This is a genomic window from Bacillus sp. 2CMS4F (assembly GCF_023161785.1).
Classification (GTDB): domain Bacteria; phylum Bacillota; class Bacilli; order Bacillales; family Bacillaceae; genus Bacillus; species Bacillus halotolerans.
Genome location: NZ_JALNTO010000021.1, coordinates 1 through 55,260 on the forward strand (window position 1 = coordinate 1; position 55,260 = coordinate 55,260).

General features: G+C 42.7%; 59 protein-coding genes, 2 tRNA genes and 1 rRNA gene. 1 reads left to right on the forward strand and 61 read right to left on the reverse strand.

Annotation, left to right across the window (positions count from 1 at the left end):
* Positions 1-295 precede the first annotated feature (295 nt).
* From lysS to metG, 47 genes are all read right to left on the reverse strand, one after another.
* Positions 296-1,795: a lysine--tRNA ligase gene (gene lysS / locus MTN95_RS20235; RefSeq protein ID WP_024123647.1), complete on the reverse strand. Its 1,500-nt coding sequence runs from the start codon at positions 1,793-1,795 to the stop codon at positions 296-298.
* Between the two features lie 91 nt (positions 1,796-1,886).
* Positions 1,887-2,888, reverse strand: a complete 1,002-nt coding sequence (gene dusB, locus MTN95_RS20240; protein WP_024123646.1) for a tRNA dihydrouridine synthase DusB — start codon at positions 2,886-2,888, stop codon at positions 1,887-1,889.
* 13 nt (positions 2,889-2,901) lie between these two features.
* Positions 2,902-3,120, reverse strand: a complete 219-nt coding sequence (locus MTN95_RS20245) for a helix-turn-helix domain-containing protein (RefSeq protein ID WP_105992083.1) — start codon at positions 3,118-3,120, stop codon at positions 2,902-2,904.
* The gene (gene folK / locus MTN95_RS20250) at positions 3,072-3,575 is read right to left on the reverse strand and encodes a 2-amino-4-hydroxy-6-hydroxymethyldihydropteridine diphosphokinase (protein WP_024123644.1); all 504 of its coding nucleotides are present in this window, start codon (positions 3,573-3,575) and stop codon (positions 3,072-3,074) included. The genes MTN95_RS20245 and folK overlap by 49 nt, the downstream gene beginning before the upstream one ends.
* Positions 3,572-3,934 carry a dihydroneopterin aldolase gene (folB, locus tag MTN95_RS20255; protein WP_101865159.1) on the reverse strand — a complete coding sequence of 121 codons (363 nt, stop codon included), beginning with the start codon at positions 3,932-3,934 and terminating at the stop codon, positions 3,572-3,574. Before folB ends, folK begins: the two co-directional genes overlap by 4 nt.
* Complete coding sequence (gene folP / locus MTN95_RS20260) at positions 3,927-4,784, reverse strand: dihydropteroate synthase (protein ID WP_044153463.1); 858 nt, start codon at positions 4,782-4,784, stop codon at positions 3,927-3,929. The genes folB and folP overlap by 8 nt, the downstream gene beginning before the upstream one ends.
* 14 nt (positions 4,785-4,798) lie before the next feature.
* The gene (pabC, locus tag MTN95_RS20265; RefSeq protein ID WP_101865158.1) at positions 4,799-5,647 is read right to left on the reverse strand and encodes an aminodeoxychorismate lyase; all 849 of its coding nucleotides are present in this window, start codon (positions 5,645-5,647) and stop codon (positions 4,799-4,801) included.
* Positions 5,647-6,231: an aminodeoxychorismate/anthranilate synthase component II gene (gene pabA / locus MTN95_RS20270; protein WP_024123640.1), complete on the reverse strand. Its 585-nt coding sequence runs from the start codon at positions 6,229-6,231 to the stop codon at positions 5,647-5,649. The genes pabC and pabA overlap by 1 nt, the downstream gene beginning before the upstream one ends.
* Positions 6,232-6,244: 13 nt before the next feature.
* Positions 6,245-7,654 (reverse strand): anthranilate synthase component I family protein, encoded by a 1,410-nt coding sequence (locus tag MTN95_RS20275; RefSeq protein WP_248339807.1) that lies wholly within the window; start codon positions 7,652-7,654, stop codon positions 6,245-6,247.
* A 163-nt stretch (positions 7,655-7,817) separates the two neighbouring features.
* Positions 7,818-8,744, reverse strand: coding sequence for a cysteine synthase A (gene cysK / locus MTN95_RS20280; protein ID WP_248339809.1), 927 nt, complete (start codon positions 8,742-8,744; stop codon positions 7,818-7,820).
* Between the two features lie 75 nt (positions 8,745-8,819).
* Positions 8,820-9,713: a peptidyl-prolyl cis-trans isomerase gene (locus MTN95_RS20285; RefSeq protein ID WP_248339810.1), complete on the reverse strand. Its 894-nt coding sequence runs from the start codon at positions 9,711-9,713 to the stop codon at positions 8,820-8,822.
* A 48-nt stretch (positions 9,714-9,761) separates the two neighbouring features.
* Positions 9,762-10,637, reverse strand: a complete 876-nt coding sequence (hslO, locus tag MTN95_RS20290) for a redox-regulated molecular chaperone HslO (RefSeq protein ID WP_024123636.1) — start codon at positions 10,635-10,637, stop codon at positions 9,762-9,764.
* An 11-nt stretch (positions 10,638-10,648) separates the two neighbouring features.
* Positions 10,649-11,425, reverse strand: a complete 777-nt coding sequence (locus MTN95_RS20295) for a type III pantothenate kinase (RefSeq protein WP_044153475.1) — start codon at positions 11,423-11,425, stop codon at positions 10,649-10,651.
* A 190-nt stretch (positions 11,426-11,615) separates the two neighbouring features.
* Positions 11,616-13,532 carry an ATP-dependent zinc metalloprotease FtsH gene (ftsH, locus tag MTN95_RS20300; RefSeq protein ID WP_024123634.1) on the reverse strand — a complete coding sequence of 639 codons (1,917 nt, stop codon included), beginning with the start codon at positions 13,530-13,532 and terminating at the stop codon, positions 11,616-11,618.
* 97 nt (positions 13,533-13,629) lie between these two features.
* Positions 13,630-14,172 (reverse strand): hypoxanthine phosphoribosyltransferase, encoded by a 543-nt coding sequence (gene hpt, locus MTN95_RS20305; RefSeq protein WP_038954341.1) that lies wholly within the window; start codon positions 14,170-14,172, stop codon positions 13,630-13,632.
* Positions 14,173-14,174: 2 nt separating this feature from the next.
* A complete protein-coding gene (tilS, locus tag MTN95_RS20310) occupies positions 14,175-15,587 on the reverse strand; it encodes a tRNA lysidine(34) synthetase TilS (protein WP_227599487.1) in 1,413 nt (470 codons plus the stop codon).
* 103 nt (positions 15,588-15,690) lie between these two features.
* A complete protein-coding gene (locus tag MTN95_RS20315; RefSeq protein WP_202853361.1) occupies positions 15,691-16,713 on the reverse strand; it encodes a protein kinase domain-containing protein in 1,023 nt (340 codons plus the stop codon).
* Positions 16,679-17,416: a vWA domain-containing protein gene (locus tag MTN95_RS20320; RefSeq protein ID WP_024123631.1), complete on the reverse strand. Its 738-nt coding sequence runs from the start codon at positions 17,414-17,416 to the stop codon at positions 16,679-16,681. Before MTN95_RS20320 ends, MTN95_RS20315 begins: the two co-directional genes overlap by 35 nt.
* 84 nt (positions 17,417-17,500) lie before the next feature.
* Positions 17,501-19,984, reverse strand: a complete 2,484-nt coding sequence (gene spoIIE, locus MTN95_RS20325) for a stage II sporulation protein E (RefSeq protein WP_105992088.1) — start codon at positions 19,982-19,984, stop codon at positions 17,501-17,503.
* Between the two features lie 199 nt (positions 19,985-20,183).
* Positions 20,184-20,255, reverse strand: a tRNA-Glu gene (locus MTN95_RS20330).
* Positions 20,256-20,264: 9 nt separating this feature from the next.
* A tRNA-Met gene (locus MTN95_RS20335) sits at positions 20,265-20,341 on the reverse strand.
* Positions 20,342-20,508: 167 nt separating this feature from the next.
* A complete protein-coding gene (locus MTN95_RS20340; RefSeq protein ID WP_003218379.1) occupies positions 20,509-20,895 on the reverse strand; it encodes a S1 domain-containing RNA-binding protein in 387 nt (128 codons plus the stop codon).
* A gap of 80 nt (positions 20,896-20,975) precedes the next feature.
* The gene (gene divIC / locus MTN95_RS20345) at positions 20,976-21,353 is read right to left on the reverse strand and encodes a cell division protein DivIC (protein ID WP_010332711.1); all 378 of its coding nucleotides are present in this window, start codon (positions 21,351-21,353) and stop codon (positions 20,976-20,978) included.
* A 17-nt stretch (positions 21,354-21,370) separates the two neighbouring features.
* Positions 21,371-22,006: a spore cortex biosynthesis protein YabQ gene (gene yabQ, locus MTN95_RS20350; protein WP_202853362.1), complete on the reverse strand. Its 636-nt coding sequence runs from the start codon at positions 22,004-22,006 to the stop codon at positions 21,371-21,373.
* A complete protein-coding gene (gene yabP, locus MTN95_RS20355) occupies positions 22,003-22,305 on the reverse strand; it encodes a sporulation protein YabP (RefSeq protein ID WP_024123628.1) in 303 nt (100 codons plus the stop codon). The genes yabQ and yabP overlap by 4 nt, the downstream gene beginning before the upstream one ends.
* Before the next feature lie 78 nt (positions 22,306-22,383).
* Positions 22,384-22,644, reverse strand: coding sequence for an RNA-binding S4 domain-containing protein (locus MTN95_RS20360; protein ID WP_024123627.1), 261 nt, complete (start codon positions 22,642-22,644; stop codon positions 22,384-22,386).
* 1 nt (position 22,645) lies between these two features.
* Complete coding sequence (yabN, locus tag MTN95_RS20365) at positions 22,646-24,115, reverse strand: bifunctional methyltransferase/pyrophosphohydrolase YabN (RefSeq protein WP_202853363.1); 1,470 nt, start codon at positions 24,113-24,115, stop codon at positions 22,646-22,648.
* Complete coding sequence (locus MTN95_RS20370; RefSeq protein ID WP_248339812.1) at positions 24,105-25,703, reverse strand: putative polysaccharide biosynthesis protein; 1,599 nt, start codon at positions 25,701-25,703, stop codon at positions 24,105-24,107. Before MTN95_RS20370 ends, yabN begins: the two co-directional genes overlap by 11 nt.
* 180 nt (positions 25,704-25,883) lie before the next feature.
* On the reverse strand, positions 25,884-26,420 hold the full coding sequence (spoVT, locus tag MTN95_RS20375) for a stage V sporulation protein T (protein ID WP_105955699.1): 537 nt from the start codon (positions 26,418-26,420) through the stop codon (positions 25,884-25,886).
* Positions 26,421-26,555: 135 nt separating this feature from the next.
* Positions 26,556-30,089, reverse strand: coding sequence for a transcription-repair coupling factor (gene mfd, locus MTN95_RS20380; RefSeq protein WP_248339813.1), 3,534 nt, complete (start codon positions 30,087-30,089; stop codon positions 26,556-26,558).
* A 69-nt stretch (positions 30,090-30,158) separates the two neighbouring features.
* Positions 30,159-30,389, reverse strand: a complete 231-nt coding sequence (gene fin, locus MTN95_RS20385; protein WP_024123622.1) for an anti-sigma-F factor Fin — start codon at positions 30,387-30,389, stop codon at positions 30,159-30,161.
* Positions 30,390-30,449: 60 nt separating this feature from the next.
* Entirely contained in the window at positions 30,450-31,016 is a 567-nt protein-coding gene (gene pth / locus MTN95_RS20390; protein ID WP_044153493.1) for an aminoacyl-tRNA hydrolase, read from the reverse strand.
* 105 nt (positions 31,017-31,121) lie between these two features.
* Positions 31,122-31,739, reverse strand: coding sequence for a 50S ribosomal protein L25/general stress protein Ctc (locus MTN95_RS20395; protein ID WP_248339815.1), 618 nt, complete (start codon positions 31,737-31,739; stop codon positions 31,122-31,124).
* Between the two features lie 84 nt (positions 31,740-31,823).
* The gene (locus MTN95_RS20400) at positions 31,824-32,777 is read right to left on the reverse strand and encodes a ribose-phosphate diphosphokinase (RefSeq protein ID WP_003218353.1); all 954 of its coding nucleotides are present in this window, start codon (positions 32,775-32,777) and stop codon (positions 31,824-31,826) included.
* A 22-nt stretch (positions 32,778-32,799) separates the two neighbouring features.
* Complete coding sequence (gene glmU / locus MTN95_RS20405; RefSeq protein WP_248339818.1) at positions 32,800-34,170, reverse strand: bifunctional UDP-N-acetylglucosamine diphosphorylase/glucosamine-1-phosphate N-acetyltransferase GlmU; 1,371 nt, start codon at positions 34,168-34,170, stop codon at positions 32,800-32,802.
* Between the two features lie 191 nt (positions 34,171-34,361).
* Positions 34,362-34,655, reverse strand: coding sequence for a septation regulator SpoVG (spoVG, locus tag MTN95_RS20410; protein WP_003218346.1), 294 nt, complete (start codon positions 34,653-34,655; stop codon positions 34,362-34,364).
* A gap of 194 nt (positions 34,656-34,849) precedes the next feature.
* Positions 34,850-35,227, reverse strand: coding sequence for a 2-iminobutanoate/2-iminopropanoate deaminase (gene ridA, locus MTN95_RS20415; RefSeq protein WP_003226738.1), 378 nt, complete (start codon positions 35,225-35,227; stop codon positions 34,850-34,852).
* The gene (gene purR, locus MTN95_RS20420) at positions 35,224-36,081 is read right to left on the reverse strand and encodes a pur operon repressor (RefSeq protein ID WP_024123618.1); all 858 of its coding nucleotides are present in this window, start codon (positions 36,079-36,081) and stop codon (positions 35,224-35,226) included. The genes ridA and purR overlap by 4 nt, the downstream gene beginning before the upstream one ends.
* A gap of 55 nt (positions 36,082-36,136) precedes the next feature.
* Positions 36,137-37,006 carry a 4-(cytidine 5'-diphospho)-2-C-methyl-D-erythritol kinase gene (ispE, locus tag MTN95_RS20425; RefSeq protein WP_024123617.1) on the reverse strand — a complete coding sequence of 290 codons (870 nt, stop codon included), beginning with the start codon at positions 37,004-37,006 and terminating at the stop codon, positions 36,137-36,139.
* A 147-nt stretch (positions 37,007-37,153) separates the two neighbouring features.
* Positions 37,154-37,339 (reverse strand): small, acid-soluble spore protein, alpha/beta type, encoded by a 186-nt coding sequence (locus MTN95_RS20430; RefSeq protein ID WP_010332697.1) that lies wholly within the window; start codon positions 37,337-37,339, stop codon positions 37,154-37,156.
* Between the two features lie 162 nt (positions 37,340-37,501).
* Complete coding sequence (gene veg / locus MTN95_RS20435) at positions 37,502-37,762, reverse strand: biofilm formation stimulator Veg (protein WP_024123616.1); 261 nt, start codon at positions 37,760-37,762, stop codon at positions 37,502-37,504.
* A 201-nt stretch (positions 37,763-37,963) separates the two neighbouring features.
* Entirely contained in the window at positions 37,964-38,836 is an 873-nt protein-coding gene (gene prtG, locus MTN95_RS20440; RefSeq protein WP_105962171.1) for a sporulation-specific protease PrtG, read from the reverse strand.
* 161 nt (positions 38,837-38,997) lie between these two features.
* Complete coding sequence (rsmA, locus tag MTN95_RS20445; RefSeq protein WP_024123614.1) at positions 38,998-39,876, reverse strand: 16S rRNA (adenine(1518)-N(6)/adenine(1519)-N(6))-dimethyltransferase RsmA; 879 nt, start codon at positions 39,874-39,876, stop codon at positions 38,998-39,000.
* Positions 39,869-40,429 carry a ribonuclease M5 gene (gene rnmV, locus MTN95_RS20450; protein WP_044153503.1) on the reverse strand — a complete coding sequence of 187 codons (561 nt, stop codon included), beginning with the start codon at positions 40,427-40,429 and terminating at the stop codon, positions 39,869-39,871. Before rnmV ends, rsmA begins: the two co-directional genes overlap by 8 nt.
* A gap of 144 nt (positions 40,430-40,573) precedes the next feature.
* The gene (locus MTN95_RS20455) at positions 40,574-41,797 is read right to left on the reverse strand and encodes a G5 and 3D domain-containing protein (protein ID WP_207203592.1); all 1,224 of its coding nucleotides are present in this window, start codon (positions 41,795-41,797) and stop codon (positions 40,574-40,576) included.
* Positions 41,798-42,042: 245 nt separating this feature from the next.
* Positions 42,043-42,810 (reverse strand): TatD family hydrolase, encoded by a 768-nt coding sequence (locus tag MTN95_RS20460; RefSeq protein ID WP_069487699.1) that lies wholly within the window; start codon positions 42,808-42,810, stop codon positions 42,043-42,045.
* A gap of 78 nt (positions 42,811-42,888) precedes the next feature.
* On the reverse strand, positions 42,889-44,883 hold the full coding sequence (gene metG, locus MTN95_RS20465) for a methionine--tRNA ligase (RefSeq protein WP_105992097.1): 1,995 nt from the start codon (positions 44,881-44,883) through the stop codon (positions 42,889-42,891).
* Positions 44,884-45,379: 496 nt separating this feature from the next.
* Here metG and abrB point away from each other — a divergent pair, with 496 nt between their 5' ends.
* The gene (abrB, locus tag MTN95_RS20470; protein WP_003226760.1) at positions 45,380-45,670 is read left to right on the forward strand and encodes a transition state genes transcriptional regulator AbrB; all 291 of its coding nucleotides are present in this window, start codon (positions 45,380-45,382) and stop codon (positions 45,668-45,670) included.
* 48 nt (positions 45,671-45,718) lie between these two features.
* Here abrB and rsmI read toward each other — a convergent pair whose 3' ends face one another.
* The 14 genes from rsmI to rrf form a co-directional block, all read right to left on the reverse strand.
* Positions 45,719-46,597, reverse strand: coding sequence for a 16S rRNA (cytidine(1402)-2'-O)-methyltransferase (gene rsmI / locus MTN95_RS20475; protein ID WP_103672539.1), 879 nt, complete (start codon positions 46,595-46,597; stop codon positions 45,719-45,721).
* Complete coding sequence (locus MTN95_RS20480; protein ID WP_010332689.1) at positions 46,572-46,871, reverse strand: GIY-YIG nuclease family protein; 300 nt, start codon at positions 46,869-46,871, stop codon at positions 46,572-46,574. The genes rsmI and MTN95_RS20480 overlap by 26 nt, the downstream gene beginning before the upstream one ends.
* Complete coding sequence (locus MTN95_RS20485) at positions 46,858-47,601, reverse strand: tRNA1(Val) (adenine(37)-N6)-methyltransferase (RefSeq protein WP_248339820.1); 744 nt, start codon at positions 47,599-47,601, stop codon at positions 46,858-46,860. Before MTN95_RS20485 ends, MTN95_RS20480 begins: the two co-directional genes overlap by 14 nt.
* A 60-nt stretch (positions 47,602-47,661) precedes the next feature.
* Entirely contained in the window at positions 47,662-48,021 is a 360-nt protein-coding gene (gene yabA, locus MTN95_RS20490; protein ID WP_010332687.1) for a replication initiation-control protein YabA, read from the reverse strand.
* Positions 48,022-48,035: 14 nt separating this feature from the next.
* Positions 48,036-48,863, reverse strand: coding sequence for a competence/sporulation regulator complex protein RicT (gene ricT / locus MTN95_RS20495; RefSeq protein ID WP_010332686.1), 828 nt, complete (start codon positions 48,861-48,863; stop codon positions 48,036-48,038).
* Between the two features lie 2 nt (positions 48,864-48,865).
* Complete coding sequence (gene holB / locus MTN95_RS20500) at positions 48,866-49,855, reverse strand: DNA polymerase III subunit delta' (protein ID WP_044153513.1); 990 nt, start codon at positions 49,853-49,855, stop codon at positions 48,866-48,868.
* An 11-nt stretch (positions 49,856-49,866) separates the two neighbouring features.
* A complete protein-coding gene (locus tag MTN95_RS20505; protein WP_248339823.1) occupies positions 49,867-50,307 on the reverse strand; it encodes a YaaR family protein in 441 nt (146 codons plus the stop codon).
* Positions 50,308-50,319: 12 nt separating this feature from the next.
* Entirely contained in the window at positions 50,320-50,649 is a 330-nt protein-coding gene (gene darA, locus MTN95_RS20510; RefSeq protein WP_003218295.1) for a cyclic di-AMP receptor DarA, read from the reverse strand.
* 74 nt (positions 50,650-50,723) lie between these two features.
* On the reverse strand, positions 50,724-51,362 hold the full coding sequence (tmk, locus tag MTN95_RS20515; RefSeq protein ID WP_024123605.1) for a dTMP kinase: 639 nt from the start codon (positions 51,360-51,362) through the stop codon (positions 50,724-50,726).
* Positions 51,359-52,798, reverse strand: a complete 1,440-nt coding sequence (locus MTN95_RS20520) for an aminotransferase class I/II-fold pyridoxal phosphate-dependent enzyme (protein ID WP_202853864.1) — start codon at positions 52,796-52,798, stop codon at positions 51,359-51,361. Before MTN95_RS20520 ends, tmk begins: the two co-directional genes overlap by 4 nt.
* An 83-nt stretch (positions 52,799-52,881) precedes the next feature.
* Positions 52,882-54,039 carry a toxic anion resistance protein gene (locus tag MTN95_RS20525; protein WP_105955708.1) on the reverse strand — a complete coding sequence of 386 codons (1,158 nt, stop codon included), beginning with the start codon at positions 54,037-54,039 and terminating at the stop codon, positions 52,882-52,884.
* A 17-nt stretch (positions 54,040-54,056) separates the two neighbouring features.
* A complete protein-coding gene (locus MTN95_RS20530) occupies positions 54,057-54,671 on the reverse strand; it encodes a 5-bromo-4-chloroindolyl phosphate hydrolysis family protein (protein WP_202853866.1) in 615 nt (204 codons plus the stop codon).
* A 141-nt stretch (positions 54,672-54,812) separates the two neighbouring features.
* Entirely contained in the window at positions 54,813-55,007 is a 195-nt protein-coding gene (locus tag MTN95_RS20535) for a sigma factor G inhibitor Gin (RefSeq protein ID WP_024123601.1), read from the reverse strand.
* Positions 55,008-55,187: 180 nt separating this feature from the next.
* A 5S ribosomal RNA gene (gene rrf, locus MTN95_RS21735) occupies positions 55,188-55,260 on the reverse strand; the annotation flags it as partial.

Below are 55,260 nucleotides of genomic sequence, written 5' to 3' on the forward strand. Positions count from 1 at the left end.
ACGCACATCGCTGTGCGATTTATAATAAAACTTGAATTAACAGGTACGTTTTGTCTTGTTTAGTTTTCAAAGATCATTTTGTCTCTTCGTTTAAGCGACTTTATTATTATAACTCGTTGACTCATTGAAGTCAATAACTTTTTTTGAAGTTATTTTTTTGTCATCGCCTTGTTTAGCGGCAACGAATAATAATATACCACCTTGTAAATAATAGTGCAATAGTTTTTTGAAGAAAAACCTAAGGAATTATAAAAGAGCGTCATCCTTCTATTAGAAAGGTTGACGCTCTTTTAAATTAGCGCTGTCTCATTTGCGGGAATAACAGTACATCTCGGATCGAAGGAGCATTCGTAAGCAGCATGACCAGGCGATCGATCCCGATGCCTAAACCTCCTGTTGGCGGCATGCCATACTCCAGGGCTTCAACGAAGTCTTCATCCATTAAATGAGCTTCATCATTACCCTCTTCTCGTTCTTTTAATTGAGCTTCAAAGCGTTCTCTTTGATCAATAGGATCATTTAACTCTGTGAATGCATTTGCATGCTCACGGCCTACGATAAACAGTTCAAAACGGTCTGTGAAGCGCGGATCCTCTGGATTTTTCTTAGCAAGAGGAGAAATTTCTACTGGATGTCCATAAATAAACGTTGGCTGGATAAGCGTTTCCTCGATTTTTTGTTCGAAGAATTCGTTTATAATATGGCCCACTGTCATAGAGTCTTTAATCTCTACACCATGCTCTTTTGCATATTCACGGGCTTGCTCAACAGTTACATCTTCCCAGAAGTCAACGCCTGTCGCTTCTTTGACTGCGTCAACCATATGGATTCTTTTCCACTCAGGTTTCAGTTCGATTTGCTCTTCCCCGTATTGGATTGTCGTCGTGCCAAGCACCTCTTGTGCGATATGAGCGACAAGGTTTTCAGTTAAGCTCATGATATCTTTATAGTCAGCATACGCTTCATATAATTCAATCATTGTAAATTCAGGGTTATGGCGTGTAGAGACGCCTTCATTACGGAAAACACGGCCGATTTCATATACTTTTTCTAAACCGCCGACAATCAAGCGTTTCAGATGCAGTTCAATCGCAATACGCATGTAGAGCGGAATATCTAAAGCATTATGATGGGTAATGAACGGACGCGCGGAGGCTCCCCCTGGAATGCTGTGCATGGTTGGTGTTTCTACTTCTAAGTATCCATGATCATCAAGGTATCTTCTCATCGCTTGAATGATCTTGCTGCGTGTGATGAACGTATGTTTGCTGTCTGGATTTACGATAAGATCCAAGTAACGTTGACGGTAGCGCTGCTCAACGTCTTTTAAACCATGGTATTTATCCGGCAGCGGACGAAGCGCTTTTGTCAGCAAATCAAATGATGTTGCTTTTACTGACAGTTCGCCTACATTTGTTTTGAACACTTTTCCTGTTACGCCGATAAGGTCGCCAAGGTCGGAAGATTTGAAGATTTCATATTGGTCGTCACCGACACTGTCTTTTCTTACGTAGATTTGAATTTGACCTTCTAAATCCTGAAGGTGCGCGAAGCCGGCTTTTCCTTTGCCGCGTTTTGTCATCATACGGCCTGCGATTGTCACTTCAATCGCTTTTTCTTCTAACTCTTCTTTCGTTAGATTTTGATATGCCGCAATAATTTGCTCAGATTGATGAGTTCTTTCAAAACGTGCGCCGAATGGATCTATACCGTTTTCTCTCATCTGATTCATTTTGTCGCGTCTGACTTGCAGCTGGTCGTTCAATTCTTCATGATTATGCTCTTCTTGACTCATTGTTATCACTCCATTACAGATATTGTTTCATGAAAAAAGCAGAAAAACTGCCAGCGTAAAACTGGCAGTGAGCAGCAAATAGAGGTGAGTGTTATCCTACTTTTGCGTCTTGAAGCTCTTTTGCCTCAACTTCAACAGTAAATGCATCTAAAAGCTGCACAAGCTCTTCTCTCGTCTCGCAATGATTGATTCCATTACGAACCTCCGCATTGCCTCTTATGCCTTTCAGATACCATGCAGCGTGTTTTCTCATTTCTCTTACCGCTACATTTTCACCTTTTAAGTTAATCAGGCGGTCAAGATGCAGTTTGCATACCGCCATTTTTTCGCGTACTTGCGGCTCTTCTTTTAATTCACCTGTTTCAAGGTATTGAACCGTACGGTAAATCATCCACGGATTGCCTAATGCGGCACGGCCGATCATGACCCCGTCTACTCCTGTTTCATCAAGCATACGCTTAGCATCCTGCGGCGTCTTGACATCGCCGTTTCCGATAACCGGAATCGATACAGATTGTTTTACTTCTTTGATAATATCCCAGTTTGCAGTTCCTTCGTACATCTGCACTCTTGTACGGCCGTGAAGCGCAACTGCTTTTCCGCCCGCACGCTCGACAGCCTGTGCGTTTTTCACCGCGAAAATGTGGTCTTCATCCCAGCCCATTCTCATTTTCACTGTGACTGGTTTATCGACGGCATCCACTACTGCAGAAACCATTTCATAAATCTTATCAGGATCGAGAAGCCATTTTGCTCCCGCATCACATTTTGTAATCTTCGGTACTGGGCATCCCATGTTAATATCAATGATATCAGCAGTTGTGTTCTGGTCTACAAACTTCGCCGCTTCTACAAGGGTTTCCTTTTTTCCTCCGAAGATTTGAAGGCTGAGCGGTTTTTCACGTTCATCAATGTAAAGCATACCCATTGTTTTGGCATTGTTGTAAAGAATCGCTTTGTCACTGATCATTTCAGCGCAGACCAATCCGGCTCCGAATTCCTTTACAGTCAATCTGAATGCTGAGTTGCAGACACCGGCCATAGGGGCAAGCACAACCCGGTTTTTTAATTGAATATCACCGATTTTAAACATTTTCCCCCTCCTTTCATTTGTTATTATTTTCTGGCGGTGCTAATTCGTCCGCGCTTATATTTAAAACATCTGCTGCGTTTTGTATGATGGCAGCTGACGGCAATCGGTTTCCGCGTTCAATTTCGCCGAGAATAGAAACTGATATACCTAACGCTTTCGCAAATCCTTCTTGAGTATAACCTTTCAGCTTTCTGAATGCACGAATTCGTCTACCCCAGATTTCTGCTTCCATACTCTTACACCTTCTTGGTCGGTTTCGGCGCTTTTTGCCTCTTTTTCAACCCGCGTGCATATTTCCGCAAGCGGTGCAAGGACAAATAAACGCTCATACATTCTCGGATGCGGAACAATTAGTTGCTCTGTTTCAATATTTTCACGATTAAACAGTAAAATGTCAAGGTCTGCCGTCCGCGGACCCCATCTGACTTCTCTCGTCCTGCCCAATTCATTTTCTATATGCTGCGTGAGCTCAAGGAGCTGAAACGGATTCAGCGACGTCTCGATTTCAACTGCCATATTTAAAAATTCATCTTGAGCTTCGTATCCGACTGGGTCTGTTTCGTAAATAGAAGACACTTTTGTGACTGTCACTGCCTCATGTTGATGCAGCATCGCCACCGCTCGCCGTAAATACGTTTCTCTATCTCCAATATTAGATCCAAGGGCTATATAAGCTGTATTGTTCATGATTTTTTTCTCGTGATTTCTATTGCTACTGATTTATAGTGGCCGGGAATTGGCGGATCTGGCTTAATCACTTTTACAGTACATTGCTGCACCTGATGAAATTTCTTCAGGACAGTGTCCGCAATACGTTCTGCCAGTGTTTCCACTAGTTTCACAGGCTCACCTTCGACGATGTCTTTACATACGTGATAAAGCTCGGCATAGTTAATGGTTTGCTCAAGGTCGTCTGTTTGTCCCGCTTTGCTTAAGTCCAATTCTGCGGTTAAATCGACTTTAAAACGCTGTCCGAGCTTGTTCTCCTCTTTTAACACACCGTGATAGCCGTAAAACTCCATGCCTTCTACGTAGACTTTATCCATGATGCATCCCTCCCTTGTTCAGCATTGCATCCATCATTTTCGCCATTCTGGCTATTTGTTTTACATCATGGACTCTCACAATGTCACAGCCTTTTTGAATGCCTAGACACACGGTTGCGCCTGTGCCTTCAGCCCGCTCCTCAGGCGGAAGATCCAGGACACGGCCGATAAATCTTTTTCGGGAGGTTGCAAGAAGAACCGGATAGCCAAGTCCGCTGAAAACCTCGAGTTTGTTCATGACTGCCAGATTATCGTGATAGTCCTTCGCAAAACCAATACCGGGATCGAGGATAATGTTCTTTTCCTCTACACCTGCTTCAACAGCTATCTTTACACTTTCCATTAAGTCCGACAGCATATCCGGTATTAAGTCGTTGTAGTTTCTCTCTTTGCGGTTATGCATGAGAACGATCGGAACATTGTGTTCAGCTGCAACAGAAGCCATTTTCGGGTCGTACTTTGCTCCCCAAATATCATTGATGATTGAAGCGCCGGCTTTAACAGCTTCATCTGCGACAGAAGCCTTGTACGTATCTACAGAGATCGGCACTGCGAGCTCTTTTGTAATCCGCTCAATCACAGGAATCACTCTGGACATTTCTTCGTCCTCGGATACATATTCGGCGCCGGGTCTTGTCGACTCGCCTCCGATATCAATGATATGCGCACCGTCATCAATCATCTCTTTCGCATGCAACAGGGCATTGTCCAGGCTGTCATATTTTCCGCCATCCGAGAAAGAGTCAGGCGTTACGTTTAAAATACCCATCACCAGCGTCTTTTCTCGATATGATAATGCGCTGGGTTTGGTATGGATTACTTGTGTTTGGTCTATCGTTTGCTGCGCCATTCTCTTCCCCCCTGTCATGAATTCATGTTCTTTATTTCTTGGTGGTATAGCGTTTGTAAAGCGGAAGTTATTTCTCCGTTTCGGCCCGGATAGTTCACTTCTTCTATTTTAGAAAACGGAATGATCTCAAGAACCGAGTTGGTCATCCATGCTTCATCTGCCGTCAAAAGGGCTTCAAGCTGGTAGCGGCCTGTTTTGACATCCATCCCTATTTTCTTTGCGTTCTCCATGACAAAACGTCTCGTGACGCCGTCAAGAATTCCGGTATCAAGTGATGGTGTATAGATAGAGCTGCCTTTTCTCCAGAAAACATTCGAAATGATGCCCTCTGCTACAGCGCAATCCTCCGTTAAAAAGATCCCTTCAAACCGCGGATCATTTCCGATCTCCCGTTTCGCATACATATTATTTAAATAGTGATGTGATTTTAACCGGAACGGCCCCTCCGGTGTGTTTCTCCGTATCGATAAAACCTTTCCTTCCTTTTGCAAAGGAAGACTTTCTGGTTTTAGCTGGTTAACAAAACATAAGACAGTCGGGTTATCGTAAGTTTGAGCAGCGAAGCCTTTATCGCTGATGCCGGCTGATATGTTCAGCCTGACGCGGGCATTGCCGTCTTTGATATCATTCAGCCCGAGCAGCTTGTCCAGCATTTCAATCATCTCTTGTTTTGTCACAGTGTATTCGATTTGCAGATCCTTAAGTGCGCGTTCAAGCCGTTCTATATGCCAATCAAGCAGGAACGGCCGGCCTTCATAAAGCCTGAAGGTCTCAAACACACCGATCCCATATAAAAAACCATGGTCAAAAGGAGAAAGAACTGCATCTTTCTCCTCTATAAATCGGCCGTTTACATATATCATCACGCAATGACTTCCTTGCGGTACGTTTCAATAAAATTTCTGAGCATTTCTTTTCCAAAGGAAGTCATAATAGACTCTGGATGAAATTGAACGCCTTCTATCGGAAGGTCATTGTGCCGAATAGCCATGATTTCTCCTTCTTTCGTTTGTGCGGTTACTGTGAAACAGCTTGGCAGCGTCTCAGGTTTTACGATCAGTGAGTGGTATCGTGTCGCCACAAGCGGGTTTTGCAAACCTTTAAAGATCGTCTTGCCGTCATGCTCAATTTCTGAGGTTTTTCCGTGCATCAGCCGCTCTGCTCTGACCACGTCTCCGCCAAATACCTGTGCGATAGACTGATGTCCGAGACACACGCCAAAAACGGGAATTTTGCCTGCGAAGTACTTAATTGCTTCAAGGCTGATTCCAGCTTCATCAGGACTGCACGGTCCGGGTGAAATCATTAAGAAATCCGGTGACAGCTCTTCAATTTGCTCTATTGTGATATCGTCATTGCGTTTTACAATCAGCTCTTCTCCAAGCTCGCCCAAATACTGTACTAAGTTGTACGTGAAAGAATCATAGTTATCAATCATTAAAATCATTTCTCTGCTCACCTCATCTAATTTTTGTCTCTGCTTCGCTCAGCTCTAACGCCTTTTGCATCGCAAAAGCTTTTTTGATTGATTCTCTGTATTCATGCTTAGGAACAGAATCAATCACAACTCCTGCTCCGGATTGCATAAACGCCTGCCCTCCGGCTGCATAAATGGTTCGGATCACGATATTAAACTGAAGATCCTGATTATACCCAAACCACCCTATAGATCCAGTATAAAGCCCACGGCGTGTCGGCTCAAGTTCTTCTATAATTTCCATTGTCCTTACTTTAGGAGCACCTGTAATCGTTCCTCCAGGAAATACAGCATGAATAATATCTACAGCGTCGTATCCATCCTGCAGTTCACCTTGGACATTAGACACAATGTGCATGACGTGGGAGTATTTTTCAATTGCCATAAATTCATTAACCCGCACTGATCCGTAACGGGAAACTCTGCCCAGATCATTTCGTTCTAGATCAACCAGCATGACATGCTCAGCGCGTTCTTTCTCATTATGGATTAATTCGTTTGCGAGCGCTTCGTCTTCCTCATCCGTTTTCCCTCTGGAACGAGTGCCCGCGATCGGTCTTGTCTCTAACAGTTTGCCCTTTTTGCTGACAAGAAGTTCAGGAGATCCGCAAATAATTTGGAAATCTGGTGTTTCTAAATATGCCATATATGGAGAAGGATTCACTTCTCTCAGCTTTTTGTAGATATCATACGGGTGAGCAGACAGCGACTGCGACTGCCTGATCGATAGATTGACTTGAAAAACATCTCCGCTGGCAATGTATTGCTTGATTTTCTCTACAGCCTGAGAAAAGCCTTCTTCAGTAAAAGGCGCTGCAAAGGAACCGTCAGCTGTATATGTCATCTCTTGTAACGGCTCACCGGGAAGCTCAGACAGCCACATATGTTCGAGCTGGGACAACTTTTCGTCCGCTGATTCGTTCTCATCATTCACATGAGTGACCAGCCAAAGAGCCTGTTCTTCATGGTCATAGACGGCTATATCATCAAAGACAAGAAAATAGATATCAGGTGTCTCCAGGTCATCTAATGAGAGCATTTTAAAATTTTCAATGTAGCGTGCGTAATCATAGCTAAGAAAGCCGATTGCTCCCCCTTGAAAATCAGGCAGTTCTTCATCCGTTTCTGTTTCCAGCGTTTTAAACCAACTGTGGAAAGCGCGTAATGGGTCACCCTCTTTAAACAGTGTCTCATCCCCATGCTTAATGGTTGTAATTCCGTCTTTTCCCTTGACAGCCGCAATTGGATCAAGACCGGCTATACTGTATCTGCCGCCTCTTGCACTTTCAAGAAGCACGTGCTGTTTTCTGGATTGTGAAAGTTTCTCATATTGTTGCAAGAATGAATCTTTTTGAAAAGGTACTTTTCTGCCTGCCGGTCTGCGTTGTGCCATTTATATCATTCCTCTGTTTTCTTTTTCTGCTTTTTTTATTGTAAAGCAATATCATGAGTGAAAAAAGTGAATTTCGCTTCCAAGGATAAGATTCGTCGCGGACACGGCATATTTGATGCACAAATAAAAAAACTCCCGGGCACCGGGAGTTTTTTCGAGCTTTTTAATCAAATTGATACAGCGGCGTACTCAAATAACGTTCGCCGTTACTCGGAATGATAGCCAATACTTTTTTGCCCTTTCCTAGTTTTTTCGCTACTTCAATAGCAGCATAAATGGCCGCACCTGATGAGATGCCTCCGAGAATTCCTTCTTCACGTGCAGCTCTGCGTGCATAATCAAATGCTTCTTCATTCTTCACAGGAAAAATTTCATCGTATACTTCAGTGTTTAAGATGTCGGGCACAAAGCCAGCTCCGATTCCCTGAATTTTGTGAGGGCCTGGTTTTCCTCCTGAAAGCACTGGGGAATCTGACGGTTCAACAGCGTAGATTTTGACGGAGGGATATGCTTCCTTCAGGACTTCACCCGCTCCTGTAATCGTTCCGCCTGTTCCGATTCCGGCTACAAATGCATCAAGCCGGTCATCACCGAATTGCTCAACGATTTCTTTACCTGTTGTTTGGCGGTGGATTTCAGGGTTCGATGGGTTGTTAAACTGCTGCGGCACGAAGTATCCGTGTTTTTCAGCAAGCTCCTCCGCTTTCTTAATGGCGCCTTTCATGCCTTCCGCACCAGGAGTCAGCACAAGCTCAGCACCATACGCGCGAAGAAGGTTGCGGCGCTCCATGCTCATTGTGTCAGGCATAACCAAAATCGCTTTTAAACCTTTAGCCGCAGCAACCATTGCCAGCCCGATTCCTGTATTTCCGCTTGTCGGTTCAATGATTGTATCGCCAGCTTTTAATTTCCCTTCTTTTTCAGCGGCTTCAATCATCGCTAAACCGATACGGTCTTTTACACTGCTTCCAGGGTTCATGTATTCAAGCTTCAAATATACATCCGCACTGTTTTCATCAACAAGGCGATTTAATTTAACGATTGGCGTATTCCCAATTAATTCAGTAATGGAGTTTGCTACACGTACCATTCTCGACACCTCAATTTCCGACTATTTGTATTGGTATTATGTATATAATCTATCAATTTCAAAATTTTTTGTCAATCATTTAGTACTTTTTTCCCCATAGAACCAAGACACGTCAGCTTCTTTCCAAAGCGATTTTACAGTTGCTTTATCACCTAACTGATCCATTGCGATCTGGCGTTTAATCTGATTCTTCACTTCATCATATGAGAACGTTCTCGCATTTAACTTTTCTTTCAGTTGTATAATTGCATAACCGTTGTTTACCTTTATCGGTTCGTTTGACCATTCATCTTGTTTTAGTGTCTTTGCTTCTTCAATGTATGATGACGGAATGTTGTCTGATGCCTCGGTGACAAACCCTAAATCTCCCCCGTATGGTGATGTATACCTGTCTGTGGACCGTTCCGCCGCAACAGCTTCAAAGCTCGAGCCGCCTTCAAGCTCTTTTAAAACTTGTCTGGCTTCCTCTTCATCCTTTACAACAATATGCCGAATACGATACGAATCATCAAACTGATACAGTTCTTTATTTTGATTATAAAATGATTTCATTTCTGTCTTTGAAATATCAATATCCTTTGTTAATAATTCCTCAAGAAGAATATTATAGCGAATTTGGTCTTTCCACTCTTTTTCAGTTGTATGCTCGTCTTCGTAAAATGAATTATTCACCGCCTTAATCAGCAGAAATTCCCGATCAATTTCGCTTTTAGATACTTTGAGATTGTTCTTTTTGGCAAGCTGCTCTACCACTCGGACATTGATCATATCTTCAAGTGTTGATTTTCCGTATTCATCTTCCATTTCCTTCAGCCATTCTTCTCTTGTGACGCTTTTGCCTCCAATAGTAGCAATGGACTCGTCGGACGGGGAAGCACTGGCTTGAGATTTCGTCAGTGTATATGCCACTGCGATACAGCATACCAGCAGCGCGCCCCAAATGATTGTCCAGATTGTTCTTGATTTCAAATTTACTGTCAGCCCCTTTTCTTAAATTCAAAAAACCCGCTAAAGAGCTTAGCGGGTCGTTTGGTCTCGAAGCTCTTCCAGCTCTTCTTTTGTAAATAAGTACTTTTCATTACAAAAATGGCATACTGCTTCGGCTTGTCCATCTTCTTCTATCATATCTTGAATTTCTTTTTTGCCTAGTCCCAAAACGGCTGTTTCAAAACGCTCTTTTGAACAAGGGCAATGGAATTTAACAGGCATGGTTTCCAAAATCTCAGGCTTTTCTCCTAAGACTTCTTCCAAAATTTCTTCCGGTGCAAGCCCTTTTTGAATCAGTTTAGAAATAGGTTCTACTACAGATAGACGCTGTTCAATTTTTGTGATGGTTTCATCATCTGTTCCCGGAAGGAGCTGAAGAATGAAACCTCCTGCCGCCAAAATGGTGTTGTCTGGGTTAACAAGCACGCCGACACCTACAGAAGAAGGAACCTGCTCCGATGATACAAGATAGTACGTAAAATCTTCTCCCAGTTCTCCGGAAACGATTTCTACTTGCCCTGTGAAGAACTCGCGCAGGCCTAAATCTTTTACAACACTTAATGTTCCATCTGTTCCAACAGCTCGTCTGACATCCAGCTTGCCGTGTTCATTCAAGTCAAAATGAACATGCGGGTTTGAGACATATGCCCTGACTTCCCCTTTAGCATTCGCATCAGCAACAATCGCGCCGATTGGCCCGCCGCCTTCCACTTTCACTGTCAGCTTATCATCACCTTTCAGCATAGAACCAAGCATTAGTGAAGCTGTCATTGTACGGCCCAGTGCAGCGGATGCTGTCGGCCATGTATCATGCCGTCTCTGTCCTTCATTCACCATATCAGTCGTTTTTGCAGCATATGCGCGAACTTTCCCGTCATACGCCAGCGCTTTTACTAAATAATCCATTGCAAAACCTCCTATACACTTCCCACGCGGTTTCGTTCATAAATCAATTCCAGCCCTTTTAGGGTTAAGAATGGATCAACGATGTCTATACAATCTGATTCGTTTGCGATTAATGGCGCAAGACCGCCTGTCGCAATGACTTTCGGTTCTTGTTTTGCCTGCCATTTCATTCGTTTTACGATTCCTTCCACTTGGCCGACATAGCCAAATAAAATTCCTGATTGCATCGCGCTTACAGTGCTTTTTCCGATAATATTGTCAGGCCGGGCGATTTCAATACGCGGAAGCTTCGCCGCACGCGAGTACAGCGCCTCAGTCGAAATTGTAATTCCAGGCGCAATCGCTCCGCCCATATATTGTTTGTTTTCATCGATATAACAGTACGTTGTGGCTGTACCGAAATCAACAACAATCAAAGGATTGCCGTACAAGTGAATGGCCGCAACAGCATTTACGATTCTGTCAGCGCCTACTTCTTTCGGATTGTCGTACTTTATATTTAAACCGGTTTTCATACCAGGACCGACAATTTGCGGTTCGATATGAAAGTATTTTGTGCACATTCTCTCTAACGCAAACATAATTGGCGGCACAACTGAAGAAATAATAATGCCTTCTATTTGTTCAAACATGAGACCTGAATGATCAAATAAAGAGCGCAGAATCATCCCGAACTCATCTTCTGTTTTATGCCTGCTTGTTTCTATACGCCAGTGATATTCTAATTCACCATCATGATATACACCAAGTACAGTATTGGTGTTCCCCACATCAATAACAAGTAACAACCTCTATCACCACTTTTGAATAGTTTCTCTATCATTACTTTTACAAACATTCTACAATACCATACACGATCGGCGGCTCATTTGTAAACAAATCGATACCATAATTGGATGATTGAAAAGAGGGGCAGCAGAGGCGGGATTCACATAAAAAAAACTGCCAGCGTCAGCCGGCAGTTTTTATCAGAAAGCGTTACTCTTTCGTATCGTCTTTCTTTTCTTCTTCTGTTTTTGACAGAATGTTTACTTTGACATCATCGTTCTTCTCATCATCAGAGAACTTACGCTCAGGCAATGTTCCGTGATCGACAAGGTGTTTGATTTGTTCAGCATCCAGTGTTTCAACTTCCAGAAGCGTCTGAGCAATCAATTCAAGCTTGTCACGATTTTCTGTCAGGATTGTTTTCGCACGCTCGTAACACTCTTTGATAATGCGCTGAATTTCCTGATCAATTTCGTAGGCAATTTGATCACTGTAGTTTTGTTCGTTGTTGAAATCACGGCCTAAGAATACCTGGCCACCCTGAGACTGTCCAAATTGCAGCGGTCCCAGTTTTTCTGACATACCGAATTCTGTAACCATTCGTCTTGCAATATTTGTCGCACGCTGGAAGTCATTGTGCGCTCCTGTGCTGACTTCGCCAAAGATAATTTCTTCAGCAACACGTCCGCCCAAGAGACCGACAATTTTATCAAGCAGCTCCGGCTTTGTCTGGAAGTAACGGTCTTCTCTTGGAAGCATAACTGCATAACCGCCAGCCTGGCCCCGAGGAACAATCGTTACTTTATGAACCATATCAGCCTCATCTAAAACGAGTCCGATAACGGTGTGTCCGCCTTCGTGATATGCCACGATATTGCGTTCTTTCTTGGAGATGACGCGGCTTTTCTTAGCTGGTCCGGCAATAACACGGTCCGTAGCTTCATCAATGTCGCGAGCATCGATTTTTTTCTTGTTTTGACGAGCCGCCACAAGAGCAGCTTCATTCAATAGGTTTTCTAAGTCAGCGCCTGAGAAACCAGGTGTTCTCATGGCAATCGATTTCAGGTTTACCGTTTCATCCAGCGGTTTGTTTCTCGCATGGACTTTCAATACAGCTTCACGTCCAATTACATCTGGGCGGTCCACTGTGATTTGACGGTCAAAACGTCCCGGACGAAGTAAGGCTGGGTCCAAGATGTCCGCACGGTTCGTTGCGGCAATGATGATAATTCCTTCATTGGCACTGAATCCGTCCATTTCAACAAGCAATTGGTTGAGCGTCTGTTCACGTTCATCGTGTCCGCCGCCGAGACCCGCTCCACGCTGGCGTCCGACTGCGTCAATTTCATCAATGAAGATCAAACAAGGCGCATTCTTTTTCGCGTTTTCGAACAAGTCACGCACACGGGAAGCACCGACACCTACAAACATTTCAACGAAATCAGATCCGCTGATGCTGAAGAATGGTACACCGGCTTCACCGGCTGATGCTCTTGCAAGAAGTGTTTTACCGGTACCCGGAGGTCCGACTAAAAGCACACCTTTAGGGATTCTTGCGCCAAGCTCGGCAAACTTGCGGGGATCTTTCAGAAATTCAACAACTTCCACAAGTTCTTGTTTCTCCTCGTCTGCCCCTGCAACGTCTTTAAATTTGACGCGTTTCTTTTCCTCTGTATATAGCTTCGCCTTACTCTTACCAAAGTTCATGACACGGCTGCCGCCGCCTTGAGCTTGATTGAGCAGGAAGAAGAACAGAATAAAGATAATGACAAATGGGATGATGGTCGTCAGGAACGTCACCCATCCGCTTGTTTCTTGAGCGGGATCAACCTTTACATCTGTCTTTTTTATAGCATTAAAGATCTGGTCTGCTCCCTTTCCTTCAGGAACATGAGTCAAAAAGTATTGATCCTTGTCGTAATTTTTCAGCTGTCCTTTTACCTCATAAACACCTCTGACAGGCTGAACCGACACGCTATCAACTTTCCCGTCATCCAGGTTTTTGATGAACGTGCTGTACGACATATTTTCTGTTTTCGGATTTGAGGTCTGGAAGTAGCTCACAACCCCGATTACTACTAATAAAATAAGTAAATAAAAAATGGTATTACGGAAGACCCGATTCATTCCTTACCTCCTCCCACAGTAAGCACAACTATGTTCAATAGTACCATAGAAAATCATTCCAATACAACCAATAACCATCTCGGAAGCAGGCTGCCGATCAGCTTTCATAAACTGCCGGTTTTAACACTCCGATATAAGGCAGATTGCGATAGCGCTCAGCATAATCAAGTCCGTAACCCACTACAAACGCGTCAGGAACTTTAAAGCCGACGAAGTCTGCTTTAATGTCCGCTTTTCTTCCGCTTGGTTTATCCAAAAGGGTAACAATCTTAATTGATTTTGCTTTACGGTATCGGAAGAGCTCTACTAGATAACTTAAGGTTAACCCACTGTCGATGATATCTTCAATAATTAAGATGTCCCGGCCCTCTACAGATGTATCCAAATCTTTAATGATTTTTACTTCTCCAGATGAAACCGTAGATTTTCCGTAGCTTGATACATCCATGAAATCCATTTCCAAATATGTATCAATATGCTTGATAAGATCCGCCATAAAAGGAAGAGCTCCTTTTAACACACCGATTGCCAACGGAAATTTATCTTGATACTCGCTTGTTAAGTCTGCACCTAACTCTTTTACTTTCTCTTGTATCTCTTCCTCTGAGATCAGAACTGTTTCAATATCATGTTTCATCATGATTATGCTTGCCCCCTACACTTTTCATGCTGTCTATATTGTAATACAATGCGGTCACTGTTTGGAATCACAAGATCTTCAAAAATGGATTTTTTCAAGCCCGGTATCCAGATAATTTCACCGCTTGCATCCGTCACAACCGGCCAGTTGTCTCTTTCTTGCAGAGGCAATTTCTTATCAATAAATATATCCTTTACCTTTTTCGAGCCGTTCATCCCTTTTAGTTTTATCCGATCGCCGGCTTTTCTTGTCCGGATCGTCAAGGGAAATCTCACCTTATCTTGACTTGTAATAAAAACAGAATTCCCATGACCTTCAAGAGATTCCGCGTTACGCTTTGCCTCTATCAGAAATCCGTTTGGGAGCACTGCCGTCTCATCGGCAGCTCCGCTTAGTTGATATTCAAAGGGAACATTTTTGCACTGCCATTGTTCAAATGTAAACAAACATGTCTGATATGATTTGACCACCTTCAGTCCTTTCGGAAAGTCCAGTACTCCTGAAGGACCGCCCTTATCCGCCCAATCCAAAAACTGCTGAATATGATGAGCTGAAAAGGATGATGGAACGTTTTCATAAAGATAGTTTAATATTAGTTGAACTCCTCTTCTTTGTAAAGGCATCGGGAGGGCAAGCAATTGAGAGGAATTGATTTCAACTGATATTTTAGACTGGCTTGTGATTACTTTATTCATTTCTTCTTTCGTTAATGACTGTAAGAATTGCTCATCTTCAGTCAGTGCTTCGCTTACTTTCTGAAACCTTTTATGCACATCAGGTGATTCCTGTTTCAAAAAAGGCAGCACTGCTTTTCTGAATCTGTTTCTAGTGTAATCATCTTTGGCGTTGCTTTCGTCGTTCCGGTAGCTCAAAGCGTTTTCATGGCAATAATGAAGAATCTCTTCTTTTGTAATGGCTAGAAATGGTCTGATCATCTGTCCCGTTTCAAACCGTCTTACCGGCTGCATGCCGGCAAGTCCAGCTCCAAGTGTGCCTTTGGCCAGTCTCATAAGCATTGTTTCAACCTGATCATCTCCATGATGAGCAAGTGCAAGATAATCCGCTTGATGCTTGGACATCACTTCCTTAAAAAACTGATATCGGCAATCACGGGCAGCTGCCTGCTTGTTGAGACCGTTTTTCTCAGCATACGCAGTTACATTGATTTGAGCCGTTTCACATTTGATCTGTTCAGCCTCACAATATGCTTGGACAAAACGCATGTCTTCCTCAGATTGTGCCCCTCTGAACCGGTGGTCTACGTGAGCCGCAATCACATTGGCTGAACGGCCGTATAACGCATGAAGCGCGTGAAGGAGAGCCATCGAATCCGGACCGCCGGAAACGCCTACAATAATTGTCGCCCCTTTTAACGTAAGATTGTGTTTGATAAAAAAATCTTTGACACTGTTCACAATGTCCTCCTCACAATGAGCAGGTATTTTAAAGATATTCATATCCTATCACTTTCAATCCTTCCAAGCAAAGAAGAAGCATGGGTATTGCAGATTGCGGCTGTCAAATAAGGAAAAAGATAATGTAAGCGAAATAAAGCGCCAAAACACTGATTACGATAAGAGCGGTTTCGAATAACCCTCCGGACTTAGCGCCCTTCTTTTTAGGTGCATATCTCGTCTGTGTTACTTTTCCCTGGCGCATTTTTTTCTGTTTTTGTCTTGAGATAGATTGCGCCGAAGTTGGCGTTTTTCCAGCCTGTTTTCTTTGCGCTGCCTTTTGCCCTGCTGCGAGCATCTCTCTTTTCATCTCGTCAGCGGAATCATAATGGCCATTTAAAGCAGAAACAAGCACTTTTTTATACTTTTGCAGCACCGGACTGCCTTCGATTAAAGAACGCAGCTGTTCCTTTGGCTGGCTTGTTTTTTTGAATTCCTTTTTATGTACACAGTTGATCATAATCATAGCAACCGCAAACAAGTCGTAAGAGGGCTCTGCTTTTCTTGTCCCATACCCCCAATATCCTCTGTCGTAAAACTCGGTATACTCTTTTATCGCTCGGCCCTCCTTGGTTGTTCCGCCTACATCTATGCAGCGGATTCTGGCCGGCGGGCCGGTGACAATCAGATTATCCGGCTTAAGGTCGCCGAATATCCACCCTTGCTGATGAAGCACGGATAAGCTGGTTAACAGCTGAATCATCAAGACCGGAATCCATTCTGCTCCTTTGTCACTGACGAACTGTAAAAGCAGCGGGCCTTTTATGTATTCCATTGCATAAAATGAAACCTTTGTATTAGCACTGGGAATAAAGGCATCATCAGTGTCAAAAAAAGAAGGCCCCATCGTTACGGACTGGGCCTTTGAAAAAGATTTTAAGACATTCACTTCAGAAGTAATAGACAGGCTGTCATCACTTACCTTTAAGGCAACATGTCCATCTGATGCTTCTGCCAAATACACAATTCCATTGGCCCCTTTTCCAAGCTGTTTACGCAGTGTGTAAGTATTTCCATTCCACTTGCCCTTTACTCTCGTTCCCGGCTTGAGGCTACATGCCAAACTCGTCAAAGTGTCGTTCATCATCTGCCAGCATGCTCCTTCTTGAGCGGATTTTTTCGAATTGCTGTGTCGCTTCACGAATCGCCGGACCTGTCGGCGTGATGCCGCCTGTCGATAGCTTCGCAAAGAGTGTGGAAAGAGACTGCAGCTTCGGTGTCCAATTTAGCACAAGCTCGACCTCCTGTTTTTTCCCGGGAAATATACACATCGCAAATTCGTTATTCCCTATTCGGGAGTTAAGACTCACGGACAAGTCAATCAGTGCTTCTTTCACTGTAGGCAGCTTTGGCGCCATACTTGCGCTTGTATCAACGAGAACCAAAACCTGAAGATGCACCGTTTCTCCCAGTTCATCTACCACTTCCATGACTTCGCCGCGTTTTTCCGGAGAAAGCTCCTCCATTTCCACATTCTTCCCAAGGATTTGCTTCAGTTCTTGATTCACCACCCCTTGCAGGGTTTGCGTCATTGCTTTTTTCGTTACCATTTGAACCGTTTGCGAAAGCTGTGATGCGTAAACGACCTGATGCACGCCGCCTCCAGCAAGCGCAATCCCTTCGACTTCTTTCATAGCCTCGTGGTCAATTTTGTTTTCTTCCATTATACCTATGACATTTACTGTAATCCCTTGCTCTTTAGCAAAAGCAGCCATAGCAAGCGGGTCTTCACCATGATTTGAGCAGCCATCCGTTATCAGCAGAATTTGATTTAAACGTCCGTTGTTCACATTCATTCCTCCTGGAGAATACGATGATTCTCAGATTCATATAGTTCCATCTTCGCCAGAAGAAAATTGATTTATACGGAAGCGTTATGAAATTTCTTGTTTGCTTTGAAAGATGGCCGGAACGGGAATAGACGCCCACTTTGGTGTATTGTGATCAATTCGGACGACAACAACCGTCATATCATCATCAATTTGGCCTGACCTTGTGCGAATCACTTCCTCCATGAGTAAGTCAGCAATTTCCTGCGGATCATCTGTTTTTAACCCTTTCATTTTGCGCTTCATCCATAAATCATGATTTTCCACGTGTTTAGGGCCTTCGAAAATACCGTCACTCATCATGATCAGGAGGTCTCCCGCCTTCAGCTGCTCACTCACAACCTCAACGTCGAATTCGTTAATAATGCCGATTGGCAGATTGCTCGCTTGGACTTTCATCACCTGCTCACCCCGTTTGATAAAGCTCGGTGTTGATCCAACCTTTAAAAACTTACAGCTCGCATCCTGAAGGTCAATAATAGAAAGATCAAGCGTGGAATATATTTCATCCGTTGTCCGCAGAGACAGTATGCTGTTGATCGTTTTGATTGCTATTTTTTCATCAATTCCTGATTCAAGGATCTTTTCAAGAAGTTTAATCGTTTCATTGCTTTCAAAGTGAGCCCTCGCGCCATTGCCCATGCCGTCGCTGATAGCAGCTGCATATTTTCTTGCGCCCAGCTCCATCATGCTGTAGCTGTCGCCGGAGACAAGGCCGCCGCCCTTCGCTGCATGAGCCGCACCCGTAGACACTCTGTACGATTTTGTTGATCCAAACGCGACATGGCTGTATCCATTTGGATGCGGAGAATGCTGCTCGGCTTTCACAAGAACTTGCTCTTCCAAAATGTCAGAAAGCATAGGCGCTATGATTTTTTCACTTTCTCCATGCCCGCTGAATGGGATTGTCATTTCAATATCAATGTTCCCCTGTTCAAGGCTGTAAATTTCCACCTGCTGAATCTCTATTCCAAAATGCTGAAGAGCCTCAATAATTTGTTCTTCTTGGATAAAGTGCTGTTCCCTCTCCCTTTTTATTTCCCGAGAAAAGTCTGCCATGACCTCTGAAACACCCAAGAGCTGTTCAGCCACAAGCCGCCTGCTGTCCTGCACTTTTTTCTTAAGGGTTAAATGCGCATGATGATAGGCAAGTTCATCCTCTATCAACTCTTCAACCTGACGCGATTTAGAGCAATACTGGTGAAACTCTTTTTTCAGCCTTCGGTTTGAAGCATACTCTTTTTCCTCTGTTTCAAGCATAACTTGTTTCATTAAATCATATGTTTTATCAAAGTTCTGAACCCAGCACCTGTTTTTCTTGTAGCACGTTTGACAGGAATGCTCCGTAATTTTGCTTAAAAACAGATCGACCTCGCTGTCATCTGTTTGTTCGTCAGACGCTTGATAAAAGGTGGCAAAGCTTTCTGACAATGCATGAAATACATTGGAGAACTGATCCACCTTTTGAGCAGTGACATCTCTGATTTTTCTCGCGTATTGCTGCTGCTCCTGAAGATGTTCCACAGTGCCCGGAATATATCTCGCCACTTTTCTTGTGATGGACTGAGGCGTAAGCAGAAACAGGCCTACTGCTATCAATGACTCATAGAGCGTTGTCATCAGACCGGCAGAGCCTTCTCCATATAAAGAAATAAGAAGCGATCCAATAATCAGCCCGATTGCCGCACCCGCTTTTTTTCCTTCTTTCAGCAAACCGCCTAATAAGCCCGAAAAAGCGAGCAGACTCATTTGATAGAGATTTCCGATATTGGCTAAGCCGAGAATCAGGCCTGTCACGACACCCACTGTACAGCCGATGCTTGCACCGCCGATGAAGGAAAAGCTTAATACAACATAACGGGCCAGGATATGTTCTGCCTGCATCCCTTGATAGGACAAGCCTGCAAGTCCAGTCAGCACCGAAGCAATCAGAATCATAAAGCAAATGATTTCTTCTATTTTTAAGGATTGTTTTACTTTCTTCACTGTAAAAATCGGAAGGCTTTGGAGGAAAATCAGCGTTAAAATAAAGGACAGCCCCGCTTCTACAACAGCCATCACATAATCATAGGTTGTAAACGCTCCATTCTGAGCGTAAACAAAACCCGCTCTTGCCGCCGACATGGAGAAGAACACGACAATCGGAAGGGCTTTCACACGGTCATCTGTGATGAAGGATGCTACTTTAGAAAACACGAAGAATGCAAGCAACGCCGCTAATATGAGTAATGAGTGCTTCGGAGAAATTGTCATTGCACCTGCAAGCACAGCCAGCACTGCATACAGCGCCTTGTCTCTTCTGATCAGAAGCATTGCCCCAAAGAAAGGAAGGGCGAAAGGAAGGACCTCGGATAATATGAAAGCTCGTCCAAGCAAAAACCCGATGACGACATAAATGAATCCTTTATAGAAAAACAGTGAATGCAAATGATGAGTCACCAGCTTCGCTCCCCTGTTAAAAAACGATTGGAGTTTTTCAAAAGCTTGTCCCGCCATTGGCCCGTTCACTCTTCTTTCTGCTTTTTCCATTTCTCTCATCTCCCACCTGTTATATTCGTTGCCTGTCATTATAGCGAAAGCACAGATAGGATTTTGTCAAAAGAAGGTAAGTATACCAAAGAAGTCTTCGACGGTTTCTGCCCTGAAATTCGTTTATGCGGAGAATTTCCAGAAAGATGTCTAAAAATGAAAAAAATCGGCTTCTGTAATAGAAACCGATTTTTCAGTATGACCCGTACGGGATTCGAACCCGTGTTACCGCCGTGAAAGGGCGGTGTCTTAACCGCTTGACCAACGGGCCTAACAAATATGGTAGCGGCGGAGGGGATCGAACCCCCGACCTCACGGGTATGAACCGTACGCTCTAGCCAGCTGAGCTACACCGCCATATTGTTTTGTGCTTCTAAGCACAAGTTATATAATACAAAGGTTTGTCCTTTTCGTCAACAGAAACTTTAATGTTATAATTTTCTGACTCTTAACTTGAGAGAGCATATAAAAAAAGCACCCGTTGGGACGAACGGATGCTTCATTTATTTATAGAAAGCAGCAAGTTATCCTCTTCTTGCTCCGCGCCCTCCACGTTTTGATTCCGTATTGCGTTTTAAAGATGACAAGCGATCTTCGCTATCTTTTAAAAACTTGTTCATTTTCTGTTCAAAAGATTCTTTCGGACGGAAATCATTTCTAGGTCTGGCTTGCGGACGGTCTTTAGCTTTTTTAATAGATAAACCAATTTTCCCGTCTTTTTCAACGTTGATGACTTTCACTTCAACTTGGTCGCCGACTTTTAAGTGATCATTAATGTCTTTAACATAATTATCGGCTACCTCACTGATATGAACGAGACCGGTTGAGCCTCCAGGCAATTCAACAAATGCTCCAAAATTTGTAATACCTGTAATTTTCCCTTGCAACTTGCTGCCCACTTCAATCGACATAAAAAAAGTGCTCCTCCTTAGGCTTATAAAAAGATCGTTTGCTTAATTATACCTAAATAAAAATTTAAGTGTCAACAAGGCTACTTGTTCTTCTTCTCCACATTAAAGATTATTTCACCGTCTCCTGACATGAATAAGTCTCTTCTGGCAAGCTCTGTGACGTAATCTTCATCTTTTAATTTGGATATTTCTTCTTTTAAATCCGTTTGCTTTGTCTTTAAATTCTTCAGTTCTTTTTCAAGCTGTTCTTTCTTTTCTTCTTTTGCACTAAGGGAAGATGTTTGGCTCCATACAGAGCTTGCCAGTACAATTGCCGTCAGAAATACGAGGGCGCCGAATACAGTCAACCGTCTGTACAGCCCTTTTCTTCTTCTTTTCTTCAGCTGATTTTGCCGCTCTACTTTTTCTTTATAGTCGTTTTGTATTTCAGTTATCGTTCGTTCCCTGGAAAAATTCAAATCAGACGGTCCTCCTTTCATCTCTTCAAAAAACGTGTAATGGTCGTTCTTATGGTTACCAATAGTTTCTGCTTCTTTTTTAGAAATCCTGCACCTTTTTGAAAATATCGTCTGAAAGTTAGACGCAGTTTTTCAGGAAGAAGTTTCATACATTGTTTAACGATAAAGCGGATCGGAAAACACAGAACCATGACTATTTTATATAGACATAACATGAGAAAACCGATCAGGCGGTATGTTCTCTGAAAAAGAAACGTGACCAGCCAGATGATGACTCCGCATGTCCACACAATAGGTCGAAATAACACGTGCTGAATGAGCTTTTTTAAGAATTGATAAACAGAAACAACAAGATAAATGACGAATTTCAGTATTTTTATATAGATTCGTTTGCAAAGGCTTTGATACGTCGCAACGCCCAGCAGAACCGCCAAAAAAATGTACAGCCTGAATTCTCCCTCATTTACATGAAGCAAGACATAAAAGAAGAGCAGCCCCTGCAAAATCCAGAAAAGAATATCATGAATAAATAAAAGCCATCTGGCTGTTCTGGCACGAATGACAAAGAGCCTGTACGTATCAAGCGACGCGCCAAGCCAGAGGCCCATACCGGACATCGCCAGCATTGTATAGAATTGTGTCGTCAGCGTCATTTAAACAACTTGCTAAAAAACCCTTTAGCTTTATCCCCTTGTTGCTCGTCTAAATACACTAAATCAAATACCCTGCCTTTGATCGAAACAATCCCTTTTTCTACATCAAGATTTTTCATTTGAAGGTTTTCGCCTCTGACTGAGAGCATCCCCATCACTGTTTCCAGCAGGAATTCTTCGTTATCAAAGCTTTCAACTTGCTTAACCCCAGAAATATCTAAATGTTTCCGGCCTTTCATTGTCACATCGTGCTGTTCCGGAACAGAAGAAGAACCTTTTTGTTCATAATATGAATTCATCTATTCAGCCCCCATATCCTCGATACTTTTAGCATTATTACTGCATTGTATGAGGCGGGGGATTCTTTTAGAACAAGCCTATTCGCCGAGTTTTTCTTCCTTTAGCACCGTATACATGTTTGCGGCTTCTTCTTTTTTCGTCGTGTCTTTGAGCTCATTCACTTGTACCGTTACAAGCTTTTGGCCGAAGCGGACCGTTAATTCATCTCCAGGTTTTACGTCTGAGCTAGCTTTAGCCTGATTTCCGTTAATGGAGATTCTGCCTTGATCAGCTACTTCCTTCGCTAGTGTACGTCGTTTAATCAGCCGTGATACTTTTAAAAATTTATCTAATCTCATATTATGATCTCCTCTCAGTTTCTTTTGCTTCATTCCACAGGTTGTCCATGTCCTCAAGAGACATATTAGCCAGCTCGATTCCCTTTTCCTTCGCTGTTTGCTCAATATAAGAGAAACGTCTCCGGAATTTATCGTTTGTCATCGCCAATGCTTCCTCCGGTTCTATTTTGTAGAAGCGGGCTACATTTACCAAGGCGAAGAGAACGTCGCCAAATTCGGCCTTGAGATTGTGTTCATGAGGGTCTTCAGAAACCTCCGAAGAAAATTCCTCCATCTCCTCATTCACCTTTTCCCAAATATCACTCACATCTTCCCAGTCAAAACCGACTTTTGCCGCTTTTTTCTGAAGTTTAGCAGCTTTAGAAAGAGCAGGAAGGGTTTTCGGGACGTTGTCTAACAAGGATTCTTCAGATGTATGTTTTTCGGCTTTTTTAATATCTTCCCAATTTGCCAAAACATCGTTTTCATCCTGAACCTTAACATCTTTAAACACATGGGGATGTCTCCGGACCATTTTTTCACTGATCCCTTTAATCACATCATCTATTGTGAAATAACCATCATCTTCACCGATTTGCGCGTGAAGCAGGACCTGAAGCAAAACGTCGCCAAGCTCTTCGATCATATGGTCTGTGTCTTCTTCGTCAATTGCTTCGAGAAGTTCATAACACTCTTCAATCATGTATTGTTTTAATGACTGATGAGTCTGCTTTTTATCCCACGGACAGCCGTTAGGCCCGCGAAGCTCTCTGATGATGCGCCGAAACGCGGAGAACTCCCGGTACAGCAGCTTCTCTTCTTTAATCGGCGGAATATACACACTTGTTAAGTTATTCATGGCGACATTACGGTCCAGTTCAAATAAAGCCACTCTCCGAATATCCTCATCGCGGCTTCCGGCTGCCGTTACAATCACAACTTCATAATCATCCGGCAGCTTCTCCATTAATGTCAGCTTCACTTCGGATGCAGTCATTTGGTCGTAAACCTGACAAATGATCAGGTGATGTCTGAGCTCAAGCTCATCCGCGCTTAATGTGCCGGCATCCACAAATTGAAAGCCTTCAATGGGATCAATTTGCAAGGCATTAAAAGTGGCATCAAGAAAACTTTGCCCTCCCGCGACTTTCACCTGGATGTTTTTTTCTTCCTGCCGCTCCGTCAGCAGCTGTACTGTTTTTTCTGCTACAAATGGATGCCCCGGAACCGCATAAACAACGTCCTGATGCTTCGCTTCTCCAAAGAGAATGTCAGCAATTTCTTCGTATACCGCATCAAACTGGTCGTGCTTCTCATATATATCATCAAAATAACGAATGTTCTTCGTTTCGCTTTCTAGCTCCTGAATTAAAGGATGGTCTTTTGTTCTGACAAACAGAGTGTCCGCCTTTGTCAGCAGCTTATGTATGCCAATTGTCAACTGGTCCATGTCTCCGGCGCCAAGCCCGACGACTGTAATGTTACCTGCCATTTTGTTCTCTCCTTCTTGTGAGTTTGCTTAACTTGCTGCCAAAAGGCACACTGTTGAGCTCTTTATCCGTAAATATTCCCAATTTCATCATACAATAAATAAACACCGCGCCTCCAATGGCGACAGCAGAAACACTTTCAACCGCCGCATATCCTCTTCCTTCCGCATCAAACAGAAAAGACCAAAGGCGTAAATAAGCAAGCAAGACAGCCGACATCAATAAAGCGGACCCAATAATCGGAAGCATAACACCTCTCAGCTTGTCCAGCCATTCTTTTTGCCGCAGGCGATATAAATTAAGGCCGGCGACAGCTGCAAAGGTAGCCGCTGTCGCAAATGAAGCCCCTTCAATTCCATAACGCGGAACCAAAAAGGTATTTAACACCCATTTCACAGCCACGCCTGCGCCTACAGCTATTGCAGGAAACACCGTGTTTCCCGTTCCCTGTAAGACAGCAGCAGCCGTGACCGCCAAGGACGCAAACAAAATGGAGCAGCTAAATATCTGTAACGCAGCTGTTCCTTCACCATTTTGAAACAGCATAATGTTGACCGGCTCGAGGATGCAGATGAGACCTGCAGACGCCGCAACGCCAATCGCAAGACACAGCTTTAAGGAAGACGTCACTCTTTGTTTCATCACCAGCACTTGATTGTCCTTTACCGCCTTTGAAAGCAACGGTACGAGTGAGGTCCCGATGCTCATTGCGAAAACAGAACCGAGCTGCAAAAGAGGCTGCCCCCGGTCATAAATTCCTTTCAGCCGCTTTGCTTCTTCACTCACCTCACCGCCAGACAGCAAAGAATATAAATTCAGAGCATCGACAAGCTGAATAAACAAAAGCAGCAGGCTGCTGACACAGATCGTTACTGAATATAAAAGCAGTTTCTTAATTAATTGATTTGTTGTAATGTGATTTTCTTTTTCTATTTCCGCTTTTTCCGGCTTTTTCGCTTTGAACCAAAAAAAGACAAGGATGATAAGCGCAATCAAACTTCCGGCAAGAGAACCAGAAGCAGCTGCCGCTCCCGCAGTATAAAGCGATGCACCCTTTTTGATGAGCCAAAAAGATAACCCTAAAAGCACCGCTACCCGCAAAAACTGTTCCATGATTTGCGATAAAGCGGATGGGAGCATATTGTGCCTCCCTTGAAAAACGCCTCTGAGCAGTGCGACAAATGGAAACAGAAGAAACGCATAGGCAGTTACTTGTATTAACTGGGCGAGATGCGAATCACCCATAAACAGAGCGATCGGAACAGCTCCCATATATAAACACAGAAATAAAAAAACACCTATTACCGATAAAACCAGCGCTGAAATTTTCATTATGGTGTTATGGTTTTTTTCACTATAATCATTCATCAATTTAGAAATAATCACCGGAAATCCTGATGTTGAAAGCATGACGGCAATACCAAGAAAAGGGTATACCTGCTGATATATATAAAATCCAACATCGCCGACAATGTTTTGAAATGGGACTCTGTAAACGGCGCTTAATATTTTTGAAATAACGCCTGCCAGAATTAAAACAAAAGCCCCCTGCCACATCCAATGCCGTTTGACGCGTATTGAATCATCCATCCAAAAGCTCCTTCCCAACGTCAGGGGCCATGCAGAGTGTGCAATGACCTTGGTACAAATAAAAACGAGGTTATTATACCATATCCCAACCCTTGGAATCCTTTTTCCCCTGCACAAAAAAGAACAGCGTCCCAAGGAGAGCTGTTCTTTCTATACCTATTTTGATAATTGTAATAAGACCTACTGTTCCATTTGACGAGCCAAAAACCCAGCTGCTGTTTCAACGGCTTTATGCTCTACTTCGCCCATCGTCTGATCCTTTGAAAAAATCACGACTGCACCTATCGGGTCGCCATTCGCCACAATCGGGCCGACAGTATACGAACTCATATCTTCATCGATGCCATTCACAAGCTGCACGGATTTTGCATCGCTCTCAAGCACGGAACTTCTCTGATCCATTGTTCTTTCCAGCATTTCGCTGATCGGCTTGTTTAAGTAGTCTTTTTTGGAACTTCCGGAGACAGCAATGTAGACATCACGGTCACAGATAAGCACTGAATGGCCAAGACTGTCATAAAGCGCGTCTGCATACTCCTTTGCGAAGTCTCCAAGTTCACTTATCGGAGAGTATTTTTTCAAAATAACTTCTCCGTCACGATCTACAAAAATCTCAAGCGGATCGCCTTCCCTGATTCTCAGCGTTCTGCGAATTTCTTTAGGAATCACGACCCGTCCTAAGTCATCAATACGACGTACGATACCGGTTGCTTTCATCTCTGGTGCCTCTCTTTCATTTGATGGTTATACAATGTGGGAAAGACCTAAAGCAGTTACTTTATGTACCTTCCGCCTCGCTTGAAATTAGTATCCGTCACATCAAATGTAATATACACCAGAGAGTAACAAAATTTACGTTGATGAAATGGTTTGTTTTTTCACATCTTTAAGGCCCTTCAGCATGCCCAGCACGGTTTCGAGCCATTCATCCGCAGTCTTGCCTTTCGTTTGAACGGAAATTTTGAGTTTTTTTCCTTCCATTCCCAGTCCGATTTGTCTGCCGTATTTGTTGCCAAGCTCAAACAGTTTCTGGCCGTCAATATCAGCACTGGCCTCTTCAGAAATGGTCAGCCTGACTGCATCTTTATCTTGCTTAATCAATTCGACCCGTTCATTTTTCGCATAAACCTTCATTTCAGCTACGGTAAACAAGTATTCAACTTCTTTTGGATAATTTCCAAACCTGTCAATCATCTCATCTTGAAGTTCATTTTTCTCTTCAATTGAAGCCACAGATCTGAAGCGTTTATACATATCAATTTTCTGTTTGCCGTCTTGAATGTAAGTTTCCGGAATGTACGCATCAAGCTCAAGATCAATTTCTGTTTCAAAATGCTCCGTTTTCGCTGTATCGCCTTTCCGCTCTTCTATGGCCTCTTTTAGCATTTGCGAATAAAGGTCAAATCCGACCGAATCGATAAAGCCGTGCTGCTGAGCGCCAAGAAGGTTTCCGGCTCCGCGAATCGTTAAGTCGCGCATGGCGATTTTAAAACCAGATCCCAGCTCTGTAAATTCTTTAATCGCCTGCAGTCTTTTTTCAGCTACTTCAGTAAGCACTTTATCCCGGCGATACGTGAAATACGCATACGCTACACGGTTAGAACGGCCGACACGTCCACGCAGCTGATAAAGCTGGGAAAGACCCATCTTGTCGGCGTCAAACACGATCAGCGTATTCACGTTTGGAATATCTACACCCGTTTCAATGATTGTTGTGCTGACGAGAACGTCTGATTCCCCTTCCAGGAAACTCAGCATGACAGCTTCTAATTCATTTTCTGTCATTTTCCCGTGGGCATACGCAACCTTCGCGTCAGGGACAAGCATTGAAATCTCATCTGCTTTCCGTTCGATATCCTCTACCCTGTTGTATAAGAAATAGACTTGGCCACCGCGCGCAAGCTCGCGCTCAATCGCCTCTCTGACAAGGGCACCATTGTATTCCACAACATACGTCTGTACAGGGAAGCGGTTTTCCGGCGGCGTCTCGATCACCGATAAATCCCTTACGCCAAGCATAGACATATGCAGCGTACGCGGAATCGGTGTCGCTGTTAATGTTAATACATCCACATTGGCTTTAATCTGTTTGATCTTTTCTTTATGGGTGACACCAAAACGCTGCTCCTCATCAATGATGAGCAGCCCTAAGTCTTTATAAACAACATCTTTTGATAACAGTCGGTGTGTCCCAATGACGATATCAACCGTTCCGTTTTTCAATCCTTTGATCGTTTCGTTTGCTTCTTTTCTTGTTCTGAATCGGCTAAGCAGGCCGATATTCATCGGGTAGTCCTGAAAGCGCTCTGTAATGGTCTCATAGTGCTGCTGAGCCAAAATGGTTGTCGGGACAAGCAGTGCGACCTGTTTTCCATCAGCGATTGCCTTAAACGCCGCACGGATGGCAACCTCTGTTTTCCCGTAGCCCACGTCTCCGCAAAGCAGGCGATCCATCGGCCGCTCTCTTTCCATGTCTTTTTTGATTTCGTGAATAGAGCGGAGCTGATCTTCCGTCTCTTGATAAGGGAACGCCGATTCAAACTCACGCTGCATTTCATGATCAGGGGAAAATGCGTAGCCCTTGCTCGCTTCCCTTTCGGCATACAGTTTAATTAAGTCATCAGCGATGTCTTGAACGGATGTTTCTACTTTTTTCTTAACCCGCTTCCATTCACTGCCGCCTAACTTATACAGCTTCGGTTCTTTTCCTTCTGATCCGACATACTTCTGTACCTGGTCAATTTGTTCAACCGGCACATAAAGCTTGTCGCTTCCCTGATAGTGAATGTTCAAATAGTCTTTGTGAATTCCATTGATCTCAAGGGTTTCGATCCCTAAATACTTTCCGATCCCGTGATTAATATGAACGACATAATCACCAATTTGAAGCTCGGAATAGCTCTTAATGCGCTCTGCATTTGTAAGCTTCTGTTTTCGAGGCTTCTTTTTCACGCGGTTTTTAAACAATTCTTCTTCAGTAATGACAGCAAGCTTCATTAACGGCAGCTCAAATCCTGATTGAAGCTCGCCTTCCATGATATAAACCTGTCCCTGAACAAGTGCCTTTTCGCTGTCAGTCATCGCCGCTTCGATTTCATAATCGGCCAAAACAGAAGACAGTCTTTGTGTACGTTCCTTATTTGCTCCCAAAAACACAACGGTGAAGTTTGATTTTTTAAACCGCTCCATTTCACCGGCAAGAACATTCATTTGCCCGTGGAAGCTCTGCATTTGTCTGCTGGATACATTCACGATATTTTGCGGGCTTGTATGCTGAACATGGCGTAAAAACAAAGAATAGTACAGCAAAGGCCGTTTTTGCTCAGCCACTATTTTTTGGAAGCTGAATGACAGACTGATGTCATGCAAAATTTTCCCTTCCTCCAGCAGATTTGTGACAAACTCCGCTTCTTCCTTTTGAAGCTGCTCTTCCATTTCATGAATCCGGCTGACTTCGTCCAAAATAAGAAGCGTGTTATCAGGTGTATAATCTAGCAAACTAGCAGGTTTTTCATAAAAATATGAAAGGTACTTCACCAGTTCTTGATCTGTCTGGCCTTCAGATAAACGCTCTTTATCATGAGAAATATTCATATGCAGGATTTCTTTTTGCTTGTCGAGCTTTAATTTTTTCAAGCTGTCGGCAAGGCCTTTATCCATCTTCTCTATTGCACGTGCTTTTTCTTCAGCTCTGATAATCAGTTCCTTTGCCGGACCGATACTGATGGAGGTCAAGGTTTCAATTGACCGCTGATCATCGGAGTTAAAGCTGCGGATGGAATCAACCTCGGTGTCGAATAATTCGATTCTGACCGGATGCTCAGAGGTCAGCGGATAAATGTCGATAATTCCGCCGCGAATACTGAATTCACCGGGTGCAGAAACCATATCAGACCGCTCGTATCCCACCTCTACCAGTCGGGATGCCAGCTGATCCGGTTCGATATCATGACCCACCTGAATGAGCATTTGGCTGTTTTTCCACACCTCTACCGGCGGCAGCATTCTTCTGACAGCCGCTACCGGAGCAACAACTATAGGCGTTTCTCCGTTTGTTAATCTATTAATGACATCTAAGCGCTGCGCCCGCAGTTCAGGGCTAGCCACCGCGATTTCTGATGATATGAGTTCATTGACGGGGTACAGAAGGACAGACCGATCCCCAAGAAGTGAAGTCAGATCATCCGTTACTTTCTGAGCTTGGTATAAATTATGGGTGATTAGAAAGATAGGCTTATTCGTTTCATTAGCCAGAGCAGAAGTAAAAACAGAACGCGCGGAACCTGAAAGACCCGCGAGCAGTTGTTCCTTCAGCCCCTCGTTTAAACCGTTGACGATGGATTTGAAGTCATCGCTTTCTTTAATAAAGGTTTGAATGTTGTCCATATGGCCCCTCCTCTCTGTTTTCTGTAAGAACAGAAAAACGCTTTGGTCTAGTGTCTACACCAAAGCTTTTTATTGAATAAATGTGTGATGTTCGTGGTAATGCGGATTTCGTTCGAGCGCCTCTTGGCAATCTTCACATATTGTAAGAACATGGACATCTCCATTGTCTTTATATGAAATCATATCGTTTCTTTCCTCGTTTGTTAAGTGCTCAAATCCAAGTGAGTTTGTCGATACCATGGAAGATTCCAGACTTCCAACTTTTACTCCGCAATGACGACAATAATAATGCAAAGCCATACAAGGGACCCTCCTGATGAAAAAGTCATTTTGGTGTAGTATGGACTTTGATGATGTATTTTATACCTTCGCGTTGAATTCGTTCATAACCTCTAAAAATGGTTTGCTGAGAGAAGCCTCACAAGCCTTAACGGACTTTCCAATCGCTTCATCAATTGCTGGTGTTTCATCCTTTGTAAAAGCGCCTAAAACATAATCAACCACCTTCATTCCGTTCACTGGCCGCCCGATTCCGATGCGGATGCGATCAAACTCAGGCGTTCCGAGATGCTGGATCAGTGATTTGATGCCATTATGCCCGCCGGCACTTCCTTTCGTTCTTAGACGGATCTTGCCAGTCGGAAGATCAAGGTCGTCGTAAATGACTTTTAAATCTTCGTTGTCTACATCATAATAATCCATTAAAGGCCGCAAACATTCTCCTGATAAATTCATATATGTAAGCGGTTTAACAAGTAGAACCTTTTTGCCGGAAACAAATCCGGTTCCGTATAATCCGTTAAATTTGCTCTGGTTCAGCTCAATGTTCCATTCCTTCGAAAGCTGGTCTATTGCCATAAATCCGACATTATGCCTTGTATTTTCATAGTTCTTTCCCGGGTTTCCGAGGCCAGCAATTACAAGCATGGCAAATCCTCCCTTAGTCACATAAGCTCCCGCTCTAACACGGGCTATAATTCTTCTCATTCTAGCACAAAAGACGTAACCGCGGGAGGGTTACGTCTTAAGCTATTATTGATCTTCGTTTTCACCTTCAGGCTGAGCATCGGCAGTTTCCTCAGCGTCTGTTTCTGCAGCATCCTGCTGCTGCGGAGGAAGAATGGAAGCCACAAGTTCATCTGATTCGTGATTATAGGAGTAGTCACCGCCGGCAGGCAAATCCTCAATCGTGAGTACATCATTTACATCAAGACCAGAAATGTCTGCCTCGATCGATTGCGGAATTGCTTTTGGCTTCGCCTTCACGGTTAGAGCGTAAAGCGGCTGTTGCAATACGCCTCCATTTTTCACTCCAATTGCTTCTCCGGTCAGATGAATCGGCACTTCCACTTCAATTTCTTCACTCATATTGACTACTTGGAAGTCAGCATGAGTGACCTCATTTTTCAGCGGATCCGTTTGCAGCTCTGTTACCATGACAGCGTGCTTCTCTCCGTTGACGTCGAGTGTAATGACTGTATTCTTGCCTTCATCCCTCAGTGTTTTGATAAGTTCCACACTGTCTAAGGATACCGGTTTGTTTGCCGTGTCTTTTCCATATATGATACCTGGAACATGTCCTGAAGTACGGATATCCCGAAGAGACGAACGGGTGAAACCTGTTCTTTCTTTTGCCGTTAACGTTGCCATATTCAGCACCATCCTATTATCGTTTTATTGTCCTATTAGAAACAATACCCAAAACGATAAAGGTTTAAACCTTTCAAAATCGGTTTAACTGAACAGGTAGCTGACAGATTGCTGCTCATGAACGCGAATAATCGCTTCAGCCAGAAGCGGTCCGACTGAAAGCTGCTTAAACCGTTCAATTTTCTTTTCTTCAGGAAGCTTGATGCTGTTTGTTACAACAAGCTCTTTAATTGTTGAGTTATTAATCCGTTCAACAGCAGGTCCTGATAGAACCGGATGTGTACAGCATGCATAAACTTCTTTCGCACCGTTTTCAACGAGCGCATTAGCTGCAAGTGTAATGGTGCCGGCAGTATCAATGATATCATCGATAAGGATAGCGGTCTTCCCTTCGATATTACCTACAATATTCATGACTTCTGCCACATTCGGTCTCGGACGGCGCTTATCAATGATCGCAATCGGCGCTTTTAGTCTGTCAGCCAGTTTGCGGGCACGTGTCACACCGCCGTGGTCTGGTGAAACAATGACGATATCTTCAAGGTTTTTGCCTTCAAAATATTCTCCTAAAATCGGAACACCCATTAAGTGGTCAATCGGTATATCAAAGAATCCTTGAATTTGCGGTGCGTGCAGATCAAGCGCAATGACACGAGTCGCACCGGCAGTTTCAAGCAGGTTTGCGAAAAGCTTTGCTGTGATTGGCTCACGGGATCTAGCTTTTCTGTCTTGACGCGCATAACCGTAATAAGGAATAACAATGTTAATGGTTTTTGCAGAAGCGCGTTTCAACGCATCTACCATAATCAACAGTTCCATAATATGCTCGTTAACGGGGTCACTTGTAGACTGGATGATGTAACAGTCACATCCGCGAATACTTTCTTCGATATTAATTTGGACTTCCCCGTCACTAAATCTTGTGACAGAACACTTCCCTAATTGAACTCCAACTATATCTGCGATTTCTTTTGCAAGCTCTGGATTAGAATTCAAAGAAAAAATCTTTAAATTCTTATCTCCGTATTGATTAGACATGGATAAACCTCCGAATTTAGGATTATTTTTTATGAATATTTTTCACATAATCGTCTTTATTTACTTGTCTCGCTCTGGCAATAGCAAGTGCTTTTCCAGGTACATCTTCCGTAACAGTTGAGCCTGCCGCTACATAAGCGCCTTCTCCGACTGTAACAGGGGCAACCAAATTGGAGTTGCAGCCGATAAATGCGCCGTCTTCAATTTTGGTCAAATATTTATTCTTTCCATCATAATTGACAGTAATTGAACCGCAGCCCAAGTTGACGTCTGTGCCTACTTCGGCATCCCCGACATAGCTTAAATGAGAAGCCTTGCTTCGGTCTCCGAATTGCGTCTTTTTGATTTCAACAAAATTCCCGATCTTCACTTCATTCCCGATGACAGAATCAGGCCTGATGTGAGCAAAAGGTCCTATGTTTACATCATTCCCCACTTTACTGTTATTGACTACCGATTGTTTAATCACAGTACGGCTGCCAATTGAACTATTCAAAATCTCAGTATGAGGGCCGATAATCGTATCTTCTCCGATTTGCACCTCACCTTTAATCACAGTTCCAGGATAAATCACAGTATCGCTTCCGATGACAGCTTCAGGAGAAATATACGTATTCATCGGGTCAATCAGCGTAACGCCATTTTGCATATGCCGTTTATTAATCCGCTCTTTCATAAACAATTCAGCCTGAGAAAGAGCAACTCTATCATTAACTCCGAGCGTTTCTTGGAAGTTACCAGTCTGGTAAGCGGCAACAGTTTCGCCTTCATTTTTGAGGATCTCTATCACATCCGGCAAATAATACTCGCCTTGAACATTATCGTTCGATACTTGGTCAATGGCCCGGAATAGAGCTTCATTATCAAAACAATACGTTCCAGTATTGATTTCAGTCACAAGACGTTCTTCCTCTGAAGCGTCCTTGTGCTCCACGATTTTTTGAACCGCTCCGCTCTCACCGCGAATGATTCGGCCGTATCCAGTCGGATCTTCTGCAACTGCAGTCAAGATCGTAGCTTTTGCTTCTTTTTGTGTATGTTCTTTCAGCATCGCTTCCATTGTCTCCGCTGTTAAAAGCGGCGTATCTCCGCAAATGACAATCGTTACACCTTTTTCGTCAGCAAGAAATGGCTGTGCCTGTTTTACAGCATGAGCAGTGCCAAGCTGTTCTGCTTGAAGCGCATACTCGCTTTTATCACCAAGCTGCTTTTTCACTTCTTCCGCACCATGTCCGACAATCGTGACAAGCTTCGTTAAAGATAACTTTAAGGCTTCGTCTACGACGTGCTCTACCATAGGCTTACCGCAAACTGGATGAAGGACTTTGTAAAGCTTTGATTTCATTCTCGTTCCTTGTCCAGCCGCTAAAACAACTGCAAACCGCTTATCCATTTAATGGCCTCCAATATCCCTTTTATCCATAGAAAAATATATCCTAAATATCAGTTGATTTCAAGGAGACTTCATGAAGTGCAAGAATTTTCTATGGGTGCATTTTAGTTTGAAAAATCAGAATTAAAAAAGGACTGCCGGAAAAAGGCTTGTCTCAGCCCTGTCAGCAGTCCTTGCTTTTTGGTTATTTTTTAAGAAGCTCCAGCTTCTTCGAATTCTAATGCTTCAGTGTCACCCAGACGATGATACTCATTTAACACGGCATCTTGAATCTTTCCTCGCGTGCTTGAATTAATAGGATGAGCAATATCGCGGAACTCTCCATCAGGGGTGCGTTTACTCGGCATCGCAACGAAAAGACCATTGTTTCCATCAATCACACGAATATCATGAACAACAAATTCGTGATCCAGCGTGATGGATGCAATCGCTCTCATGCGACCATCGGTATTCACGCGGCGTAATCTTACGTCAGTAACTTCCACAGTAGTTCACCACCTTTTCCCTATATAAAAGCATTAGTGTATCAATTCCACGATTTTTTCTGAATTCCTGCTGTTTTTTAAAATATTTTTTGAAAAAATAGGATATAAATACACAATTAGGTCATAACGCTTTTATTTTGGGCATAAGGTAAATAAAAAAGTGATTCCGAGTTTACCCAGAATCACTTTTCTTATTATTTTACTAACGCAATCACTTCGATTTCGACTAATGCATCCTTTGGAAGTCTCGCAACTTCAACGCAAGATCTCGCCGGTTTGTGCGTGTCAAAATATTGTCCGTACACTTCGTTCACTTCCGCAAACTGTTCCATGTCCGCGATAAATACAGTTGCCTTTACAACGGTTTCAAAAGAAGCACCCGCTTCTTCCAACACCGCTTTTAAGTTGCTGAATACTTGATGCGTCTGCTCCTTAATATCACCGTTTACCATCTCGCCTGAAGGCGTCAAAGGAATTTGGCCTGAGCTGTAAAACATATTATTGACGATAATCCCTTGTGAGTAAGGTCCGATTGCCGCTGGGGCATGTTTTGTGTGGACTGCTTTTGTCATGATTCCGTCTCTCCATTCTTCAAAAGATTGTCTTTAAAAAAACGCAGAAAATTGCCATTCTGAATTTCAATGGACTTATCTTTCATGTTGATCGTTGAAAGAGTGAGAAGTGACATATATTCATCAACAAGACGTTCATCTACTCCTTCGGCTTCGACCAAGACGCCGATCCCCGCGACATTCGCATTAAACTCATCCAACAGGTTAATCATACCATTAATTGTGCCGCCTGCTTTCATAAAGTCATCGATAATGAGTACGTTTGAACCCGTTTTCATGCTTCTTTTTGCAAGTGACATTGTTTGAATGCGGTTTGAGGAGCCTGACACGTAATTAATGCTTACCGTGGAGCCCTCCGTTACCTTGTTATCCTTGCGCACAATGACGACAGGCACATTCAGATAACTTGCAGCTGCATACGCAAGGGGGATGCCTTTCGTGGCAACGGTCATAACAACGTCAATTTCGCGGTCCGCAAATACAGAAGCAAACAGCTTTCCAACCTTGGAGAGAACAGATGGCTTTCCTAAGATATCCGTTAAATACACATAACCGCCCGGAAGGATACGCTCAGGATTTGCCAATGACTGTCCAAGGGTCTGAACGAACTCTTCAGCTTCAGCCTGCTTCATTTTCGGAATATATTTGACACCTCCGGCAGCACCGGGAACAGTAAGCAAGGTACCAATCCCCTGCTGCTCAAAGGTTTGCTTTATAATTGTTAAATCTTCACTGATCGATGATTTTGCAGATTCATACCGCTCAGAAAAAAAGGTTAACGGTATTAACTCGTGCGGATGGGTTAACAAATAATTTGTTAAGTCCACCAATCTGCCGCTGCGACGAAACTTCATGAACTTACCCCCAAAATCCGAATATTTTAAGATCAATATAACTTAACATACGGATTTAATCAAGAGCGTTCTGTTCGCCGATCATTCTCACTGCATATACCTGATCGCAGAAGCCTCTTAACCCGTTATAAATCCTCTGTACCTTAGACTCATACTGAACCAGTCCAAACACAGTCGGACCGCTTCCGCTCATTAACACAGCATCTGCACCAAAGCGTTTCATCTGGTTTTTGATCATCGCGACTTCAGGATGCATATCAAGCGTTACAGACTCAAGCACATTGCCTAAACGGCTGCACATCTTTTGAAAGCTCTTTTCCTCAATCGCGTCAATCATACCGTTTACATCCGGGTGTTCCACCTCATCAAGCTTCAGCTGTCTGTAGACCTCGGCCGTGGAAACGCCGATTGTCGGCTTCGCCAAAATGACCCAGCAATGCGGAGGCGGGCTGATGTGTTTGATCTTTTCACCGCGTCCGGTAGCAAGCGCAGTTCCGCCATAGACGCAAAACGAGACGTCTGAGCCAATTTCCGCTCCCAGCTCCGCCAGCGTTTCTGCAGAAAGATTTAAATTCCACAGTCTGTTCAGTCCTCTGAGCGTTGCCGCCGCATCACTGCTTCCGCCAGCAAGGCCGGCAGCCACCGGGATCACCTTAGTGATCATAATGGAAACTCCCTTTTTCACGTTGTATCTGTCTTTGACGAGCTTGGCAGCCTGATAAGCTAAGTTTCTTTGGTCATCGGGCACAAAGCGGTTGTGGGATGAAACCCTCACTACATCTTCTGCCAGCTCCGTCAATTCAATCCGATCCGCTAAATCAATTGTCGTCATAATCATTTCGACTTCATGATAACCATCCGGGCGTTTTCGGGTAACGTCGAGTGACAGATTGATCTTGGCTGGCGCTTTTTCTAAAATACGCATAGCTTTCACCTACTTCTCCATCTAAACATAAGTATGAACATTGTATCACATTTGAAGTACGGGATGAACATATCCATATTGGAGCTATTATGTATTTCCATCCAAAATCAAAAACCGGGGAACCATACGTCCCCCGGGTCACATTCCTTATCGGTTATTCTGATTCTGAGCCATTTGCTGTTCGGCGATTTCAATTGCCCGTTTTACCATGTTACCGGCATCGCGGGCACGAATGCCGCCCCAACCTTCATTTTTTACAGTGTCGTAAAAACCAAGGTCCTTAGCCAGCTCATATTTAAACTCATCTGACATAACTCCACGACGTCTGCCCAAACGAAACAACCCCTTTTTTTAGAGATGATAACGATTCGTGCACGTCACGATAAAATGTGACCGTTTTTATCTTTTGTTTAATGACAGTGAAAATATCGAGAGAATTAATGGAAACCAAAAAAAGGCAAAACAAAAAGCAGTAAACAAAAAGTTCACTGCCCGTTAAAATGCTACTGAACTTGCCGCGTCATCATTAAATGTCAGCTCAACAGTCTCAGTCAAAATATCAGCATAACTGTATGAAACTCTTTCAAACGAGTTCTCGTCTTGATCTAGTTGTATCACAAAAACAGCAGGGTACGTCTCAGCTAAAATGCCCGAGCGCTCAATCGTTTTTCGGCGGCCACCGTTTGCTTTTAACGTCAGCCTTTTACCTAAATTTCCATCAAGCGACCTTTTAATATCGGACAACGTCTTCGCCATTGCATCCACCTCACTACATTTATTGTACAACACGAGCCCATTTTTGTCAAATAAAATTTAAATTATATCAACGTTAATAAGACGTTGTCAACAAAATTATTTTGACAAAATTCTATGATTCCTCAAATATTTTCCGCAAGTTTCGGTAAATTATGTATCATTATGCAAAATAAAAACCCCGAATAAATCATCTATCCGGGGTTAATTGGACTTATAAGGCATTCCGACCCTCAGTACTCCTCTTGTTTCAATGCCTCCAAGTCCTTTCTCTCTTGTCAGTGTATTCCGAAGCACTTCCCATACATTGATTCGTTCCATAAAAGGCGTAAAGCTGATTTTGGCTACGATATATACAGGATCAAGAGCGTGAATGTTTACTCTTGAAGGAGAACTCGCGAAATTCGCCCCCGCTCTTATTAGTGATTCAAAGTGGGATTGGCAAGCCCCCGCAAAAATAACAAGCTGATCTAAGTGAGGGATTTTTTTTCGGGCTATATGAACTGTTTCGACAAAGTGTTTTGAATGTCTGTATGCGCTCAAATCATCAATGCCGCCCTTTTGCTTGGAGTATGCATCATGCCCGGTAATCACCAGGATGTCAGGTCGATATTTGTCGAGCAATTCTTCTATAGAAGCAGACATTTTCTTTTCGTGGCAATGAATGCCGTAAACCGGCACACCGATTTTTTTATAGACACTCAAGCATTTTTTCAAATACGCCTCATCACCGTCCATATGAAGCACCTTGCCCGGCATATGAAAATAATGCTCCTGATGCTGATACTGGCTTGTTGCATAGTACTCCTGTTTCTCTCTCAGCAGTTTATAATCCTGACGGAGCAACTCAAGTGATTCATTCATTCTGCTTTCATCTTTCTTTTTTCGCATCAGCTGCTCATCTTTTTGCACGGCCACCAAATCAGAAAAATACGCATCAGCAATCAGCCTGACTTCGTCACCATGCAAAATGGCGATTGAATTCCCTGTACTTGTTTGCTCTATCCCTATAATGCGAAACAAAACATCCATTTGATAGGATTTTCTGGCTACCATATCCCCTATTTGAAATTGCACGTTCCTCACTCCACACATAGACTAAGCCTCATCATGAAAGAAAGAGCCTTGAGAAAAGCGCCTTTTTTCGCTGAGTGCAAGTTTTTCTTATCATTGAATTTTAAGGTCCTTCTCTAGCCTATGTAGCGGCAGTCCATGTGGTGCGAAAACAAAAAGCCCTTTTAAAAAAGGGCTTTGTACAATCCGTTAGACAGCGCAGCGAACTCCTCAATAGACAAGGATTCACCTCGGCGCTTGCCGTCAATATTCGTTTCTTCCAGCACTTGCTCGATCGTTGGTTTTTTTGCTTTTCCATCAGGCAGATTGTTCACTAAGTTATTAAGCAATGTTTTACGGCGCTGAGCAAAACTCGCCTTAATTAACTGAAAGAAAAAGGCTTCGTTTTCTACATCCACTGCCGGGCCGTCGCGGCGAATCAGCCGAATGACTGCAGAATCTACATTAGGCTGAGGAACAAATACCGTTTTCGGAACGATCATCACCGTTTTGGCCTCTGTATAAAATTGCACAGCAATAGAAAGTGAACCGTATTCCTTAGATGAAGGATCAGCTGCCATACGTTCGGCCACTTCCTTTTGCAGCATAACGACAATCCCCTTCAGCGGAAGGTTTTCTTCAAGCAGCTTCATGATAATCGGCGTTGTCACATAATAAGGAAGGTTGGCTACAACCATCACCTCATCACAGTCCTTAAATTGCTCTTCAATGACCGATTTGACGTCAGCCTTAAGCACATCTTGATGAATGACAGTCACATTGTCATAAGGGGAGAGCGTGTCTTTAAGGATCGGCAATAAACGCTGATCAATTTCAAATGCCACGACCTTTTTCGCCCGCTTGGCAAGCTGTTCAGTCAAAGCCCCGATTCCCGGGCCGATTTCAATGACACCGGTTTTCTCTGTCACTTCGGCGTGGTCGACAATTCTGTCTAAAATGTTCGTATCGATTAAGAAATTCTGTCCCAAACTCTTTTTAAAAGAAAAACCGTATTTCTTCAGTATCTCTTTCGTTCTAATCGGTGTCGCAATATCTTTATTCATTCTGTTCCTCCCGCATGACGGTATCGAGCGCACTCATAAAATCACTTTTTTTAATTTGAAACATTTGCAGCCGTTTTTGAAGCTGTTTGCCATTTGTATATCCGATTTTCAGCAAATCACCAAGACGTTCACGGCGGCGCTTTGCTTCAGATCCGCCAATCAGCCCGGCGTGAATCAGGTCTTCCGCAGAAATTTCACTCGGCTGTGCTTCCATTTCTTCGTGAACGTTTTCTAAACATGCCCTGATGCTTTCAATCGATGCGTGCTCTACGCCAATTCCCCGTTTGTTCTTAGGTTTCGCAAGATGCTTTGGCAAAAATGCATGCTTACAGCCAGGTACAGCCTCGGAAATGGTTTTTCGTATTTTTTCTCCCGGAAAATCCGGATCCGTTAAGATAATGACTCCTCTGGTTTCCTGAGCCAAACGGATTTGTTCAATCACATGATCACCGATGGCTGAACCATTTGTTTCAATTGTATCTGCATCAACAGCCAATTTGATGCGGGCCGTATCGTCACGCCCCTCGACCACAATGATCTCTTTAATTTTCATTATTTCCTCCAAGACAAAATAAAAACTTTTGTATATTGATGAAACTTTTTCATATTTCGAGCGTCTAATAAGCAGAAAATACACTTCGTCTATTATAACGAAAAAAACAGAGGGCGCAAAACCCTCTGTATAGATAAGTATATATTAATTCAAGATTTTAATTTTAACTGTTTTATTTCCCCATCGGTAAGCCGATGATTTCTCAGGGAAAAAGACATCTATTTTATTGCCTTTAATCGCTGAGCCCGTATCAGCAGCAACGGCGTATCCATATCCTTCAACGTGGACTTTTGAGCCTAGCGGAATGACATTTGGATCTACTGCGATAACTTTTGCATTAGGATTATTTTTCAGATTAACGCCTGTAGCCGTATGTCCTGAACATCCGCTGCAGCTTGCCGTATAAGCCGTAGATGATACTGTCATGACTTTACCGGTTGATTCATTGCTCCGAGACACAACTGGTTTTGAAGCGCCAGAAGCACTGACCTTTTCAATCTTCGGACTGCTTTGCTTCGTGCCGATCGCAACCACTTTATCTTTGCTTTGCTCGGCTGTTTCTTCTTTTACAAGCTCTCTGGAAACTTCTTCGCCGTTTTCCTTTACGACTTCATAATGTTTTTTGAGCTTGCCTTCTTTTCCTTTTTGAACGACCTTTTCTTGCCCTTTTTCAAGAGAAGCGTCTTCTTGTTTTTTCACATCAAACGCTATTTTCTCTTCAACTACATCGGTGACCTTTTCGATACGAGTTATTGTAATATCAGCCTTTCCTTTCGTTAGCTTTTCGTCTAACGCAGGCTTGATTTTATCTTCGTCTTTTATGTTCATCTTTTGCTGTTTTAAAAAGTCAGCGACCGTAGTCGAAGTCGTCCAGATCTTCTTTTCTTTCCCTGCATCGTTCACAGTGACTTGGAACGCAGGTTCTATGTTAATTTTCATGTCTTTCGAAACTTCTGTATCTATTGCAGGATCAATTTGATCGTGTTCTTTCACATCAACATCTTGTTCGTCCAGTAATGCACCGACCGTTTTTGCTGTTGACCATAATGTCTTTTCTTCCCCGTTTAAAGTAAGCTTCACAGGTTTTGCAGCCTCATACACAACATTCATATCTGCTGTTATCTGTGTCTTTTTAGCAGGTGTGATCTTATCTTCGTCTCTTGTCTTTATATCGAGTGTTTCTAAAAGATCACCGACTGTTTTTGCATGTGTGCGTATATTTTTCTTTTTGCCGTTGATAGAAACTGAGACTGATTGTTTCGTCAGCTCATGAGCTGCGTACGCAGTCCCGCTTCCCGCCAGCAGCAAACAAGCAGCAACCAGAATGACTTTGCTTTTGCTAAGCTTTACGGAAAACAGCTTTTTCATTTTTTGTGTGATGAAAAACGCCTCCTTCTCCTCGGAGAGATTATATAGAGTATCTAAAAGGCTGTCAACCCTCCCTTCTCCTTCTCCTAAAAGCTCAGTGTCTTCTTCATTATCCTGAAACACACCGAGAAACGGAAGAAAGACTTGTCGACAAACCTATCCTATGAGGAGAAGAAAGCATGTAGAACTTTTATGGAAAAACGCCGGAACGGACAAGCTCTTACAAAACCCGCTAGCGTTTTTTGTCAGTTTATACGGAAAAGTCTTTTTGCATTTTCAGTCGTGATTGATGCAATTTCTTCAAAGGTTGTTCCTCTTAATTCAGCAATCTGCTCCGCCACATATTTTACATAGCTTGGCTCATTTCTTTTCCCTCGAAAAGGAGTTGGTGTAAGAAACGGACAGTCAGTTTCAATCAGCAGCCTATCATTCGGAATTTCCTTTACAACTTCCTTCGGTTTCTTCGCATTTTTGAAGGTGACAGGACCGCCAAATGACAAATAAAAATTCATCTTCATACATTCTCTTGCAACTTCGATACTGCCCGTAAAGCAATGCATGATGCCGCCGACTTCGTCTGCGCCTTCCTCTTTCAAAATGGCAACAACATCCTCTGTCGCATCACGGTTGTGAATAATAATAGGAAGATTGACCTCTTTCGCCAAGGCAATTTGTTTTCTGAATACTTCTTTTTGAACATCTTTAGGAGATTTATCCCAATGATAATCCAGGCCCATTTCTCCTATCGCTACCACTTTTTCATGAGCAGAAAGCTCTTTAATCCAAGCCAAATCTTCCTCTGTCATGTCAATGGCATCAACTGGGTGCCAGCCGATGGCAGCATAAATAAAATCATATTCCTCAATCATTTCCATCGCCCGGGTAATGGTCGGCCGGTCAAAACCGACGACTACAATACGGTCCACTTTTTCAGCTTTCGCCCGCTCAATAACCTCTTCTAGATCTGTATTGTATTGTTCTGCATTTAAATGCGCATGTGTGTCAAATAACATAAATGAAAAACTCCTTTCTTGTCGAAACACAAAAGGTGTTCGACGAATTGTTACACGTGAAACACCTTTTGTTTATCATTATTTAATTCTTGTGCCTTTCGGTAAGGACTGATCGATGGATACGACTTTTAATACGCCGTCTGCTTCTCCTGCAAGGATCATTCCTTGAGAAAGCTCTCCTCTCAGCTTAACCGGTTTTAGATTTGTTACACATACGAGTTTTGTTCCAATAAGCTGCTCAGGCTTATAATGTTTTGCAATGCCGGATACGACTTGGCGTTTCTCAAAGCCTAGATCAAGCTGGAGCTTCAGTAAGCGGTCTGCTTTTTTCACTGGCTCTGCTTCGATGACCTCTGCCACACGAAGTTCGACATTCATGAACTGATCGATCGTAATTTCAGGTAAACGGTCTACCTCTTGCGGCTCTTCTTCTTTTTTCTCTTCTTTAGCTGGAGCTGAGCCTTGCATTTTCCCTTTGATGTACGCAATTTCTTCTTCTGCCTCTAAACGCGGGAATAACGGTTCGCCTTTTTGCACTTTTGTATCTTTAAGCTGGCCGAAAGCTGTAATGCTTTCCCAGGCTTTTAAAGCATCATCCGTGATGCCCAGCTGCTCAAACATTTTTACCGGTGTTTTTGTCAGGAACGGCTGAAGCAGTACGGCTGAAATACGCAATGATTCAGCAAGGTGATACATAACCGACTGCAGTTCTTTTTCTTTTTCAGGATCTTTGGCAAGAACCCATGGAGCCGTTTCATCAATGTATTTATTTGTACGGCTGATCAACTGCCATAACGTTGAAAGAGCGACCGAGAATTCCATATTTTCCATTGCTTTTTCATATGATTTCACTGTTTCCTCAGCCACGGAAGAAAGCGTCTGGTCAAATTCCGTTACGGCACCTTTATAAGAACCGATTTGCCCGTCAAAATATTTATTGATCATAGCAACAGTACGATTCAAAAGGTTACCTAAATCATTCGCTAAGTCATAGTTAATCCGTTCAACAAAACCTTCCGGCGTGAAAACACCGTCAGATCCAAACGGCACTTCGCGAAGCAGGTAATAACGAAGCTCGTCTAAACCGTAGCGTTCGATGAGTGTGACTGGATCAACAACATTGCCTTTGGATTTCGACATTTTTCCGTCTTTCATCAAAAGCCAGCCATGCGCAAATACTTGCTTCGGCAGCGGAAGATCCAGAGCCATCAGCATAATCGGCCAATAAATGGTATGGAATCGCACAATTTCCTTACCAACTAAATGAACATCGGCAGGCCAATATTTTTGATATAGCTCATCATTTTCTGTATCATAACCGAGTGCTGTTAAATAGTTGAATAGTGCGTCGATCCAAACATACACAACATGTTTTGGATTTTCCGGCACCTTCACACCCCAGTCAAATGTGGTGCGTGAAACAGCTAAATCCTCAAGGCCGGGTTTGATGAAGTTGTTAATCATCTCGTTTTTACGTGACTCCGGCTGAATGAAGGTTGGGTTTTCTTCATAGAATTTTAAAAGACGGTCAGCATATTTCCCCATACGGAAGAAATAGGATTCCTCTTTGATCAATTCAACAGGGTGCCCGCTGTCAGGGCTTTTCCCGCCAATAACCTCACCCTTTTCATTTCGTTCAATATCCACAAGCTGAGTTTCCGTATAGAATGTTTCATCAGGGATACTGTACCAGCCCTCGTATTCATCAAGATAGATGTCCCCGTTATCAAGAAGCTTTTGAAACACCTTTTCTATGACGACTTTATGCCGTTTTTCAGTTGTGCGGATAAAGTCATCATTTGAGATTTCAAGCTGTTTCCACAGTTTCTGAATATCTGCCGCTGCGCGATCCACATACTCCTGAGGCGTAATGTTTTCCTGTTCAGCTTTTTGCTGAATCTTCTGCCCATGCTCGTCCGTTCCCGTTAAATAGCGAACATCAAAGCCTTTTAATCGTTTGTAGCGAGCCATTGCGTCACCCGCGACTGTCGTATACGCATGGCCGATATGTAATTTTCCGCTCGGATAATAAATCGGTGTTGTAATGTAAAATGTATTGTTTTCTTGCGGCATCTTGAAACCTCCCAATCAGAATGTCAAAAAGCTCCCGCCCAAAGGACGAGAGCGGCGATAAGTGCAAATCATATATGATTACCTATTTTTATATTTATCCTTTATCTATGATACCATCTTAGCCTTTAAGATCAAGGATATATACGTATGCCCCTAAAAAGAATAATTAAAATTAAAAATGTTTAATGAAAATAAAAAAAGTCTGTTCATGTCGAATTTTGTCGTATATAATCTTACGGTATAAAAAACCTTGGTTCGAAAGTCTTGATTTAAAAGGATTTTTCATAGGATAATAGCTTTATTAGAAAATTATAAAATGCTGTTATTCCGGTATTTTCAAAGCCATTACTGACTATAAGAACTAAATCTTACAATCAATAGTAAACAAAAGGATTGACGATTATTGGAAACCTTGTTATGCTATGAAGGTAAGGATTTTGTCGAATAATGACGAAGAAAAATATAATTTAAACAATAATTATCTCTTGGGAGGAGAATGTTTATGAAATCTACTGGTATTGTACGTAAAGTTGATGAATTAGGACGTGTAGTGATTCCTATCGAATTGCGTCGTACTCTTGGAATCGCAGAAAAAGATGCTCTTGAAATTTATGTTGATGATGAAAAAATCATCCTTAAAAAATATAAACCAAACATGACTTGCCAAGTAACTGGTGAAGTTTCTGACGATAACCTTAAACTTGCTGGCGGCAAATTGGTACTAAGCAAAGAAGGCGCTGAGCAAATCATCAGCGAAATCCAAAACCAGCTTCAAAACCTTAAATAATCATTTTTTACACAAAAAACGTTCTTGTTATGACACAAGAACGTTTTTTTATTGCTGAATATGGTATGCATCATACATTTCACGTTTTGGGACGTTACGATCTACAGCCGCTTTTTTAATGGCTTCTTTTGATGTCGCTCCCTTTGAGATGTAATGCTCGATATGTTCTTTTGCAGATAGGTTCTCCCACCAATGTGTTTCTTCATCTGCTTCCTCAGCTTTATTGCCTTCGACCACAAGACAAAACTCACCGCGGATCTGATCCTCATTTGCCCAGTCTATCACTTCGGATATTGTTCCTCTTATAAACTCTTCATATTTCTTAGTAAGTTCACGCGTCACCGCAATGTCCCGATCTCCTAATATGTCTAACATCACAGACAGGGTTTCCTTCAATCGGTGAGGTGCTTCATAAAAAATAATCGTTTCTTGCCGTTTTTTGAGGACATCGAGTTCTTTCTTCTTTTCTTTTTTCTGCCTGTTGAGAAATCCGTAGAAAAAGAAAGGCTGCGGTACAATTCCTGAAGCGATCAGCGCTGTTAATGCGGCATTGGCCCCCGGCAGAGGAACAACATAACCGCCCATTTCCGTAAAGTCCTTGACGATTTCCGCTCCAGGATCAGAAATTGTCGGCAGTCCGGCGTCACTGACCAGCGCTATGTTTTTCCCGGACTTCAGCCATTCAATGATTTTGTGGCCGCTGCTTTCTTTATTGTGTTCGTGATAACTGACAAGCGGTGTTTCAATTTCATATACATGGCAAAGCTTTTTTGTTTGCCTCGTATCTTCTGCAGCGATCGCATCCACTGATTTCAGCGTTTCGATCGCACGAAATGTCATATCCTCTAGATTTCCGATAGGTGTCGGAACCAAATAAAGAATCCCCATATCCGACTTTCCATTAAAGCTCATCTGGCGCCTTAACATATACAGCCTCCTTGCTGTTCCGTTTTTCTTCTATATAAAGCTCTTTTTTTCTGCGGGTCAGTTTTTTAAAGTAATATTCTGCCTGCATGGCTTCCCGCTTCGTTGCAAATGCCTCAGCAAAAATTAAATCAACCGGGCGTCTTGCTTTTGTATACTTTGCGCCCTTTCCATCGTTGTGAGTTTTCAGCCGTTTCTGCAGATCGTTGGTATACCCTGCATACCAGCTGTTGTCTTTGCACTGTACAACATAAAAGAAATGGTTATTTGTCTCCATATAAAATGGTCCTGATTTCTTTTGTATATTCATTTTGTTCGTTATACACGAACAGCGGAGGAAGTATTTTCAAATCTGGGCGCCCGCCTTTTATGCCTTCAACCAAAATGGTATTGGCTTCCTTCCCTTGTTTCGGATAGACAAACTGAACACGCTTCGGCTCAATTTGATAAGCCTTCATCAATTCAAAAATTTCGAGAAGCCGGCCCGGCCGGTGAACAAGCGCTGCCTTTCCTCCTTGCTTTAGCAATTTACTGCTGACTGAAATAACATCTTCCAATGTACAGTGAATTTCATGTCTTGCGATACGGAGATGTTCATTCAAATTTTGTTCAGCCTGTTTCGGTGTTTTAAAATAAGGCGGGTTGCAGGTAACAACATCATATCTATTATGCCCCAGCTTATCAGGCATGTTTTTCAGATCATCATGTATGATTTGAATTTGATCCTCCAGTTTGTTATATTCCACACTGCGGACAGCCATATCATGCAATCTTTCTTGAATTTCAACACCAAGGATATCTGCTTTTGACCTTGTACTCAGCAGCAGCGGCACAATGCCGTTGCCGGTGCACAAATCAACAATTTTTCCTTTTTGAATCGGAACATACGCAAATTTGGAGAGAAGCACAGCGTCCAATGAAAAAGCAAACACCGTTGGACTTTGTATGATCTTCATATCCTCTGCCAGCAAATAATCTAATCTTTCATCGTCATGTAATGAAACCATTTTCTTATCCTTTCCAGCACCTTTGAAAAAGGCTTCCGTCTGATGCGGAAGCCTTTTTCCTTATTTTTTATTTAAGAATGACAGGCAGAAAAGACAATCTTCTTTTCTGACGCTTCCATAGTGGACGTTACAGATATGGAATCCTTCCTGATACAGACGTGCCAGATTATCATATCCTTCCCCTATATCAGCTTGCTCTGTCTTCTGTGTTTTTGATTCTTTTTTATCAGCTTTAAACTTTTCAATCTGCTGCGTCGTATCGTCCAGCCGTTTACGCAAATGCTTATTTTCAAGCTGTAAATGATGATTTTCTTCAATCATCTCACCGATATGCTGCTTTAAATCCCCCAGCTGCCGGTAAAGCGAGCCGATTTGTTCTTCTAAGTTAATGACGGTATCAAATAACTCTTTTTTATCCAAGGTTCCACACCTCGTTAATCTGTGGTTTGTGCGGATACGACGCCCTCTTCCAAGAGCTCTTCCCAAGTATATTCTATCACTTTTTCACGGTTCATCAGTTCCACCTGAAGTACCCGTTCCAGAATATTCAGCCCGACGACTTTTGCAGGCCCGTTTGCTGTCGTAATCATTTCCCCTATATCCGGAAGCTGTTCCTTTGCAGTCTCATACTCATCGTTTTCGTATTTCAGACAGCACATCAGACGTCCGCAAAGACCAGAAATCTTTGTTGGATTTAAGGATAGGTTCTGATCCTTCGCCATCTTAATGGACACAGGTTCAAAATCTCCGAGGAATGTTGAACAGCAAAGCATTCTGCCGCAAGGGCCGATTCCTCCGAGCATTTTTGCCTCATCTCTCACCCCAATCTGGCGAAGCTCAATCCTTGTTTTAAAGATGGAGGCTAAATCCTTTACAAGTTCTCTGAAGTCTACTCGGCCGTCAGCAGTGAAGTAAAAAATCACTTTATTACGGTCGAACGTAAACTCCACATCGACCAGCTTCATATCCAAGCCGTGATCTATCACTTTCTTTTGGCATATTTCAAATGCTGATAAAGCTTCTTGTTTATTTTCTTCTACAATGAGAAGGTCGCGCTCGTCAGCCACGCGTATCACTTTACGGAGCGGAAGCACAACATCATGCTCATCCACCTGTTTATTCGCGACAACAACCTGGCCGTACTCAACGCCTCTGACAGTTTCTACAATTACGCAGCTGTCTTGTTCTATATGAAATCCATTCGGATCGAAATAATATATTTTACCCGCTTTTTTAAAGCGGACGCCAATTACATTGTACAAGCTTATCCCTCCTGCAACATTAACACCAAGTGCTCCATTAATCCCTGCACATTCACATTGGAATGAAGCCGTTTCTTTGCTTCTAAAACAGCAAGTATCTGGTTCGTAACGCTTTGTTGTGTTGATTGTAGCGCATGCTGTTTTATTGATTGGAATAAGTCTTGATAAATCAATTTATCTTCATTTCCTATTTGGATGGACAACACATCGCGATATATCAATAAGAGCATATCAAGACCCATTTCTTGATGGGTTTTTTCTTTGAAAAAGGGCATCCATTGATCTTGAATAAAGAAAAAGGCATGTCCTTTCCGCTGGTGTAAGACTTCATACAATTTTATCACTTTCGCTCTAGACTCTGCAAACTCATCATTTCGACTTAATTCGACTGCTTCTGCTACATTGTTGGTCATGTTCGCCAGGAGTCTCGCCATATGAGGCGAGACGTCCTGTTCTATCAGTCGGTCTTCAATTGCTTTGGGCTGCAAAGGCTGAAAAGGAAGGGTTTGGCATCTTGAAATGATGGTATCCAATAACCTTTGAGGCTGCTCAGTGATAAGGATGGCCATTGTGTCTCTGTTCGGTTCCTCTAAAAACTTCAGCAGGCTGTTTGCCGCATTAGCCGTCATTTGATCTGCATGGGATATGATGTACAGCTTTTTATGCGATTCAAGCCCAGTTTTAGAAAACTCCTCTTGCAACGCTTGAATTTGCGCCTTTTTAATCGATAACCCATCAGGCTGGACCAGATGGAGATCAGGGTGGTTCCCCGACTCAATCCGCTTACAATTTCTGCAGTTCTCACAAGGCTCTGCTCCGTCTTCCAGACAAAAAAAGCTTTTCGCAAGAAGCATTGCGGCCTCCAGCTTGCCTGTTCCTTTTTTGCCCTCAAATAAATAAGCGTGTGATAGTCTGTCCTTCTCAATACTATTATATAAAAGCTTCATTACTCTGGGCTGAAGCTCGGTCATTTCCTTCCAGGATATTGCCATTGTATCACTCTCTATGTGTAAAGGTTAATCAATAAACCTTTTATTTCGCCAATACGCTCCAGCAAATCAATTGCCGGTTTTTCCTGATCCATCATCTCTTCAGTAAGCTTTATCAATTTCTCGTCTATTTCTTTCACAAGTCCCAGCGTTCTGCTGTTTCCGTAAAGATCAAAGCTTTTCGACGTTTCATGTGAAAGGCCGCTGTCAACAGCTTCTTTGACAAAACGTTTCACAAGCCCTTTAAATCTTGCCAAGTCTTTAAAATTCCGTGATTTCGTCAGTCTTTTCCCAAATGCTTCTATGTCCGTTAACATCCTGGTCAGCTGATCAAACTTCAATTTGCTGCTTTGGTTCTCCATTGATGTTTTAAAAGATGCTGAAATCTCAGCTGTTTTCATAGAAGGAAGCTGCTGTTTATCTATAAATGTGCGTATATCTTTATTAATTTTCACAGTTTCAAATCCTTAAAATTGATGAAATTCATCGACTGGAAGGACAAACACTGTCGCTCCGCCAACTTCAACTTCGACTGGATAAGGGACATATGAATCAGCATTTCCGCCCATTGGAGATACAGGAGCAATCATCTGATCACGTTTCTGTCCGTTTTCTTTAATGAGGCTCAATGCTTTATCGACGCGTATATCCTCGACACCTATCATAAACGTTGTATTGCCTGATTTAAGAAATCCTCCCGTCGTCGCAAGCTTTGTGACTCTAAAGTTGTGATCTGTTAAAGTTTTCAAAAGTCTGTTGCTGTCCTGATCTTGTACAACTGCCACTATTAATTTCATCTGTAAAGGCCTCCTTTAGATTGGAAACAACAATGATCTCGTTTACATTATTATATCAACTAATGAGAAACAGGTCACAATTGAATTTTTTTCAACGCTTCATTGATAACCTTTAGAACGTCCTGAACAACGAGGTCTTTCGATTGTGCTGCATCAACTGAATGAAATCTTTCTGGAAAACGCTTCATCAGCTCCCGATAACCTTCCTGAACCTTTGTATGGAAGCTCAACTTTTCCAGATCGAGCCGGTTTTTCTCCCGAGAGCCGTTCGCATCAATACGCTTCAGGCCCTCTTCCGGATCAATTGAAAAATAAATTGTGACATGAGGCATCATATCTCCAATGGCGAATTGGTTAATCGAAAGAACCTCATCAATACCAAGGCCTCTTGCATATCCTTGGTATGCGAGTGAACTGTCTATGAATCTGTCACAAAGTACAATATGCCCCTGCTCTAAAGCAGGTGTTACTTTTTCAACTAAATGCTGACGTCTTGCAGCTGCATATAAGAGAGCTTCTGTTTTCGGATCCATTAACGTGTTGTTTTCGTTTAGAATAACTTCTCGAATTTGTTCTGCGATATCTATGCCGCCTGGTTCCCGTGTTGCTGTAACCTGAAGGCCTTCTGCTGCCAGTATCTTTTTTATTTCCTGCAATACAGTCGTTTTTCCCGCGCCTTCAGGACCTTCAAATGTAATAAATAAACCGCTCATGATTTCTCCTCTTCTATATAAACAAGTAATTGCTTCTCATTGATTTTCATATTCCCTTGAACATGCGTTTTCATGCTGATCAAGCGGCTGAGCTTTTGCACGCTTTCCCTTGTGATTCTTTCGCCTGCCATAATCATCGGAATTCCCGGCGGATAAGGTATAACATCCTCTGCATTCAGCCGGCCTGCCGCTTTATCAAAACTCACATATTCTTTCTGTAACGTGTTTAAAACCTTTTTCGGATAAGGCATTACAGTAATAGGCTGTGCTTCCCATTCTGCAGGAACATTCATCTGGTCAGATGGAGTCTTTTCGATCTCTTGATCAATTTTCTTAATCGTTTCAGCAGTAATTCTCCTTTTTCCTCCCAAAGGAAGAACAAGCAACACCTGATTTTCATCGGCAAGCTCTGTGAATATGTTGACACGCTCTAATATTTTTTGCAGTGTAAAACCTGAATGGCCGCATTTGGAACGAATGGTGAGCTTCAGCGGATCCGTTGTAATCCGTTGATTGGCCGGTTCAACCGGTGCAGCATATGCAAGTGAATCAAACGTTTGTTTAATCGATTGAATATGCTGCAAAACGTCAGAAAGCTTTTGTTCCTCTATCATATGCTGCACATAAGCGCGGGCAAGATCCAATGAAGCCATTATCGGATAAGACGGGCTGCTGCTTTGTAAACGATTCAAGTAATCCGCTACCCGGTTCCGTTCAATCTTGTTGCTATTGAGGTGCAAATAAGACCCCATCGTCATGGCAGGCAGCGTTTTATGCGCCGACTGAACAACAATATCTGCTCCCATTTGCAACGCTGAAGCCGGGAAAGGCTCCCCTAAAACAAAGTGCGCGCCATGCGCTTCATCCACCAGCACAGGAATCCCGTATTGATGGGCCTCTGAAATGATTTCAGTCAAATCCGCGCTATGTCCATAGTATGTGGGATTGGTCAGCACCAACCCCTTCGCATTTGGATATGCCTTTAAAGCTTCTTTTATCGTATCAAGCGGAACATGCGTAGGCACATGCATTATTTCATCAATGTCAGGTGCAAGATAAACCGGCTCAGCTCCAGCCAAATCAACAGCATGAAAGACAGATTTATGGCAGTTTCTTTGGATCAGGATCGTATCTCCAGGATCACAAACTGATAAAATCATCGCTAAGTTTCCGACAGTCGTGCCGTTCACAAGAAAAAAACTTTCTGCCGATCCATACAATTGGCTGACAAGATCTTGGGCTTCCTTAATCACACCTGAAGGATGATGCAAATCATCAAGCCCGGATAGTTCAGTCAGGTCAATTGTAAGAAGCGGGTTGTATATGGTCTTAGCCTCATCAAAAAAGACATCTCCATTGTGATGTCCCGGAACGTGAAATGAATGAGAATTCCTTCTCGCATGTTGAATCAGTGCATGATATAAAGGTGTGTTCATTAAAACAATCCCTTGAATGTGTATTCTTACTCTTTATTATATCGTTCCTATGACAGAACTTAAAGCTAAGACTTACTGGTAAACTACCTTTCCTTTATCGCGAGCAGCTTTTGCTTCAAATCGCCTTCCATCATCATGAGCTCTTCTTCAGCCTGTCTGCGTTTGAGCCGCCCTTCTTCTTGAATCGTCAGCGTTTCTTCAAGCGTACTGATTAAGCTTTCCTGCACCTTCTTTAAAGTATCAATATCAACAATGCCTCGTTCGTTGGCTTTCACTGTTTCAATTGTATTCGTTTTTAAAAGCTCCGCGTTTTTTAGCAAAAGTTCATTTGTTGTATCGGATACTTTTTGCTGTGCATCCACAGCGTTTCGCTGCCGTAAAAGTGTCAATGCAATCGCTACTTGGTTTTTCCAAAGCGGGATTGCAGTTACAATGGATGACTGGATTTTTTCAGCCAATGCCTGATTCGTATTTTGAATTAACCTGATTTGCGGAGCGCTTTGTATGGTAATTTGCCTGCTCAAGAGCAAATCGTGAACTCTTTTATCCAGTCGGTCAGCAAATTGGATCAAATCGTTTACTTCTTGAACGGCCATTTGATTATGTTCATTTGACTCGGCCTGTCGTTTCAGTTCAGGAATTGTTTTCGTTCTTAATTCATCCAGCTTTAATTCACCAGCAGCAATATAAACATTCAGTGCAGAAAAATATTCTTTGTTTTTATCATATAACTGCTCTAACAGCTTATTATCACTGAGTAATGCATTTTTTGAATGCTCAAGTTTTAAACTGATTCTGTCTATCTGCACGCTGGTCTTTTGATACTTTGACAGTACCTCCTGAAGAGAATGAGACACTTTCCCAAACATGCGTGCCAAAAAACCTTTTTTCTTAGACTGCAGTTCATCTGGATTTACTTGCTCCAGCTTTTTCATCAGCTCACCAAGGATTTCACCGATTTCACCGACGTCCTTCTTTTGAACATGATCAATCATCGTATGAGAAAAATTCAGCAGCTTAGACTGAGCTTGTGAACCGTATAAGACAATACTGTTCATATTGTTATGATCAATCTGTTCAGCCAGCTGGTATGCTTTTTCTTTGTTTTCTTCGGGCAGAACATCGACAAGCCGCACTGGCTGCTTCCCTGATTCGACAGCCTCCCCCTTTGGTATTTCGATATCCCCAAAAGGGTCTGCCAACAACCCGTCTATTTGAAGTTCGCTTCGATCTTTGTTCACCGTCCTTGCCCCTTCCGTTATTTTTTCAAAGAATGCTTCGCTGCATCTAATTCAAATTGCAGTTCACCAATTTCGTCGCCCATTAATTGAGTTAAATCTTCTTCTAAACGCTTCGTCAATTCAGCAAGTGTGATACGCACTTCACTCAACGACATCGAAAGCTCTTTGTTTTTTTTCGGATGAGAAGAAAGAAAAGCATATTTCTCTGTCAGTTCCACAACAGAATCTAGAGTCTGATAAAAGAAACGCTCAGCACGATAAAACCGTTTTGGCTCTTTTTTGGTTAATATATAGATCCTTCTGACAAGTCTAAGCATCTCTGCATTGTGCTTAAACATCTGGATACTTTTCGCCTGAAATAAAGCTTTTCTAAGACGGATTATTTTTTGTCTTGCTTCCTCAAGATTTTTCTTGATATACGCATATTCTCTTCCCGTCAGTTCATGTTTTTTAAGAAATAACCGTCTTGAATTCCACAAACCCGCTGTGTATACGAGAGCTGCTGATGAGACGCCATATACACAAGATAAAAAAAGTGATTGGTTAAAACCAAAAAAACTCAATAATCCTATGAAAACAAAAGTCGCACTGCTTGTGAAACTCCATATCAAAAATTGAAGAAATCTATGCATCACTTCATCGACTCCTGTGAGTATTTCATATTTAACATTATTATCTACTACGTTTAGTCCCTAAACAAGTTTCATGTTCTTTTATCGTATCCACTGCTTTATATAAAGTGAAAAATGGTACAAAAAAAGACCTTCTCAGGTCTAAGAATATAATGGCGGTGTATGAATGCTCTTTAGTTTTTTGACATAAAAGGCATAGTCAGGATCGGAAGTTGCTGTAGAAATTACTTTTCTCTCACAATCTAAGCATATGAATTTTGTATAAAGATGAATCCCTCTGCTTTTCTCTTGTTCGCAAATAATACATGTTTGATGGTGTTTAACCGTTTCGTCCATCGTCCCCACCTCCGTACAATTAGCCTTTCCTGAAACCTGTTATTGTATACATTATTTAGATCTTTTGGAATCTTGAGATCAGTATATGGGCTATATAAGCTGTCGGTGTTTGTATTGTTTTGATTTCACGTGTACTTGGACAAACAAAAAACCCAGCTCAATGAGCTGGGTTTTACCCTTGCTTGGCGGCGTCCTACTCTCACAGGGGGAAACCCCCGACTACCATCGGCGCTGAAGAGCTTAACTTCCGTGT

What these genes read in the sequence shown, in the direction of transcription:
- lysS (WP_024123647.1), bottom strand. Translation starts at nt 1,795, where the DNA reads ATGAGTCAAGAAGAGCATAATCATGAAGAATTGAACGACCAGCTGCAA.
- dusB (WP_024123646.1), bottom strand. Translation starts at nt 2,888, where the DNA reads ATGTTTAAAATCGGTGATATTCAATTAAAAAACCGGGTTGTGCTTGCC.
- MTN95_RS20245 (WP_105992083.1), bottom strand. Translation starts at nt 3,120, where the DNA reads ATGGAAGCAGAAATCTGGGGTAGACGAATTCGTGCATTCAGAAAGCTG.
- folK (WP_024123644.1), bottom strand. Translation starts at nt 3,575, where the DNA reads ATGAACAATACAGCTTATATAGCCCTTGGATCTAATATTGGAGATAGA.
- folB (WP_101865159.1), bottom strand. Translation starts at nt 3,934, where the DNA reads ATGGATAAAGTCTACGTAGAAGGCATGGAGTTTTACGGCTATCACGGT.
- folP (WP_044153463.1), bottom strand. Translation starts at nt 4,784, where the DNA reads ATGGCGCAGCAAACGATAGACCAAACACAAGTAATCCATACCAAACCC.
- pabC (WP_101865158.1), bottom strand. Translation starts at nt 5,647, where the DNA reads ATGATATATGTAAACGGCCGATTTATAGAGGAGAAAGATGCAGTTCTT.
- pabA (WP_024123640.1), bottom strand. Translation starts at nt 6,231, where the DNA reads ATGATTTTAATGATTGATAACTATGATTCTTTCACGTACAACTTAGTA.
- MTN95_RS20275 (WP_248339807.1), bottom strand. Translation starts at nt 7,654, where the DNA reads ATGGCACAACGCAGACCGGCAGGCAGAAAAGTACCTTTTCAAAAAGAT.
- cysK (WP_248339809.1), bottom strand. Translation starts at nt 8,744, where the DNA reads ATGGTACGTGTAGCAAACTCCATTACTGAATTAATTGGGAATACGCCA.
- hslO (WP_024123636.1), bottom strand. Translation starts at nt 10,637, where the DNA reads ATGGATTATTTAGTAAAAGCGCTGGCGTATGACGGGAAAGTTCGCGCA.
- ftsH (WP_024123634.1), bottom strand. Translation starts at nt 13,532, where the DNA reads ATGAATCGGGTCTTCCGTAATACCATTTTTTATTTACTTATTTTATTA.
- hpt (WP_038954341.1), bottom strand. Translation starts at nt 14,172, where the DNA reads ATGATGAAACATGATATTGAAACAGTTCTGATCTCAGAGGAAGAGATA.
- MTN95_RS20315 (WP_202853361.1), bottom strand. Translation starts at nt 16,713, where the DNA reads ATGATGAACGACACTTTGACGAGTTTGGCATGTAGCCTCAAGCCGGGA.
- spoIIE (WP_105992088.1), bottom strand. Translation starts at nt 19,984, where the DNA reads ATGGAAAAAGCAGAAAGAAGAGTGAACGGGCCAATGGCGGGACAAGCT.
- MTN95_RS20340 (WP_003218379.1), bottom strand. Translation starts at nt 20,895, where the DNA reads ATGTCGATTGAAGTGGGCAGCAAGTTGCAAGGGAAAATTACAGGTATT.
- yabQ (WP_202853362.1), bottom strand. Translation starts at nt 22,006, where the DNA reads ATGACGCTGACGACACAATTCTATACAATGCTGGCGATGTCCGGTATG.
- yabP (WP_024123628.1), bottom strand. Translation starts at nt 22,305, where the DNA reads ATGAATTCATATTATGAACAAAAAGGTTCTTCTTCTGTTCCGGAACAG.
- MTN95_RS20360 (WP_024123627.1), bottom strand. Translation starts at nt 22,644, where the DNA reads ATGAGATTAGATAAATTTTTAAAAGTATCACGGCTGATTAAACGACGT.
- yabN (WP_202853363.1), bottom strand. Translation starts at nt 24,115, where the DNA reads ATGGCAGGTAACATTACAGTCGTCGGGCTTGGCGCCGGAGACATGGAC.
- MTN95_RS20370 (WP_248339812.1), bottom strand. Translation starts at nt 25,703, where the DNA reads ATGGATGATTCAATACGCGTCAAACGGCATTGGATGTGGCAGGGGGCT.
- spoVT (WP_105955699.1), bottom strand. Translation starts at nt 26,420, where the DNA reads ATGAAAGCAACCGGTATCGTACGTCGTATTGATGACTTAGGACGGGTC.
- mfd (WP_248339813.1), bottom strand. Translation starts at nt 30,089, where the DNA reads ATGGACAACATTCAAACCTTTATTAAAGAAAGCGATGACTTCAAATCC.
- fin (WP_024123622.1), bottom strand. Translation starts at nt 30,389, where the DNA reads ATGGCTTTGCATTATTATTGTCGTCATTGCGGAGTAAAAGTTGGAAGT.
- pth (WP_044153493.1), bottom strand. Translation starts at nt 31,016, where the DNA reads ATGCTTGTAATTGCTGGCCTCGGAAACCCGGGAAAGAACTATGAAAAT.
- MTN95_RS20395 (WP_248339815.1), bottom strand. Translation starts at nt 31,739, where the DNA reads ATGGCAACGTTAACGGCAAAAGAAAGAACAGGTTTCACCCGTTCGTCT.
- MTN95_RS20400 (WP_003218353.1), bottom strand. Translation starts at nt 32,777, where the DNA reads ATGTCTAATCAATACGGAGATAAGAATTTAAAGATTTTTTCTTTGAAT.
- glmU (WP_248339818.1), bottom strand. Translation starts at nt 34,170, where the DNA reads ATGGATAAGCGGTTTGCAGTTGTTTTAGCGGCTGGACAAGGAACGAGA.
- ridA (WP_003226738.1), bottom strand. Translation starts at nt 35,227, where the DNA reads ATGACAAAAGCAGTCCACACAAAACATGCCCCAGCGGCAATCGGACCT.
- purR (WP_024123618.1), bottom strand. Translation starts at nt 36,081, where the DNA reads ATGAAGTTTCGTCGCAGCGGCAGATTGGTGGACTTAACAAATTATTTG.
- ispE (WP_024123617.1), bottom strand. Translation starts at nt 37,006, where the DNA reads ATGCGTATTTTAGAAAAAGCGCCAGCCAAGATCAATCTGTCACTCGAC.
- veg (WP_024123616.1), bottom strand. Translation starts at nt 37,762, where the DNA reads ATGGCGAAGACGTTGTCCGATATTAAAAGGTCGCTTGATGGAAATTTA.
- rsmA (WP_024123614.1), bottom strand. Translation starts at nt 39,876, where the DNA reads ATGAATAAAGATATTGCGACACCGATTAGAACGAAAGAGATACTGAAG.
- rnmV (WP_044153503.1), bottom strand. Translation starts at nt 40,429, where the DNA reads ATGAAAATTAAAGAGATCATTGTGGTCGAGGGGCGTGACGATACGGCC.
- MTN95_RS20455 (WP_207203592.1), bottom strand. Translation starts at nt 41,797, where the DNA reads ATGAAAAAGCTGTTTTCCGTAAAGCTTAGCAAAAGCAAAGTCATTCTG.
- MTN95_RS20460 (WP_069487699.1), bottom strand. Translation starts at nt 42,810, where the DNA reads ATGTTATTTGACACACATGCGCATTTAAATGCAGAACAATACAATACA.
- metG (WP_105992097.1), bottom strand. Translation starts at nt 44,883, where the DNA reads ATGCCGCAAGAAAACAATACATTTTACATTACAACACCGATTTATTAT.
- abrB (WP_003226760.1), top strand. Translation starts at nt 45,380, where the DNA reads ATGTTTATGAAATCTACTGGTATTGTACGTAAAGTTGATGAATTAGGA.
- rsmI (WP_103672539.1), bottom strand. Translation starts at nt 46,597, where the DNA reads ATGTTAAGGCGCCAGATGAGCTTTAATGGAAAGTCGGATATGGGGATT.
- MTN95_RS20480 (WP_010332689.1), bottom strand. Translation starts at nt 46,871, where the DNA reads ATGGAGACAAATAACCATTTCTTTTATGTTGTACAGTGCAAAGACAAC.
- MTN95_RS20485 (WP_248339820.1), bottom strand. Translation starts at nt 47,601, where the DNA reads ATGGTTTCATTACATGACGATGAAAGATTAGATTATTTGCTGGCAGAG.
- holB (WP_044153513.1), bottom strand. Translation starts at nt 49,855, where the DNA reads ATGGCAATATCCTGGAAGGAAATGACCGAGCTTCAGCCCAGAGTAATG.
- darA (WP_003218295.1), bottom strand. Translation starts at nt 50,649, where the DNA reads ATGAAATTAATAGTGGCAGTTGTACAAGATCAGGACAGCAACAGACTT.
- tmk (WP_024123605.1), bottom strand. Translation starts at nt 51,362, where the DNA reads ATGAGCGGTTTATTTATTACATTTGAAGGTCCTGAAGGCGCGGGAAAA.
- MTN95_RS20520 (WP_202853864.1), bottom strand. Translation starts at nt 52,798, where the DNA reads ATGAACACACCTTTATATCATGCACTGATTCAACATGCGAGAAGGAAT.
- MTN95_RS20530 (WP_202853866.1), bottom strand. Translation starts at nt 54,671, where the DNA reads ATGCATAGATTTCTTCAATTTTTGATATGGAGTTTCACAAGCAGTGCG.
- MTN95_RS20535 (WP_024123601.1), bottom strand. Translation starts at nt 55,007, where the DNA reads ATGGACGAAACGGTTAAACACCATCAAACATGTATTATTTGCGAACAA.